Here is a 57,671-nt window from a genome sequence, read left to right on the forward strand (position 1 = left end):
ATCTGCTCGGGCGTGCCCTCGGCACGAACCTCGTCGGCCGTCTTACCAAAGGCGAGCGCCTTGGTCTGGGCCAGGAAGTTGCCCAGGAACAGCTCATGCACGTCCTGACCGCTATCGGTCGCAGGGTTGGCGGTATTGGCGAAGGCGATGAAATCGGCCGGGACCACCACGGTGCCCTGGTGCAGCAGCTGGTAGAAGGCGTGCTGACCGTTGGTGCCGGGCTCGCCCCAGAAGATCTCACCGGTGTCGGAGGTCACGGCGCTGCCGTCCCAGCGGACATGCTTGCCGTTGGACTCCATGGTGAGCTGCTGCAGGTAGGCCGGGAAGCGGTGCAGGTACTGGCAGTACGGCAGCACGGCGTGGCTCTTGGAACCGAAGAAGTTGACGTACCAGACGTTGAGCAGGCCCATCAGCGCGACGGCGTTGTTCTCGAGCGGGGTATTGCAGAAGTACTCGTCGATGGCGTGGAAACCCTCGAGGAACTGCTGGAAGCGCTCGGGACCGAGCACGACGATCAGCGACAGACCCACGGCGGAGTCGACGGAATAGCGGCCGCCGACCCAGTTCCAGAAACCAAAGGCGTTAGCGGGGTCGATGCCGAAGGCCTCGACCTTGTCGAGTGCGGTGGAAACGGCAACGAAGTGCTTGGCCACGGCCTCGGCGTTCTGCTCATCGGAGCCGTCGATGGCACCCTGAGCCTTGAGCTGCTCGAGCATCCAGGTCTTGACCTCGCGAGCGTTGGTGAGGGTCTCGAGCGTGGTGAAGGTCTTGGAGACGATAATCACGAGCGTGGTCTCGGGATCCAGGCCCTTGAGCTTCTCGGCTTGGTCGTTGGGGTCGATGTTGGAGATATAGCGGCAGTCGATACCGGCGTCGGCGTAGGGACGCAGGGCCTCGTAGGCCATGACCGGGCCCAGATCGGAGCCACCGATGCCGATGGACACCAGATGCTCGATCTTCTTGCCGGTAACGCCCTTCCACTCACCGGAGCGCACGCGCTCGGCAAAGGCGTACATGCGGTCGAGGACCTCGTGCACGTCGGCGACGACGTCCTGGCCGTCAACGATGAGCTGGCCCTTCTCGCTTGCCGGACGGCGCAGCGCGGTGTGCAGGACGGCGCGGTCCTCGGTGGTGTTGATGTGCTCGCCGGAGAACATGGCGTCGCGGCGCTCCTCGAGCTTCACCTCGCGGGCAAGATCGCACAGCAGCTTGACGGTCTCATCGGTCACCAGGTTCTTGGACAGGTCGAAGTGCAGGTCACCGGCGTCAAAGCTCAGCTTGTTCACGCGCTCTGCATCGGCAGCGAACCAGGCCTTGAGGTCGATACCTTCGGCCTCGAGCTTCTCCTGATGAGCCTCGAGCGCCTTCCAAGCGGCGGTCGACGTAGCGTCGATAGGTGCGGCAACAGTTGCCATAAAGTCCTCCTCAACATACAGGCGCAAACCTCCATGCGCCCGGATAATCAGATGCCCCTATTCTAGCGCAGGTCAAGACCGTAATCAGCGAGCGTTGCCAATCCGCCCCCAAACGGCGACCGACCAAAAAGGGACAGGTTTATTTTGGCAGGTCAAACGCTTTACCTACCAAAAATAGCCCATCTCTTTATGGCAGACATTACGCCGCGGCGCACACGCTGCCGAGCAACTCACGCAGAGGAGACCCAATGCCCTCAAGCAGTTCGGGCGCGATGATGGCAAAAACGGGAACCTCGCCGGCCCCCACGACGGCAGGCACTTTGCCCTCCGAGACGATACATCCATAAGGGACAAAACCGTCTTCGCCGGCATCGAGCGCCGCCATGCGACGCGCGAGTTCGCGCGCAAAGCCAGCAGTATCGGCATCGCCGATCGCCAGGACAAAGTCCACGCCTTCGTCGGTCGCCAGGGCCACAGCTTCGTCGATCAGCTCGTCTCCCCCGTCGCCCTCAACCGAGCCGCAACGAAAAAGCACGCGCTCGAGCAGAGCTCGGTCAAGCGAGCCGAGCGCCGCCGAGACAAGCTCATCGCGCGTATGTTTGTCGCCACCCAGCACCACCAGCGCCTTGGTGCCGCCGTAGTGAGCGACCAATCGTCCACACCAGCGAGCCACGTCTCCATCCGCAACAAGGCGCGTCGGCATACCAAACCCATAGTTGACCATTATCCCCACAACCCTTCCGTGCTTTATGGTGGTATCGATCGCTAGGCTCATGCTACGAAGCGAGGTTTTCCGAGCTGTTTCGCGCTCTTTAGAGCTGCGTTAAAACCCGATGCAACCGCCCGACCATACCTGCCAAAAAGGGACAGGTTTGTTTTGGTCGGTCAAGCGTTTTACCTACCAAAATAAACCTGTCCCTTTTTGGCAGGTTTTGACGATGTCCGGACGAGCGGGTATTATCGAACATGTATTCGATAAGAACATGTGTTTGATGGGAGGACGCGTGGGGCACGGGTGTCACACCTATATCTGCATCGACCTCAAGACGTTTTATGCCAGCGTCGAGTGCGTCGACCGCGGGCTCGATCCGCTCACCACCCACCTGGTCGTTGCCGACGAATCACGCGGGCGTACGACCATCTGCCTCGCCATTACCCAGGCCATGAAAGACCTCGGGATACACAACCGCTGCCGTCTGTTTGAGATTCCCGACGGCATCGACTACATCAAGGCCGTACCGCGCATGCAGCACTACATGGAGGTGTCGGCGCAGATCTACGGTATCTACCTTGAATACGTCAGTCCGCAAGACGTTCACGTCTACTCAATTGACGAGTGCTTTATCGACGTGACACCCTATCTAGAGCTCTACCATACCAATGCCAAAAGCTTTGCCTGCATGCTGCGCGATGAGGTCCTCGCGCGCACCGGCATCACGGCGACAGTCGGCATCGGCCCCAACCTATTCCAGGCCAAGGTGGCGCTCGACATTACCGCTAAGCACGTACCCAGCCGCATCGGTATACTCGACGACGAGACCTTTCGCAAGGAGATCTGGCCCCATCGCCCCATCACCGATATCTGGGGCATCGGCCCCGGCGTGGCAGCCCGCCTCGAAAAGTACGGGGTATACGATCTGATGGGTGTCGCCGCGCTCGACGAAAACCTGCTTTACGACGAACTCGGCGTCAATGCCGAGTATCTCATCGACCACGCCTTTGGGCGCGAGCCGACAACTATCGCCGATATTCAGGCCTATCGCCCGCAGGCAACTTCAACCACCACAGGACAAGTGCTCTCGAAGGGTTATGCCTACGAGCAGGCCTACACCGTCTTGCGCGAGATGGTCGATGCCGCCGTACTGGACTTGGTCGATAAGCACGTGGTCTGCGACAGCATCTCGCTCTTTGTGGGCTACGCGAGCGAGCGCGCCGACATACGCCGCCTCGACGCCAGCGGCACAGCGCAATATGTAGACGGATGCGGACATGTGCGTTCGAGCACTTCGAGCATCGAACCCGCCGCAACCGCAGGCCCCGAGCTCGCACCCCGTGCACCCAAGCCCGTCCAGCGCGATGACGAACGACGCCGTCTGGTGCGCGAGGCACAGGCAATCGACGGCATCTTTGTGGGAGAGCATGGCGGCAAACCGCGTGGCGGCTATGCCGCGCTCTTTGCGCACTCTAACGCTTCGCGCAAGCTGCCCGAGCGCACCAATTCGTTTAAGAAGATCATGGGCTATTTCGATGAGCTCTGGGCGCAGACCGTCGATCCCAAACGACCGGTCAAGCGCATCAATTTGGGCTTTGGCAACCTCATGCCCGAGGAATTTGCCACCATCGATCTGTTTAGCGATGTTAAGGCCGATGAACGCGAGCGTGACCTGGCCCGCGCCGTTCTGGCCGTGAAGGGCAAGTACGGCAAGAACGCCCTGGTCAAGGGATTAAGCTTTACCGCCGGCGCCACCGCACGCGAACGCAACGATCAGGTAGGAGGACACCGTGCCTAAGGCCCAACAACAGCCGATGCGGCCACCGACGCCTTTTGAACGCCTGGCGGACCCCGAGGGAAGGCGTCGCGCCGCCGACCCCAAGCTCACCGCTAACGGTGCCGTTCGCGCCAACCGCGCCGCGCAGTTTATGCCCTTTGCCGCCCTCACGGGATACTACGAGCTCGTGCGCAAACAAGAGATCTCTGTTGAGCCCAAATGCGAACTCACGGAAGAAAAAGCCCTCGAGCTTTCAAAAAAGCTCGAGGGCCTCAAACGCGGCGACTTGGTGCGCGTTACTTATTACGATACATACGGCTATCGCAGCCGCACCGGCATTCTCGACGAAGTGCTCCCCGCGTTCAAGCTGCTCAAACTCCGAGACATCGCCATCGGCTTCGACGATATCCAAGACATCGAGCTGCGCGGCCGAGCCTAGGCGCAAGCGCACGCCCGGCCCTACGGCTTTATGACGTAATAGCCCGCATCCCTCACGGCAGCCTCAAGCACCTCACGATCGATCGGGTTTTTAGAACGGATGCACGCCGTGTGGTCTGTATACGTCACCGTGGCCCAAATGCCATCGAGAGCGTTGAGGACGTTCGTCACATTTTGCGCGCAGCCGCGGCAGCTCATACCGCCAATAAGCAGCTCATCGCTATAGGGGTAGTGAGACACATCGGTGTCCGCGACCGCGACCCTCTTGACCTTCTTTCTGCCCGCCCCATCGCCGCAACAGCATTTGCCATGCGTCGATGCGACAATACGCCGGAATCCAAAAAATAAGCCGGCGGCAATTACGGCAAGCACAATGATGTTTACAGTTTTCTGCTATGTCAGCCACATAAAGCAGCTACGAGATGTTGCCCAAAAACGCCTTGGTGCGCTCGCTCTTGGGATGGTCGAAGACCTCGCTCGGCGTGCCCTCCTCCACGATAACGCCGCCGTCCATAAAGACGACGCGGTCGGCGACGTCGCGGGCAAAGCCCATCTCGTGCGTCACCACGATCATCGTCATGCCGTCACGCGCAAGATCGCGCATGACACCCAGAACGTCGCGGACGAGCTCGGGGTCAAGCGCCGACGTGGCCTCATCAAAGAGCATCACGTGCGGGTTCATCGACAGGGCGCGGGCGATGGCCACGCGCTGCTGCTGGCCGCCCGAAAGCTGGCTCGGCATAAAATCGATGCGCTCGGCCAGACCGACCTTGGTCAGCTCCTCGACGGCAATCTTCTCGGCCTCTTCCTTGCTGCGCTTGAGCACCTTTTGTTGCGCAAGCATGACGTTCTTTTTGACCGACAGGTGCGGAAACAGATTGAACTGCTGAAACACCATGCCCAAGTGCGTACGCACCTTATTGAGGTCGACGCCCTTGGCGCACACATCCACGCCCTCGACGACAATCGAGCCGCTCGTGGGCTCCTCAAGACGGTTGATGCAGCGAAGCATCGTCGACTTGCCCGAGCCCGAGGGGCCCAGGACCACGACGACCTCACCCTTGTGCACATCCAGATCGATGTCGCGCAGGACCACGTTATCGCCAAAGGCCTTCTGGAGATTCTTGATGCTGACGACGACCTCGTTCGAGTTATTGGTTTCGCTCATAATAGAACCTCCTTACAGACCTGCAATATGATCGGCGGGTGTCGCGACAACCTGTCCGGCGCTCTTGGTGGGACGCTTCTTTTTGGTTTCGGCCGTCCCCAGAAGTCTCGCCTCAAGACCGCTCACCAAGCGCGCAAGCGGCAGGGTAATGACCAGATAGAACAGGGCGGCAACCACATACGGCGTGATGGAGCCCGTCGTCGCCACGATGGTGCGGGCATTCATGACGATCTCGACCACGCCCACGGCGGCGAGCAGCGACGTATCCTTGTAAAGCAGGATAAACTCGCTGGTCAGCGTAGGCAGGACATTGCGGAACGTCTGCGGAATCATAACGTAGAGCAACGTCTGGAAGGCATTCATGCCCAGCGAGCGGGCAGCCTCGTTTTGGCCCTTGGGGATCGACTGAATACCGGCACGGAAGATCTCGCACAGGTACGCAGACGAGTTCATGGCCATGACGATAACGCCCAAGACGTAGTCGTCAACCTTGACGCCGGCAAGTGGCAGGCCAAAGAACGCGATATAGATCTGCAGGAACGCCGGCGTACCACGGATGATATTCACGTAGATGCCGGCAAGACAGCGCAGGATGCGCGACTTGGAGATGCGCATGAGCGACAAGGCAAAGCCAAAGGGGATTGCCAGCGGAAACGCCACAAGCACGATCGAGAGCGACATAAGGAAGCCCTTAAATACGACCGGCAGGCTCTGGACCAAAATGACCGGGTTCAAGAACAGACGCAGGAACATATTGGAATTCCAAGCCTCGACCCACGGCTGTTCCTTAAGATCGGCCTGGAAGTTATCGAAGGCCGTCACGCCCTTAATCTCGACGGAAGGAATCTTGGAAATCTTCTTGGTCGAACCGTCGGCGAGCGTATAGGTGCCGCTAAAGGCCTCGTCGCCGCCTTCGACGGGGAAGGTCACGCCGTACACCTCGACACGGAAAAAGCCGCCGGCAGGCGCCGTCTCGCCAAAGTCGATCTTGAGCGTCTGGCCATCAGCCGTGCACGTGGGCTTCATGGGTGTGCGATCCATGAGGTCCTCGCCCGAGAGCATCGTCAATCGCGTGTCATCGGTACCAAACGTCGTGCCGTCGACAAACGTCAGCGAAAGACCGCTCAGCTCCTCGTCGGCATCGGCCTGAACTTCCCAGGTAATGCGTGTCTCGGTGCCGCCGACCACATCGCTGCCCGAACCGGTGTTGGGTCGGGCGGTAATCTTTGCGGTCTCAAGCGCTTGGGCAGTCGAGGGCGCAGATGCCCCCACGCACACCAGCGCGAGCGCCACGGCCATGACACAGGCTAGCTTTTGGAGCAAGGCGGGTAGTGAAGAACGCTGCTCAGCGGCCCCTTTGTTCAGTCGAGACAAGGTGGCTCCTATCGTAGAAGTTGCCGGCAAAAAGAGACGGAAACACTCTCCGTCGAGAGAAGCGCAAAGGCCCTCTCCGCTAAACGGAAAGGGCCCACACGCAATCAAGTATCTGTTTACTTGATGTTGTATTTAGCCATAAGGGCGTCAACGGTGCCGTCGTCGGTCAGGTCCTTGATGGCCTGGTTGATGTCGTCCTTGAGCTTGGTATTGCCCTGGTTGATGGCAATAGCGTACTCCTCGCCGGTGCTGATCTGTTTAACCGTGTGGCAGGTATTGAACTGCTCGGCGGTCAGCTGGCTCGCAACGGAGCGGTTGGTGACTACGGCATCGCCCTTATCGGACTGCAGGGCGCTGAAGCACTCGGTAGCGTCCTTGTAGGGGACGATCTTGGCCTTGGGGAAGTTCTCCTGGGCAAAGGCCTCGGCGGTCGAGCCAGACTGGACGATAATGGTAGCGTCGGCGTTGTTGAGCTTCTCGCTGTAATTGTCGGCCGTGATGTCGGTGTTATCGACCTTGGTCACGATAGCCTGATCGTCCATGTAGTAGGAATCGGAGAAAGCGACTTCCTTCTCACGCTCGGGCGTGTCGGTGATAGCCGCAATGGAGACGTCATACTTGGTGCCCGAAGCGACGCCGGGGACGAGCGTGTCGAAGTCGTTGTTGACGTACTCGACATCCAGGCCCAGCTTGTCGCCGATAGCCTTGATGAGCTCAAGGTCAAAGCCCTGATAATCGCCGTTGTCATCCTTGTACTCAAACGGAGCGTACTCGGCAGAGGTGCCGACGGTCAGCGTACCATCCTTGACGAGCGCGTACTCCTTGGAGCCGTCGACCTTCTCGACCTTAGCGTCGTCAGAGCTGCTGGAACCGGCATCAGAACCAGAGGTGGCGTTGGACGAGCCGCAGCCCGTCAGTGCGAGGGCGAGCGCCATGGCGCCCGTGGCGGCAAATGCGCCAAGCTTCTTCAGCTTCATAATCAGTCTCCTTCCAATGGCCCCATGTGATTCAGGGGCCTGCAAAAACTGAGGGCTATTATGCACCCGCGTGAGAGAATCTGCAATTAGAAAACTGATTGAAACAAACCCATAACGTGAATGGAACACTCCACTTTATGACAGTCATTACTGCTGCAATGACCTTAATAGTTTAATTTCAGCCGCATAACCTGCAAGTTCGTTCGGCGTTTCCAAAATGAATGGCAGTGATCGCAGGCGGCTATTCGATACAATATTCTGCATAACTTGCATTCCACCGCCAAGTTCCTCGCTGCCGAGGTAACCCTTGCCGATGCACTCATGCCGGTCCTTATGGGCACCGCGGGGATTCTTGGAATCATTGATATGCACAGCGCGCAGGCGCTCGATACCAACCACACGATCGAACTCGTCGAGCACACCGTCAAGATCTTGGACGATATCATAGCCGGCGTCATTTACATGGCAGGTGTCCAGGCAAACGCCCAGCTTGGCCGACAGCTCGGGGCGCCTGTCAGCAACGCCCTCGATGATGATCGCCAGTTCCTCAAAGCTGCGGCCCACCTCGGTGCCCTTGCCAGCCATGGTCTCGAGCAGCACCGTCGTCTGCTGGCCCTCAAACATCACCTGGCACAGGGTGTCGACGATCATCTGAATGCCGGCGTCGGAGCCCTGTCCCACATGCGCACCGGGATGGAAATTGTAGTAGTTACCGGGCAGCGCTTCCAGACGCTGCAGATCCTCAGCCATGGCCTCCAGGGCAAACTCGCGCGCCCGCTCTTTGGCCGAGCAGGGGTTATAGGTATACGGAGCATGGGCCACGAGGGGACCAAAATCGTTTTGTTCCATAAGCTCGCGCAGGGCCGCCACGTCATCCATGTCAAGGTCTTTTGCCTTGCCGCCGCGCGGGTTGCGCGTAAAGAATGCAAAGGTATTGGCGCCAATGGATAGCGCCGTCTCCCCCATCGCCCGATAGCCCTTCGTCGTGGATAGGTGACACCCAATCGTCAGCATCCCCAGCTCCCCCTCATCAGTTACGGTGAAATAGTTCCTGTTGATGCCTTATTCTGCCGCAAACAGGAACTATTCCACCGCAAGTTATAAAAGGGTCATGAGGAGCGCGTTTTGTCGAAGGCCTTAAGCACCGCCGTCACGGGTCCAGGCTGAAAACGGCGGCGTACGTCGTCGAGACGCTCGGGAATATCGATATGCTGCGGGCAGTGCCGCGCGCATTTGCCGCATTTGACGCAATTGCTCACCAACTTGGGCTCGCTTGTGCGCACCGCGCTCGCCGTAAAATACTGCGATAGACCCGTAAACCAGCTGTGCGCATAGCTTGCGTTGTAGGCGGCAAAACACCCAGGAATATTGATGCCTTTAGGACACGGCATGCAGTAACCGCATCCCGTGCAGGGCACGCGATTCGATTTTTCAAACTCCGTCAGCACGTGCGCGATGGCATCGAGCTGAGTAGCTGTCATCGAATCCGGCAGGGCCCGATCGGCCAACGCCGCGTTCTCATCCACCTGCGCGGTATCGGTCATACCCGAAAGCAGCATCGTCACCTGAGGATGATTCCACACCCACGAAAGCCCCCAAGCGGCAGGAGTGCACAAATGCGGGTCACGGGCGCTATCGAGCACAGCGCGGGCCCGCGGCGGCAGCTTGCCCGCCAGGCGTCCGCCCAAAAGCGGCTCCATCACAAACACCGCGAGGCCTCGCTCGGCGGCGGCCATGAGCCCCGCCGTTCCCGCTTGGTAACGCTCGCCGGCATAGTTGTACTGTATCTGGCAAAAATCCCAGTCATATGCGTCAAGCATCTTCAGGAAATCCGCCGCGCTGCCGTGATACGAAAAACCGATCCGGCGAATACGCCCCGCAGCCTTTTGGCGCACAATCCAATCCTCGATACCCAGTGCCACCACGCGTTCCCACTGGGCGGGCGAGGTGATGTTGTGCATGAGGTAGTAGTCGATATGGTCAGTCCGCAGGCGGCGCAGCTGCTCATCAAAGAAACGGTCGAAATCCTCCGCGCACTTGCACGAGGCGTGCGGCAGCTTGGTCGCGAGCAAAACCTGGTCGCGCAGGCCCAAGCGCTCAAGCGAAGCGCCTACGCAAGCCTCGTTGCCGGGATAAAGATAAGCCGTATCCAGGTAATTTATCCCCTGCTCCACGGCGCGGGAAACGATAGCATCGGCTGTCTTCGCATCGGGGCGTCCCGGCGCACCGGGAAACCTCATGCACCCCAGCCCCAACGCCGAGATACGGTTACCGCTTTTGGGGTCAACGCGATACTGCACGGCCCCTCCTCCCCCATCGAAGCTCTGACGCGGCGAAACAAACCCGTCACGCCACCGAAACACATCGGAATCGCAATCGAGAACGTATCGTAACCCAACAGAAATCGAGTCGTCATGGCAGCGCTTTAACATCAGCAAAAAGCCCGATGAAAGGAGGCGAGCGTGACCACACGCGAGGACGCCTACCCCTATCCCGGCGAGCAGTACATCCTCTCGGTTGACCGCTATCAGATTGAGGTCATGGACCATCTGGACGAGCTTCCCGCCACAGGCGCCGTCATCTTCTGCACCTTCCCCAAGGTGCGCGATGGCGTTGGATATCCCGCGCGCGTTTTTGCCATCTGCCCCGCGGCATAAGTTCCCATGCATTTGTTCTTCTAAATTCAGCCTCCGGTGTACGCCACATGCCCCAGCGGCATACAATCCATCAGGCGCCCCATATGCGGGCGCCTTTTATATGGGGAGATGATTCACATGCAGATCAACAAGGTCGCCTTTATCGGCAAGGGCGGCGTCGGCCTGCTCTACGGCAGCATGATTGCCAAGACCCTCGGCAACGATGCCGTCGAATACGTCATGGATGACGCGCGTTTCGAGCGCCACGTGGGCGATGCGCTCACCGTCAACGGAAAGCCCTGCGCGCTCAAGTCCGTCCGCGCCAGCGAGGCAACGCCCGCCGATCTGGTCATTCTCACGGTCAAGACGACGGGGCTCAACCAAGCACTCAAGACTATGGAGCGCGTCGTGGGACCCAACACGCTCATCGCCTCGCTGTGCAACGGCATTACGAGCGAGCAAAAAATAGCCGAGCGCTTTGGCTGGAAGCACACCGTCCTGGGCATCTGCCAGGGCATGGACGCCGTATTCCTTAACGGCGCGCTCACCTTTACCAATGCGGGCGAGATTCGCTTTGGCGCGGCAGCAGGCACCGAGCCCGCAACCGTCACCGCCATCGATGAGCTCTACACGCGCTGCGGCATCGCCCATACCGTCGAGAGCGACATTGCGCACCGCATGTGGGCCAAACTCATGCTCAACGATGGCATCAACCAGACCTGCATGGCCTACGGCGGCACGTACGGGAGCGCCACGGAACCGGGCTCCGAGCAGCGTCGCTGCTTTGTTTCCGCCATGCGCGAAACGCTTGTGGTCGCCAACGCCGAGGGCGTTGAGCTTACCGAGGCAGACCTGACGCAGATGGTGCACCTCATCGAGGGAATCGATCCCGCCGGCATGCCCTCGATGGCGCAGGACCGCATCGCACAACGTAAAACCGAAGTCGAGGAGTTCGCGGGCACCATCTGCCGCCTGGCCGCCAAACACGATATCCAAGTGCCGCAAAACGATTGGCTCTACCAGAGGATTCGCGAAATAGAAAGCAGCTGGTAGCCTCGCCCGCACGGCGACGCGCGCAATGTAAGCAGACAGGCCTTCGCGAGGATCCCATCGCTCGCGAAGGCCTGTCGCATTTAGGCCGAGGCTAAAACTGAGGCTCGTTTTGCGACTCCGGGACCTCGTCCTCGTCATCGCGGCAAAGCACCACGCCGGCGCTTCCCAGCAGCGCCGCTGCAATCAAGGCGCTCACAACCACAGGAGCAGCACCCGTAGTGGACTGCAAGCCGGCAACTAACGCCGCCGTCGGACCAAGACATCCGATCAAAAGGGCAACGACGGCAATAGCGACATCTCGAGCGTTCATGGGATCACTTCCTCCACGAGAAAGACCTTGTTTCTCATGACTTAGTGTGCCCCGCGCCCATATGCCCAACGTAGTGCCACGGTAAGGGCTCTGTTAACCCAAATGCATATAAAAACGGGCGACTTTACATTGCCCGAAAGCTCAGTAAAGACGCCCGTCCATCATGTGCAATCGATGCCGACAGATTACCAACCGGTGTAGTAATCGGTAGTTCCGGCTGCGCAACCCGAATCGTAGACCTTGCACTCGCCCTTAGAGCCCGTAAAGGTCGAGCCCTGGGACTTATCGCTCGCAGCCACCACGTAGTAGCCGTCGGAATCACGCCAAAAGCCCTCGGAATCCAGCGTCCACTCACCCGTGCGGTGGTGATACAGCACGTTGCTGCTGTAATAGGTCTCGCGACGACCGTTGTAGTTATTGACGCCGCTCGAGCGCGTCAGGCCCGAGCCGTTCGCGTAATACGCAGCAGACGCGTAAGACGAGCCGGAGCCGGCGTTGTAATACGAAGCCTGAACGGCCTCGGCAGCTTCTGCCTCGACGGCCGCAGCCTCGAGCGCCTCGCGCTTAGCATCCTCGAGCGTGGAGCGAAGCTCGTCGAGCTCGGCCGACTTCGCGTCGACCTCCTCCATCGTCAAAAGACTGCCCGCACCGTCGATACAACCCTGCAGTACAGCGCGCTCGTCATCGGTGGCATAGTCACCGTACATGTTCATGATGATCTGCGCGCGGACCTCTAGGGAATCGCGCTTGGCCCCCATCGAGGCGTTCCACTCCTGCATGGAGCCAAAGCCGTCGCCACGATAGTCGACGGGCTGCATCAGGGTCGCCTCGGACGGCGTTGATCCGACCGCGTCGGACAGTGTTGCCGCGTGGGCATCGGTTACGCCGGCACCCACTAAAAGCGCCACGGCAAGCGTGGCAGAAAGGGCGGCGGCCTTCGGTTTTCGTGAATCGATCCTCATGTAGCTGGAAACCTCCGTAGTGAGTTTTTGCTGCGTTTAAGCTGCGTGTGATTCGATCGCGCTGCATAGTACCCCGAGCAAATCGTGACCTGCGGTTTTTCTCAAAAGGTGCACGTCATTTGCGTAAAACTCACATCCTCTCAACAGGAGTTTTCCACATCTCAATTGCATAAATCATGCCAAAAACCCTGTAATAGCGCCCTTCCTATGCAAAAAGGCGCCTGCGCAACCATTGTTCGCGCAGGCGCCTTGAGCAGGCATTTTATGCAGTTATACCTATCGAGTCGCAAGGGGCCCTTGCACAAGTCGCCCTACTCGTCCAGCGCGGCAAAGGCCTGCTTCAGATCCCAAATGATGTCCTCGGCGTTCTCGGTACCAATGGAAAGACGGATTGTGGAGGGCGTAATGTTCTGCTCGGCAAGCTCCTCGGCAGAGAGCTGGGAGTGCGTGGTGGTAGCCGGGTGCACGACGAGCGACTTGACGTCGGCCACGTTGGCGAGCAGCGAAAACACCCGCAGGTGGTCGATGAACTTCCAAGCAGCCTCTTGGCCGCCCTTGATCTCGAAGGTGAAGATCGAGGCGCCGCCACGGGGGAAATACTTCTGGTACAGCTCATGGTCGGGGTGCTCGGGCAGGCTCGGGTGGTTCACCTTGGCAACATGGCCGTCACCGATCAGGAACTCAACGACCTTCTTGGTGTTCTCGACATGGCGGTCAACGCGCAGCGACAGGGTCTCGGTGCCCTGGAGCAGGACCCAGGCGTTAAACGGGCTAATGCAGGCGCCCTCGTCACGCAGCAAGATAGCACGGACATAGGTCGCGAAGGCAGCGGGGCCGGCGGCCTCGGTAAACGAGACGCCATGGTAGGAGGGATTGGGCTCGGCGATCTGCGCATACTTGCCGCTCGCCTTCCAGTCAAAGTTGCCGCCATCGATAATCACGCCGCCCAACGAGGTGCCGTGGCCGCCAATAAACTTAGTTGCAGAGTGAACGACGATGTTGGCGCCGTGCTCCAGCGGACGGAACAGATACGGGGTGCCGAAGGTGTTATCGACAACAACCGGAAGACCATGCTTCTTAGCGACCTCGGAGATAGCGTCGATGTTGGGGATATCGGAGTTGGGGTTACCGAGCGTCTCGAGGTAAATGACCGTGGTGTTGTCCCTGATGGCGCCCTCGACCTCGTCCAGGTTGTGGGCATCGACGAAGGTGGTCTCGACACCAAACTGGGAGAGCGTGTGCTCCAGCAGGTTGTAGGAACCACCGTAGATGGTCTTTTGGGCCACCACATGGTCGCCGGCCTGAGCGAGGGCCTGCAGGGTATAGGTGATGGCGGCGGCGCCAGAGGCGACGGCAAGACCGGCAACGCCGCCCTCGAGCGCGGCAATGCGGTCCTCAAAGACGCCCTGGGTGGAGTTGGTCAGACGACCGTAGATATTACCGGCGTCGGCAAGGCCAAAGCGGTCAGCAGCGTGCTGGGAGTTGCGGAACACATAGCTCGTGGTCTGGTAGATAGGCACAGCGCGGGAATCGGATGCGGGGTCGGCGCTCTCCTGGCCAACGTGCAGCTGCAGGGTGTCGAAACCAAAGGTGTGCTCGGGGTTGTTGATAAACTGGCTCATGATGATCTCCTTGATCAAGCAAAAGTAATAAGAGTAAGAGAAGTAAGTCGCCGTCTCCTGATCACGCCGACGGGCGCAAGCAGGAGCCCGGCATTCGTCTTAGTAAGCAGTTCATATGCGGTCCTCCTTTTGACATCCCGTTCTCGTGGTCGGCTTAATTACCTACCTCCTTTGTATGTTTTGAATAGTACGAGCACTGTTTCGCGCGGTCAATCACTTAAAAGCGCTAACCTGTTATCGGTTTTTTAGATAGCTATCGAAAGGACGGGTGCCGATGACCCTCCAGCAGCTTCGTTTTCTTATCGCCGTGGCAGAATCCGGCTCAATTAACGCCGCAGCTCAGCGCCTCTATACCGCGCAATCCAATATCTCCAACGCCGTCAAAAGCCTAGAGCAGGAGCTCCGTCTGGAAATCTTTACGCGCTCCAGCCGCGGCGTCACACTCACCAACGACGGCACCGAGCTTTTAGGCTATGCGCGCCAGGTCGTAGAGCAGGCCGATATGCTCGAGGCCCGCTACGAGGACGGCGGCACACCCCAGGCGCGCCTTGCCGTCTCGGCCCAGCACTACGCTTTTTCGGTCGAGGCCTTTGTCAACGTCGTCGAGCGCTGCCGCGACAGTAAGTTTGAGTTCGTCATGCGCGAGACCACCACGTCACAGATCATCGACGACGTCCGCGCATTTCGCAGCGATATCGGCATTCTGTATCTGGATGACTTTAACGCCCGCGTCCTGCAGAAGGCCTTCGCCGACGCCCGCGCAAGCTTCCATCCCCTCTTCGATGCAACGGTCCACGTCTTCGTTAGCGAGCGCCATCCGCTCGCACGCCGCCCCCAGCTATCGCTTGCCGACCTTACGCCCTATACGCGCTACAGCTTTGAGCAGGGGACCTCGAACTCCTTCTATTACGCCGAGGAGCCGTTTAGCTATATCCCCTGCGACCGCAACATCCGCGTTTCCGACCGTGGCACGCTCACCAATCTGCTCATCACGTCGAACGGTTACACTTTGTCGACCGGTGTCCTCTCCAATGAAATGCAATGGGGCATGGCATCGATCCCGTTGGCAGACGCCCCAACGATGCGCGTGGGCTACATCATGCACGATGAGCGCAAGCCCTCTCCCCTGCTGCGGCAATACCTCGACGAACTCGAACGCATCATCCACGAAAACCAACCATTTGGGGACGGGATAGAAATGGCAGATTTAAAAGCCCTCTAGCTCTTGACAATTCAGGTCGCCCATCTTTCTTGGCGACAACGTCTCCACCATCCTTGTGGAGCGGCGCGCCTCGCATAAAACAGGATGGACCGGCGATACAATAGACAGCCGCAAGAGAGGAACTCGACGAAAGGAACTCTGTGAAGGTCATCATCTATACCGACGGCTCGGCTCGATCCAATCCGGGACGCGGTGGCTACGGCGCCGTGCTCAAATACACCAACCCCGCCGGCAAGACCTTCACCTCCGAGCTTTCGCGTGGCTACGCCAAGACCACCAACAACCGCATGGAGCTCATGGCGGTCATCGTGGCGCTCGAGGCACTCAACCGTCCCTGCGAGGTCGAGGTCCACTCCGACTCGCAGTACGTCGTCAACGCCTTTAACAAGCACTGGATCGACGGTTGGAAAAAGCGCGGGTGGAAAACTGCCAACAAGCAGCCCGTTAAGAACCGCGACCTGTGGGAGCGCCTGCTTGCCGCAAAGAGCAAGCATAAGGTGGAGTTCATCTGGGTTAAGGGGCATGCCGGCCACGAGCTCAACGAGCGCTGCGACGAGCTCGCCACCACTGCGGCCGATGGAGTCAACCTCGATATCGACACCGGCTTTAACGAGAGCGACCTGTAATAGCGTTTTCGCGCAGCTTTATATCCCCACGCGCTACACTCATCCTGTAGACCAAAACAACGCAAGGGGGACGTATGCTGCGCATCGCGACCATCGGCACATCCATGATCACCGACGACTTTATCCAGGTCGTCAATGCCAACGACCAGGCTGTATTCGTAGGCACGCTCTCGCGCAACGCCGAGCGCGGCGCCGCCTTTACTGCCGAGCACGGCGGCGAACGAAACTTTACTTCACTTGATGAGCTTGCAGCAGCCGCCGACGTCGACGCCGTCTATATCGGCAGCCCAAACGCACTTCACTACGAGCAGGCCCTTGCCTGCATCGCCAGCGGCAAGCACGTCATCGTCGAGAAGCCCTTCTGCGCCACCGAGGCGCAGGCGCTGGAAGTCTTCCGCGCCGCCGAGACGGCGGGCGTCGTAGCCCTCGAGGCCATGCGCCCGCTCCATGACCCCGCTTTCCACGCCATCGAGGACGCCCTGGGCGAGATCGCCCCCATCCGTCGCGCCTCACTGCGCTTTGGCAAGTATTCTTCACGCTACAACGAGGTTCTCGCGGGACGCGCCACCAACATCTTCGACTGCCACATGGCCTCGGGCTCCCTCATGGATATTGGCGTCTACACCGTCGAGCCCATGGTCGAGATCTTCGGCATGCCCTCCGGCCTTACGAGCATGGCTACTCTGCTCGACCCCACCACGCAAGAGCTCACCCATGGCCCCATCGATGGCTGCGGTTCCATCCTCGCCAGCTACGGCGGTGGCCGTATCTCCGTCGAGCTCGCGCACTCCAAAATTACGAATGACCTACTGCCCTCGCAGATCGAAGGCGAGCGTGGCACTATCCAGATTGACCATCTGTCCACGCCCCGCAACGTCCGCATCGACTATCGCGGCGATGTCGTACGCGGCTCGGCGACCGAGGCGCCGCGCGAACAGAGCGACAACGGCCGCGTGCTCGACCTTCCCAAATCGAGCAACACCATGGAATACGAACTCGCAGACTTTATCACCGCCATCGGCGGCATCGATAACGTCAAGGAAGAGATTTGGGAGACCCCGGCGGGACGTCACGAGCTTGGCCACTATCGCGATGTCACGCTTGTCTCGCTGCGCATCATGGATGCCGTGCGCCAACAGGCCGGCATTACCTTCCCCGCCGATTCTGTCAAGCAGGCCTAGCGATGGGTATTTTCGACAAGCTTTTCTCGGGCGTCGCCGGCGGCAGCCGCGAGCCCCAAAAGCCCTCTGGCGTCGAGCTCGAGCTGCGCCGCAGGCTTACTGTGCTCGCAAGCGACGAGGCCACTCAAGACACTCCCCTGCGCTATTTCCTGCGCTGGGAGGGACAGGTCCAAGGCGTTGGTTTTCGCTTTACCAACACCAACCTCGCGCAGGCACGCGCACTCACCGGCTGGGTGCGTAACATGGAAGACGGCTCAGTCGAGATGGAGATACAGGGAACTCCAGCAAACATCCTATCTCATCTCGAGGCGCTTCATGCCTCCTACGAGCGCATGGGAACGCGTTTTCGCCTCGTAGACGCCCAGGTCCGAGCCCCACTTGCCAATGAAGACGGTTTCACTCCTCATTATTAGTATTGTGTGCTAAATACGGTATCATTTACCTACGACGGTAAATAGAAAAGAGGCGAGGTGCATGGCGGTGCAAAGAAGGAATACCAGGCAGCGAAAGCTAGTTCTTGATGCCGTGCGCCAAAGCTACAACCATCCCACCGCCGACGAAATCTACAACGTCGTGCGCGCGCAGGATGACAAAATCAGCCGCGGTACGGTCTACCGCAACCTCAATCTCTTGGCCGATGCCGGGGAGATTCTCTCGATTAAAACGCCGGGCGGCAGCCGCTTCGATCGTGCCATCGAACCGCATGCGCATATCATCTGCACCTCGTGTGGCCGCGTCATCGATGTGCCGCTCCCCTTCAATACCCAGCTCGACGCCAGGGCATCCGAACAAATCGGATGGAGCGTCAGCTCGCACTACACCATCTTCGAGGGCCTTTGCCCCAACTGTAGATAGATTTTGGGGCATGCCTTAAAATCAACTTTTCACCGATTGCGGCAAAAGAAAGATTTCCAGGCATGTCCCAAATGTCTACTCAGCAAGTAGGCGACGCAGCTCTTCTTCGACCGTGCGCACGTAACGGACGCGGTCGTTGATACCGCGCATACTGGGATTGCAGCTCTCCATCAGATAGGGATGGCCCACCACGTTGAGCATGTCGCGGTCGTTTTCATTATCGCCAAACGCCATCATTTCGTTAGGTGAGATCCCCAGCGCACGACCATAATCGGCAAGCGCGGACCCCTTGCCCGAATCAAAGCCGATAAAGTCGGTCCATTCGGTTCCCGACGTCATCACATCGACCCGGTCGCCAAAGCGACGGACGAAATACTCCAGCGCCGCCGGCTGCTCTGTCTCGGGCGTTTGAAACGCGATCTTAATGACGTCCTCGTCGATGTCCTCGGGGCGGTCGACCACCGCCACATCGCAATGGACCTCGTAGCGCAAATGATCGACGAATGCATCGTTGCCGCTCATGGTGTAGAGGTGCCCCTCGCAGGAAAGGGTCACGTCGGCATGGGGATACGCAACCACGGCATTCGCGATATCCATAGCAAGGTTACGCTCCATGGAACGCTTGACAACGGCACGCCCCTCGCTCATCACGAGGGCTCCGTTTTCGCATACATAGGCGAGCTCATCGGCCACCGGGGCAAACAGATAGCGCAAGCTCGCATATTGACGGCCGCTCGCCGGCATAAACACGATGCCACGACGATGCAGCTCATCGATGAGCTCAAAGGCCTCGGAACGCGGCTCGCACTCCCCCGGATGCAGCAACGTGCCGTCCAAATCGCATGCAATCAGCTTGATTCCCTCAAGACCCATATGCTTTCCCCCACAGCACCTCATCAACAGCAAGACGGACTTTGAATAGCTGCCTCTCAAAGTCCGTCTTGCTCATACGCACGTTAACCGCGCGCCTTTTTTACGATCGTAAAGTCGGGAGCCATACTCACGACGACCTCCGCCGCACTCGACGCAAAGCGCCGGTCCGTATCGAGTTCACGGGTAACCACCGAGAGCCGAACACCCTCGACGCCCCGGAGCATGCGGCCCAAAACAGGCTGCACCGGCGTATACATGCGCACGGTATGCTCGTCCGAATCGCCTCGGAAAAGCGGCGCGTGCATATTGCCGATCTCCCAGCACGCATGCGCGAGCGCAATCGGATCCATGCGGTCGACTTCGACCAAATAGACCTCGGCGCTGCGCAGGCGCACGACAACCGCCACGGGCACCATGCCCGAACGGTCGATGGCGAGCACGTCGCCGTCGGCAAGACGACTGCCGTCGGCAGCATCCAGCCGAACATCGACCGTGCGCCCCAGCTCCGTCACGCCCGCAAACGCGCAAACATCAGCCTGGTCCCAATCGAGCAGCAGCTCGTCAACTTCAAAGATGCCACCCAGCTCCCGACGAAGCAGGAGTTCATAGGACGGATCGTTGAGATTTCCCAAGCATGTCGTCGAAACCAAGCGTTCAGGCATACTCTAATCCTCGACCTCGACGAGCTCGATATCAAAGTTGAGATCCTTGCCGGCCAGCTCGTGGTTAGCATCGAGCGTCACGGCCTCGGGCGTCACATCGATGACAACGGCAGGGACAGGCATGCCGCTCGGCGTGGACAGGAAGAGCTTCATGCCCTTCTCGATCTGCTCGATGTTGGGAACCTGCTCGGCCGGGAAGGTGATAACCATCTCGGGATTGTGCTCGCCGTAGGCATCGGCAGCAGGAATGTGCACGGACTTCTTCTCGCCCACCTGCATGTCGACAACGGCGGCATCGAAGCCCTTGATCATCTGACCGGCACCGCAGGTGAACTCCAGCGGCTCGCCGCGATCGTAGGAGCTATCGAACTGCGTGCCATCGTCGAGCGTGCCGCGATAATGAGTCTTGACCTTCTTGCCCTGGTTGGACATGGAAACCTCCGTGATAAGGGCGGCACACAACGCGGGCCGCCATGAACGTATGGCGCTAACTATACCCTAGTCATACAATTCGAAGACAGTTTGCAAAGAAACGCTGCAACCGGAGGAACCATGGCATATCCCGTATTTGACTTGCACTGCGACACCGCCGACCGCATCGGCTGGGCCACGCTCGATCTCGACCTGCGCTTTACCGCCGGAACCGACGGTTATTTCCCCGGCGACGAGACGCATCCGCAAGATTTCGACCTCATCGAGGGCAACGCCTGCGCCATCTCGCTCGCAAAGATCGGCAACACACCGTGGGCACAGTGCTTCGCCACGTTTGTCCCCGACGAGATTCCCTCCGCCCACGCCGCGCGCTTCCAGGCGCAGATCATGGCGCATATGAGCGGCCAGGCCATGCTCAACCACGATCGCATGGTCAACGTGCGCAGCGCCGCTGACATTCGCCCTGCGCTCAAGGACGGCAAGGTCGCCTGCATCCACACCATCGAAAACGCCACGTTCTTTGCCGAGGACCCCGCGCTGATCGAGGTGCTCAAGAGCTTGGGCGTACTCATGTCGTCACTCAGCTGGAACGCGCAGGGGCCGCTCGCGAGCGGACACGATACCCACGCCGGCCTCACCGCCGCCGGCATCGAGGCACTTACGCAGATGGAGCACGCCGGCATGGTGCTTGACGTCTCCCATCTCAACGATGAGTGCTTTGACGAGGTCGCCGCCCGCGCCACGCGTCCCTTCGTCGCCAGCCACTCCAACTCCCGTGCGGTTTGCGGCGCCAAACGCAACCTTACCGACGACCAGTTCCGCACCATTCGCGACATGGGTGGCATCGTCGGCCTCAACTACTGCAGCGAGTTCCTTTCCAACGACGCAACTGACAAGACCGCCGCAGACGTCACCTTCGATCAGCTAGCGGCACATATCGAGCACTGGCTCGACCTGGGCGGCGAGGACGTCATCGCGCTCGGCGGCGACTGGGACGGCGCCACGGTGCCCGCTTTCCTCTCCGATGCCAGCAAGATGCCCGAGTTCCAGAACATGCTCTCCAAGCATTTTGGCAAGACCGTGATGCAAAAGCTCTGCAGCGACAACGCGCTTGCCTTCTTTGAGCGTTATTAATTTCACATCCCTTGAGCGGGCCGGCATGCCGAACGGTCGACATGCCGGCCCGTCCCCAATCTGAAGGACCGCTTTTGACGCAGCAGTTTACGATTTCCGTATCCCGGCCGGATGGGATGCCCATCCCCGTCGTCGTTACCAAAAAGCGTGTCAAGAACTTCAACCTACGCGTCACATCGAGCGGTGAGGTCCACGCAAGCGCACCGCTCGGTGCCAGCCGCGAGCGTATCGAAGCATTTGTGAAGCGCAACAGCGCCTGGATTATCAGCCGACTTGCCCAGCGCGAGCAACGTCAGGCGACGGAGCGAGAGCCGCTCAGCCCCTCGTCCATCATTGCGCTTTGGGGCAAGCCCATCACGGTACAAGATGCGCTCGATCACAACTTTGCATCACCCGCACCGCGACCCAGACAGGCCACCTTCGCAAGTTTTATGGGTACCGACGAGCCAGACGAACACCCACAGGCCAAGCGGCACGCAATCCTCGACGGCCTAACGCCCGATGAGCTCCAAGCCCGCATCGACCAGCTCTATACATCCGAGGTCACCACGGCGCTACGCGATATGGTGCGCACATACGAAATCGCAATGGGTGTCGCCGCTTCCCGCGTTTCCGTGCGCAGCATGAAAACGCGCTGGGGCTCGTGTACGCCCAAAACCGGTGCCATTCGCATCGCACGCGAGCTTGCCGCCTACCCCGTCGAGTGCCTTGACATGGTTGTCGGCCACGAGCTCGTCCACTTGCTCGAGCCAAGCCACAATCAGCGGTTTCACGCCCTGCTCGACACGTACTGCCCCAACAATAGAGCTCTGTCGCAGCGGCTCAAGCAGCCACCCATAGAGACGTATTAGAACCGGTTAGCGCACGCGCTCGATCTCGACACCGCAGCTTGCCAGGGGAAGACCGACGGGCGCCCAAGGTTTATCGAGCTTAACACGAACGCCAAGCAGCAGGGGGTAACGACGTAGCAGCATCTGGGCCACGCCCTCGGCTGCGGCCTCGATGAGCTTAAACGTATGCTCGCGCAGATAGCCATCGACATCGTGGCACACCGAGCCGTAGTCAATCGAGGCATCCAGGTTATCGTGCTCCCCTGCTGCACGCAGGTCGGCATAGAGCACCAAGGACACGATGAACTTCTGGCCCAGGGCGTTCTCCTCGGGATACACGCCGTGGTTGGCAAAGACCTCAAGACCTTCAACGGTGATGCGATCGGCGTGGCGCAGATCGTCATAGCTCACGTGGGGCACCGCCGTTGCGGTGGATATTTCGCCCCTTCCACGGCGGGCGAGCTCGGCGCCTTCAGTCTTGGTTGCATTCTCGGGCAGTTTCTTGTTGGTCATCGCGATCGTCTCCTTCGTTTAGAACCCCGACCGCGCAAACCAACTACACGCGAATCGACAGGTTCTTTTTATCATCGCTCCAGTTGCAGGCATTGCGCGCGGGGCATGCAAAGCAGGCGCGCGACGCTTTGTCGGCTGCATAGAGCAGCCGCTCAAGCGGTTGGCTGTTCACGCGCAGCTTTCTATGGCCTAAAATGGCCGTCTTAATGGCCGCGGCATCGGCCGGATCAAATGCCACGTCATCGGGCATGCCGCCAAGAATCGCATCAGCGACGCGCTCGCTTGCAACATCATGGGATATACCCGATTCATACTGTTCATCTTTGCCGATATCGTGAAGAAGTGCCGTGGCGTAGATGACCTCGCGGTCAAATTCGAGCTGTTCCTCAAGATTCTTAATCCACATAATGCGCGCGACATCCAGCAGATGGTCAATACCGTGGCGGCAAAAGATACGCCCCGATTCCAACTGTGCAATGTTGCCCAGGTGCCGCCGGAACAGCCCATTGGCACAAATGTAATCAATGCGAGGCATGGCGCCAAAGGGAGTCAGGCCCGAAGCCATAAAACCGCGACGCGGCGTCCCCTCATCGGTCTTCGATGTAAAGTCGTTGACGACTCTCATGGTTAGCGGTCCAGCATCCTAAAGAATCGCTCCTCGAGCGCGGGATCGGTCTCAAAGACACCGCGACGAGCAAGCGTTATGGTCTTGGTACCGGGCTTTTGCACGCCGCGCATGGTCATGCACATATGCTCGGCTTCCATCAGCACGATCGCCCCTTGGGGAGCAAGATATTCCATGAGGGCATCGGCAACCTGCGCGCACAGCTGCTCCTGCAGCTGCAGACGACGGGCATAGACCTCAACCGTGCGAGCAAGCTTAGACAGACCCGCCACGCGACCGTTAGGGATATAGCCGATCGCAGCCTTGCCATAAAACGGCAGCAGATGGTGCTCGCACAGCGAGTAAAACGTAATATCGCGCTCGATAACCAAATCGTTCGAAGCGACGGCAAAGGTTTTGGACAGGTGCTCCTCGGCACTCCGGCCCATACCGCCGGCAATCTCGCCATACATACGGGCGACGCGTGCCGGGGTCTCCAGCAGGCCCTCACGAGTTGGGTCCTCGCCTATACCTTCAAGCAGCAGCTTAATAGCAGTCTCGACTTTTTCCTGATCGACCATCTGGGCCTCACTTTTTTCGATTTCGCGTTCGCGCTATGGTACCACGCTGGCACGCAACCTCTTCCAGCTACATAGTATGGGTCGAATAGACCGGATCGTCCCGCCAAAGCTCCACAGCGTCGCAAAGCGCAACGCCCTCGCGCGCAGCACGAGCGCGCGAGGCGTTCATGTCGATCACGCGCTGATTACTCGAGCCCCTAAAGCGCAACGAGATATCGTACAGATCTTGAACGAACGGACCGTCTACCAGCATGTCGAGGCAAGCAAGGATACGGTCCGTCACGTCGGTATGGTGGCGGCCGCCCGGCATTAGTTCCTCGAGCACGTCACCGGTAAAGCACCAAATGGTCTTCCCAGACTCCACAGGGTAGGTCGCACGCACGCGTTCGATAAAATCAACGAGCCCCGCCTGGTTCTCGGGTTCCATAGGCTCCCCGCCCAGAATCGTCAGGCCATCAATAAAGGGATGATCAAGACTCTCGATGATTTTGTCCTCGACGGCACGATCGAACGGTTCACCCGCGGCAAAGTCCCACGCGACGGAGTTAAAACAATTCTTGCACCCACGACGGCACCCACTCACAAACAGAGAGGTACGAACGCCTTCTCCATCAGCAATGTCGAAATACTTAATGTTCGCGTAGTTCATAGGTAACCTTCCTGGGGGTCTGGAGCATATCATCCCGTCCTCAAACATTCTCGGCCTTCGGCCTGCGAAACTGCGGGCGGGACGATATGCTCCAGATCCCTCGCGAGCGACACTCGGTGAACGAAGCGAACATCGAGTATGGGGTTCGAGGCCCAATAAAAACTGGGTTGCGGCTCAACCGCCATCGCAAGTAAATCGCAGCTGCAGCTCAAATTATTTCCGCCAAAAACTTCGAGGAGTGAGCAGATCGCATACTGCATCTCAGCTACATCAACTTGGCTGCCCCGTAGCGAGGCCCCGGACCTTTGCTCGATATGAGTTCCGCACGAACAGGAGGCGCCAGTGGCGCCTCCGTCGTGAGCCAGGACTGTCCGAAATAGCGAGTAAAGGTCCGGGGCCTCGCTACGGGGCAGCCTGGGATGGTTATTAGAGATGCAGCACGCGGTCGCGGATCTCCTCGGTTCGACCCTGGTTCCAGAACTGGGTACCGATGTAGCCGCACGTGCGACGGGCGACATTCATCTTCTCCTGGTCACGATTGCCGCAATTGGGGCACTCCCACACCAGTTTGCCATCGTCCTCGACAATGCGAATCTCGCCGTCATAGCCGCACACCTGGCAGTAATCGCTCTTGGTGTTGAGCTCGGCGTACATGATGTTGTCGTAGATGTACTGCATTACGCGAATGACCGCCTTGAGGTTATCCTGCATGTTGGGAACCTCAACGTAGGAGATAGCACCGCCCGGCGAAAGCTGCTGGAACATGCCCTCAAACTTAAGCTTGTCGAAGGCATCGATCTCCTCGGACACGTGGACGTGATAGCTGTTAGTAATGTAGCCCTTGTCCGTCACGCCCGGGATAATGCCGAAACGGCGCTGCAGGCACTTGGCGAACTTGTAGGTCGTCGACTCAAGCGGGGTGCCGTACAGCGAGAAGTCGATATCGCTTTCGGCCTTCCACTCGGCGCACTTGTCGTTCATGTGCTGCATGACGGCCATGGCAAACGGCGTGCCCTCCTTCTCGGTATGGCTGTGGCCCGTCATGTACTTGACGCACTCATACAGACCGGCGTAACCCAGGCTAATGGTGGAATAGCCGCCCACGAGCAGCTTGTCGATCTTCTCGCCCTTCTTAAGGCGCGCCAAGGCACCGTACTGCCAAAGAATCGGCGCAGCATCCGAAAGCGTGCCCATCAGGCGCTCATGACGGCACAGCAGGGCGCGGTGGCACAGCTCAAGGCGCTCATCGAAGATCTTCCAGAACTTGTCCATGTCCTGATGCGAGCTCAGCGCAACATCGGGCAGGTTGATGGTCACAACACCCTGGTTAAAGCGACCATAGTACTTAGGCTTGGTCGGGTCATAGTTCAGAGCGTTGGCGACATTGTTAAAGCCGTTGCCCGAACGGTCGGGCGTCAGGAAACTGCGGCAACCCATGCAGGTATAGCAATCGCCGTTGCCGGCGGTCTCGCCCTTAGACAGCTTGAGCTCGCGCATCTTCTTCTCGGAGATGTAGTCGGGCACCATGCGCTTGGCGGTGCACTTGGCGGCGAGCTTGGTCAGATAGAAGTACGGCGAATCCTCGCGGATGTTATCGTCCTCGAGCACGTAGATGAGCTTGGGGAACGCCGGGGTGATCCACACGCCGGCTTCGTTCTTAACGCCCTCATAGCGTTGACGAAGCGTCTCCTCCACAATCATGGCAAGGTCGTGCTTCTCCTGGGGCGTACGGGCCTCATTGAGATACATAAAGACCGTCACGAACGGGGCCTGGCCATTCGTGGTCATAAGGGTCACGACCTGATACTGAATCGTCTGGACGCCGCGACGAATCTCATCGCGCAGGCGTTCCTCAACGACCTCGCGAACCTTCTCGGCAGATGCCGAAACACCGAGCTCCTCAAGCTCGCGAGCGACCTCGCCGCGAATCTTTTGACGGCTCACCTCAACGAACGGGGCGAGATGGGTCAGCGAAATAGACTGACCGCCGTACTGGGAGGAAGCAACCTGGGCGATAATCTGCGTCGCGATGTTGCAGGCGGTCGAGAAGCTGTGCGGCTTCTCGATCAGCGTGCCCGAGATAACGGTGCCGTTCTGGAGCATGTCCTCCAGGTTCACCAGATCGCAGTTGTGCATGTGCTGGGCAAAGTAATCCGAATCATGGAAATGGATCAGACCCTCATTATGGGCATCCACAATCTCCTGGGGCAGCAGCACGCGTTGGGTCAGGTCCTTGGAAATCTCGCCGGCCATATAGTCGCGCTGAACGGAATTGACGGTCGGATTCTTATTGGAGTTTTCCTGCTTAACCTCTTCGTTATTGCACTCGATCAGCGACAGGATCTTGTCGTCGGTCGTGTTCTTTTGGCGCTTCAGGCTCTGAACATAACGATAGATGATGTAGCGGCGAGCGACCTCGTAGCAGTCGAGACGCATGATCTCGTCCTCGACCAGATCCTGGATCTCCTCGACCGATACGGTATGGCCGGCCTTCTCACATGCCTCGGCGACGTTTTGCGCCGCGTAGATCACCTGGCGGTCGGTAAGACGAGAGCCCTCCTCGACCTCCAAGTTGGCGGCGCGAATCGCATTGACGATCTTATCGATGTCAAAGGCAACCTCGGTACCGCTGCGCTTGATGATCTTCATCCTCTTGCCTCTTTCGCGTCGTAATCCCATTGCGCTTCAGAGCCAAACGATGCCTGGCAGGGCTTGTCCCTGTCTTGCGGCGCCGTCGCGCAATCTGTGTTCTCGATAAACCATAGGTCCTCATGCGGACAATCCTCGCGGCCGATCAAGCGGCTCAAAGGCGTGTCCAAATGGGGCGAACAAGGTCTTCGTTCTCTGTCCGCTATCTATCATACGACAAAGACGCCTCTATATCCTGTATTCTTTTTTTAGGTCAAACACAACATATAGTGTTTCAGCAGGTCAAAGCAATTGGTCATTTTACAGACACATTAATTATGAGGGTTTCTTGGCAAGTCGGTAAAACGTTACCAACGCGGCTACCTGCAAGGCAGTTATAAAACCCCCTCGTCAAGCCGCCGACAAATCCTACCAAAACCAAGCCGCTCACGCGAAAAGAATCCAAAAGATTATGCTTGACCAACATGTTGCGGTCGAATGCCGGCGGACGGAGCGACGGGGCTGCAAACGCTCGGAAGACTACAGCCCCGGCACCCCGTCCGCCGGCATTCGATAGGCGAAGAGCTATTAGTTCTCTTCGCGAGCTATCATGCGGCCGAGAGCCGCTGTAAAGGGATCGAGCAGCACGCCGGCGATAACCACAAAAGCCCACCCCTTTGTGACAAGGCCCGCCCAGCGCGTGAAGAACGTACGGCCTTCAATCGTTCCGAATCCTCCCTGGAAGGCAATCTCGCCAAAACCGATCACCATAAAAGATTGCGCGGGGGTCAACCATGGAAACGCGGGCGACGTGCACGGTTATGATCAAAATAATCATCTCCCACGAGACCAAGAGGCCAATAACGACAAATTATGCTGGGCAGCAAATGCAACGTGAAAAAGCGACCGAGGTCGATAATTTGACGGCATATTATCTGTGTTTATAACAAAACAGTCCAGAAGCAAAGCCTCTGGACTGCGAACATTTGGTGGGCGTTACAAGATTTGAACTTGTGACCTCTTCCGTGTCAGGGAAGCGCTCTCCCCCTGAGCTAAACGCCCAAATGGAGCGGACAACGGGGCTCGAACCCGCGACCCCAACCTTGGCAAGGTTGTGCTCTACCAACTGAGCCATGTCCGCTTACGGGGATTAATCTTACGTGATACCCGCATCCTATGCAAGAACTTTTTTTGAAAAGTTTTGCGACGCCCTCGCGAACCTCACGAAGACATCAGCCACCTCAAAAAGGCCGAGCTCCTCACCCTGATACACGTATGCCGAGCCCGGAAGCGCCAGCTCAAGCAAAAGGGCCGCCCGCGCGCGGCGCTCGCCGAGTTCACGGTCCTCGTCATAAGACGACCCGTCGCGTAAGAGCCAGTCGAGCGCAATCTGGTGGTAGCGCGGCGCCTTGATTTGCGGCAGGGCATAGCGCGACGCCACTCGCGATAGATCTCGTGGACCTCGTTGCGGTCCCACAGCGGATGGGTGCCGTCGTCAACCATGTCATCGCCCTCGGCGAGATGCCACCGGTCAGGGTCATCGCGGTCGAGGTCCTTGGCGAGACCGTGCGCCACATCAATGCGAAAGCCATCAACGCCTCGATCGCTCCAAAACGTCAGGACGTCGCAAAAGAACGCATGAACCTCGGGGCATGACCAGTCAAAGTCCGGCTGCTCGGGCGTAAACATATGCAGCTACCACTGACCGTCCGCAACACGCGTCCAGGCGGGGCCGCCAAAGTTGGCATTCCAATTGGTGGGAGGCAGCTCGCCATGTTCGCCGCGACCATCGCGGAAGATATAACGGGCGCGCTCGGGCGATCCGGGGCCGGCGGCAAGAGCGGCTTTGAACCAGGGGTGCTGGTTGGATGAATGATTGGGCACGATGTCGACGATGACCTTGATGCCGCGCGTGTGAGCCGCAGCGACCATGTCATCGAAGTCGTCAAGCGAGCCGAGACGCGGGTCGACATCGCAGTAATCCGCCACATCATAGCCACCATCGACAAGAGGCGATGGGTAAAACGGGCTCAGCTAGATGGCCTCGATGCCCAGCCGCTCAAGATAGTCCATCTGCTGGGTAATGCCCACGATGATACGCCCAAAGCTGTTATTCGCGGCAAACAACGCCACAGCCACGCCCCAAGATGCTCGCCCCCTCTCGGGTTCGAGCCTCTGCAATGGGTACGAAAAAGCCCGGCTACCGTGGTAGTCGGGCTGTTGTGCTTGGAGCGGACAACGGGGCATCCGCGTATCCGCTTCGCGGATCCGCATCGGCTTCGGCCGCCTGCCGGCGACCTCGCCAGCTCGCTACAAACGCTCCGCGTTTGCTTAACGCTCGCTCCCTCTCGGGTTCGAGCCTCTGCAATGGATACGAAAAAGCCCGGCTACCGTGGTAGTCGGGCTGTTGTGCTTGGAGCGGACAACGGGGCTCGAACCCGCGACCCCAACCTTGGCAAGGTTGTGCTCTACCAACTGAGCCATGTCCGCATATGTAAAACAAAACGGGCGCCGGAGCGCCCGGATGTTGCCTGGAGGCGAAGCCCGGATTCGAACCGGGGGTAAAGGCTTTGCAGGCCTCTGCCTTACCACTTGGCCACTTCGCCGAAAAAGGACCGTTAAGAACGGTCCGGAAATGCAATGGAGCGGACAACGGGGCTCGAACCCGCGACCCCAACCTTGGCAAGGTTGTGCTCTACCAACTGAGCCATGTCCGCTTGCGGGTTATTAATTTACGCGAGTTATCCAAAAGACGCAAGTACTTTTTTCAAAAAAGTTGCCCAAAGCAAGTTCACGCAGGAAAATCATGTCAACCCAAGGCGCTAAGCGCACGATTCCAATGCCGAACTAAACAGCTTCACCATCCGAACGCATGTGCCGGCACCATCCGTGCGACGGGCAACCTCCACATTATCGACGAGCATGCGCATAAGCTTGATACCTCGTCCGCGTTCCTCGGATGCCATCGGTTCGCTCGCTCCATCGATAGAATAGCCAGCGCCTCGATCAAGCACCTCAAGCACAACACGGTCCCCATAGGCCTGAATCGTCAGGATGCAGCCAACACCGCCCGCATGGTCATATGCGTTACCCAATGCCTCCCCCAACGCTAATGCGACGTCATAGCGCTCATCACGCCTCAGGGGAAGTGATTCGAGAATCTCGGCCACACGGTGCCGATAATACGGGAGATTCTCGATGCCTCGCTGCACCTTGACGCTCTTGCTCCATCGCGGCAACTCCCCCACCGGAATGGCGGGAATCGACTCCCGCACCGGACCCGCAACATGAAGGATGTCGACAAGTCGGGCAATCTCCAAAAAGCGAACGACCTCATCGGAGGCGTTAACAAGCGAAAGCAGCCCTTCTCGTCTCATAAGCTCTCTGGCACGCGTAAGCAAAAACGCCAAACCCGTCGAGTCGATAAAAGCCACGGTCTGGCAATTGATGACAACACGGCGCACGCCCCGGTCGATTAAATTATCCAACCGTCGGCGCAGCTCGGGCACCGAGGCGATATCGATATCGCCCGGTGGCGTCAAAACCGCTATGTCATTCCACTCATTCATGCGACCATGGTTCCCCAAAAGAGCTCGCTCGATGCACACTTTTCTGCAACCGTTAGGATTCTGTATGCCCAACGTCGCGACCTACGATCGACCCCGTAAAAACTCAAGGGACACCAATGCAATGTCATCGTCCAGCGCCGAGTCGGTAAAGCGGTCAAGCTCGCCCAAGACCCTACCGCAGATGCCCGATACGCCCTCACCCGAAACAGAGAGTAGAAGGTCGCGCAGGCGTTGCTCGCCAAAGAAAGCACCCGAGCGGTCGCGTGCTTCGATCGTTCCGTCGGTATACATAAACAGCATGTCACCAGGATCGAACGTAAACACGCCCGTCTCGTACACCATGCTCTCAAAGGCACCGATCACGCCCGATTGGCACCCAAGGAGCTCCACCTCTCCCCCGCAGGTCTCTCCTCCGCCATGCGGCGTCGACGACGGCCTAATGACCATAGTGGGAGGATGTCCCGCAGAGCAATAGGTAGCGCGGCCCGCTTTAAGATCAATCTTGGCGATAAACGCCGTCACAAACGTCTCGACCCGCGAAAAGCCCATGAGCATGCTATTGAGCGAGCGGGCCATGCGAGCGGGTCCCGCACCCTCCCAGGCATAAGCCGTCAACGCCGTCTTGACGAGCGCCGACATCGACGCCGCCTCAATTCCTTTGCCGGAGACATCGCCCAATATCATAACGGCGCAATCGTCGGGAAGACGGACAAGCGTATAGAAGTCACCACCGACCAACGCCGAATTCGTTGCCGACAGGTATACCGAATCGGTTGCGATGCCCGGAACGTCGCCTAGCGAATTTCTCATGCCAATCTGAAGCGTCTGAGCGATATGACGCTCTTCACGCTTTTGAGACTCGCCCTCATAGATCAGCTCAAAGTCGTGTGCCAAATGCACCATGTAGTCGTATTCAAGGTCGTCGATTGGCTCCTGGCTGCCATCACGGAGCAGCAAAACGCGCCTCGTCGGTCCCTTGGCGATATCAGCGGGCACGATTGCATCGTTGCTTCGCGTACCATCCGCCTCCGAGTGGCAGCGCCCCGCCTCGATACCGGAGTCGACATAAAGTCCCTGACACGGCAGGCCGTGGGCTCTCAACCATGCGCCCATAGTCGTGGATTCGTCCACGCGTGTAAGGCGCACGTGCTTGAGGTCGTCGACGCTCGTCCCGCCCAGCACCGATGTCTCAAATCCATCGGAAATTGCTCCCAGGCGCGCCGCCGGCGTCGTGACAGAAAAGAAGAGTGACTCCGGATCGCCCGGCAATGCCACACGACTGCCGCCTTCAAAATCGATGACATAGGTTTCGAGGCCCGCATCATACTCCACGGGGCAGAAATGACAACTGAGCACAGCGCAGATTTCGGTCGATACCGCACGCGAGGCGGCAATAGGATCATCGAGATAGGCAAACAACTCATCGCGCAGCACGTTGAGAGAACGGCCAAGCTCTGCCGTGCGACGTGAACGTAGACTCGATGCCATGCCGACTAGTTGGATGGAGAGATAATCGCAAATGACCTCGAGCACGTTGACATCATAGGCAAGCGGCGCCTGCGGACGTTTCCAACCGACCTCCAACACACCGAGCACCTGAGTGCCATAAAACACGGGAAGACATATCTCGCTGCGGTATGGAGGCATATCTTGCATGCGAAGCAGGTGCTTAGAACGATTGTCCAGGTCCATGAACATACCCGAGGCATTCCTATCGCCCTCGAGGTCCTGCTGAATCGACAGGCGGCAGGCACGAGACTCACGGAGCACATACGTCGGGATACCCGCACCATACGGCATAAACTCGGGCAGGTAGCTGTCATACAGCTCCTTGGAAACACCGCGAAGCTTAAAACCGCCGCTCTCAGAAAAATAGATGGCAGCACCCGAGGCATCGAGGGTTCCTACAAGCTGGTTCAAAACGGTATCCAACAAACTAGGCAGCTCATCGGAGCCCATCGTGCTCATAATGACCGACAACGTGCCCGAGAGGCGCTTATTCGCCACTCTGAGCTCCGAAAGCGCACGCTTGAGCTGACGGTCATGCGAATACTGTTCTTCGATACTATGGAGCGCCACGAGAACACGCGGCGCACGGCGGCCAAAGATACGAGGCGGCGTAACCGAGCCGGCACAAACTAGGACGGGAATAAAGGAGCCGTCACTTAGCTTAAGCATCAACTCGCTCTCGGTACCATTGGTCTCAAAAGGAAGACGATGTTCTGTCGCGCGTTCAAATGCTGACGAGTACAAGAGATCTTTAACGTCCCCGTTAATCACATCGGAACGTTCCTCGCAGATCAAGTCGAGCAAGCGATTGTTTACATGCAAAATGGTTCCGTCGAGCTCGCAGATAATGACAGCATCGCTCGTAATATCGACCAATTGGGCAACGTCAACCCACTCATTGCGCTCAAGCGTTTCCATCGTGAACCTCACCGTCTATCGGTAACAAAAAAGCCTCCGAAGAGGCTTCTCAAATGCGATGGTGTCGGAGGCGGGACTTGAACCCGCATGACCAAAAAGCGGTCACTAGCACCTCAAGCTAGCGCGTCTGCCAATTCCGCCACTCCGACATGCTATATTGTTGATTCGCAGTTCGTTTTGTTGGACCCGCGCTTTCAACGAGGAAGATAATAACCTATGATTCGAGAACTGTGCAAGCACTTTTTTCAAAAAAGTTTACGAATTTGAAAATGCGCAGATAGATCTATATGTCCGGGCCGGAATGGGGGCAACTTCCCAACGCGTCCTCGGGCATGCGGTACATTTTGATTCGCGCTTCGCGCTACAAAATGTACCGCCCCCTGCGGAATGCGTTGGGAAGTTGCCCCCATTCCGGCCCTACAGCCACATACTCCAAGTACGATTCTCAAACATATACTGGGGCTGATGCAAATTTGGTGGCTCGGCTTTGCCGAGCCCTTATATAAGGAGGCCGGAGCTTAGGCTCCGGCCTCGCTCAATTTCTTATTAGATTAAGTGAGCGATCAAGGAATCGCCCCCCTGCAGTGGTAACACAGGGCCCGTGCTGGACTTAGTTTTCAGAACATTCCGCAGACCAGGAAACCCCCTTATCCGCAGCTCCGAAGGAGCAGGATAAGGGGGTTTCCATGGTCGAGGACGTTCTGAAAACTAAGTCCAGCACGGGCCCGAACGATAACAACCGACTACAGGTCGATGTGCGATTCCTTGATCGGGAACGGCTCGGCGAAGTGGCAGGCGCAGCAGTGGCCCGGAGCAACTTCCCTAAACTCGGGAAGCTTCTCGGAGCAGATGCCCTGCGCGATCGGGCAGCGCGTGTGGAAACGGCAGCCAGTCGGCGGATCCAGCGGTGACGGCGGATCGCCGGCGAGGATGATGCGCTTACGGGACTTTTGGATATCCGGATCGGGAACCGGCACGGCAGACAGCAGCGACTGCGTATACGGGTGGTGAGGCTCGCTATAGAGCGTCTTCCAGTCAGAAACCTCGACCACCTTACCCAGATACATAACGGCAACGCGATCGGAGATGTGCTGAACGACGGACAGGTCGTGGGCGATAAACAGATACGCCGTACCAAACTTGTCCTGCAGCTCCTTAAGCAGGTTCAGAACCTGGGCCTGAATGGACACATCCAGAGCGGATACCGGTTCGTCACAGATAATCAGCTTGGGCTTCAGCGCAAAAGCGCGGGCAATGCCGACACGCTGACGCTGGCCACCCGAGAACTCATGAGGATAGCGATTGATGTGCTCGGGGTTCAGTCCGACAACGTCGAGAAGCTCGCGGACGCGCTCAATGCGCTCCTCCTTGGTTCCCACGCCGTGAATGGTCATGGGTTCGGAGACGATCTCGCCGATGGTCATGCGAGGATTCAGCGAGGCATAAGGATCCTGGAAGATAAACTGCATCTCGCGACGCATATCCTTGATCTCATGCTTGCTCATTTCGGCAACATCTTTACCCTGGAAGAACACCTTACCGGCGGTCGGCTTGGTCAGGCGCATGATGGTGCGACCCGTAGTGGACTTACCGCAACCAGACTCACCAACCAGACCAAAGGTCTCACCAGGATAAATCTCAAAAGAGATATCGTTTACAGCAGAGACGACGCGCTTGGAAAAACGCTTGGCGAACATGCCGGACTCTGCGGAGAACTCCTTAGAGAGGTGCTCGACCTTCAGTAGCGGAGTGCGCTCGTTATTGTCTGCCATTTACGCCTCGCCTCCCTTCTTGGAATCCTTACGCGTGCGAGACGTCTCAGGGGCGTTCTTGAGGAACTCGGGGTCACCGGAATAATGACACGCAGAATAGTGGCCGGACTCGGTGACAAAACGCTCGGGGCGCTGCTTGCGGCACTTATCGGTCGCATAGGGGCAACGAGGCGAGAACACACAACCCTCGGGCAGGTTCATGAGCGAAGGCGGGTTGCCGTGAATCGGCGTAAGCGGCTTCTTCTCATCGATGGCCTGCTCCGGGATGGAGCGAATCAGGCCCCAGGTATAAGGGTGACGGCTCTCGTAGAAGATTTCCTCAGCAGTACCGAACTCGACGGGACGGCCGGCGTACATAACCATGATCTTGTCGGCCATATCGGCGACAACACCCAGGTCATGGGTAATCATGATGATGGCGTTGCCGTTCTTCTCCTGCATTTCCTGCATAAGCTCAATAATCTGAGCCTGAATGGTAACGTCCAGGGCAGTCGTGGGCTCGTCGGCAATCAGAATATCGGGATCGCAGGCAAGGGCCATGGCAATCATGACGCGCTGACGCATACCACCGGAAAACTGGTGCGGATACTCATTGACGCGTTTCTCGGGCTCGGGAATGCCAACGAGGTCCAAAAGCTCGGTGGCGCGCTTGAGCGCCTCCTGCTTGGAGTAGCCACGGTGCAGACGAAGGCCCTCACCCACCTGCTTGCCGATCTTATAGACCGGGTTCAAGGAGGTCATAGGATCCTGGAAGATCATCGCGATATCGTTGCCACGGATGTGCTGCATCTCTTCCTCGGTCATCTCGAGGATAGAACGACCGCGATAGCGAACGTCACCGCCCTCAATCTTTCCCGGAGGCATCGAGATAAGACCCATGATGGTCATGGCGGTCACGGACTTACCGGAGCCGGACTCACCGACGACACCCAGGGTCTCGCCACGATCGAGCGTGTAGGACACACCATCGACAGCGCGAACGACGCCATCCTCGGTGTGGAAATACATCTTAAGGTCATCAACCTCGAGCAGATGCTGGCCCTCGGGAACCGGCTGGTCCTTCAGGTCCACATAGTTCTTGTTCTTCTTCATCCTTATGCGTCCTTCATCTTGACGTCGAGGGCGTCGCGCAGACCGTCACCCAGCAGGGTGAAGGCGAGCACCGTCGAGAGAATTGCCAGACCGGGCATGATCATCATCCAGGGAGCAGTCAGAAGATACTGCTGGCCGTCCTGAATCATGGAGCCCCACGAAGGCGTAGGCGGAATAACGCCCATGCCGAGGAAGGACAGAGCGGACTCGGTCAGAATGGCGCCACCAATGTTCATAGTCGCGTAGACCACGATGGAGGCAACGGAGTTCGGGAAGATGTGACGCACGACGATACGAGCATCAGATGCACCCATCGCGCGCGCAGCGTCAACATAGTCGTTTTCCTTGACCGTCAAGATCGCGGATCGGAAGACGCGCGCAATCGAAGGCCAGCCAAGAATACCGATGGCGATAAAGACGTTCTGAAGACCACGGCCGATAACGGCGATCATGGCGACAACGAACAGCACGTACGGGAACGCAAGGAAGATGTCCGCACAGCGCATGATGATCGTATCCCAGATGCCGCCGTAGAAACCGGCCAGAGCGCCCATGACCAGACCAATCACCGTGGAGATCGCAGTGGCCATAATGCCGACGGACAGCGAAACGCGTGCACCGTAGATAACGCGGACGAGAATGTCACGGCCAAGGGAGTCGGTGCCAAACGGGTGCTCTGCACACGGAGCCAGCAGCGACGTCTCGGCCATGGTGGTCGAATCGGAAGCCGTCGGCGAACCGAGCCAGGGCTTAGCCCACAGATCTGCGGTCAGGGCAACCACAACGACGATAATGATCCAGCAGACACCGATAACGGCGAGCTTGTTCTTACGAAGACGCTTAAAAGCGTCGCCCCACAGCGTGCGAGACTTGGCGGGAGCAGATGCGGCCATGGTGGCGGTAGCCTGCTCCTGAGACTGAGAATCAGTTTCCTGCATGAGACGTACCTCCCTTAGGCCTTATCCGACGGACCGCCAAGGCGGATGCGCGGGTCGAGGAATGCATAGCTAATGTCGACGAGCAGGTTGATCACCATGACGACGACGACGATGAGCGTAACGCCGCCCATAACGATGGGCCAGTCACGCATGCTAATGGCGCGATAGACCTCATAGCCGATACCGGGCCAGTTAAAAACCGTCTCGGTCAGGATGGCGCCCGAAAGCATGGCACCAAAGTCGACACCAATATAGGTAACGACGGGGATGAGTGCATTCTTAAGCGCATGCTTGATGATGATCGCGCGATTGGAGAGACCCTTGGCCTTTGCCGTACGGATGTAATCCTGGCTCATGACGTCAAGCAGCTGCGAGCGCATAATGCGGGCGGCATAAGCGGTCGAAACCGAAGCCAGCGTAATGGTCGGAAGCACATAGTGCATCCAATCCTGATACTGAGAACTGGAACCACCGGCACCCGAGATCGGCATGGAGAATGCACCGCCCGTGGCGTCCTTGAGAATGACGCCAAAGAACAGCTGCAGCAACATACCGAGCCAGAAGGCCGGGACGGCAACGAGGATCGACGTGGTGAGCGTTACCAAAATATCCCAGAAGGAATAACGCTTTACCGCCGAAATGATACCCGCACCGATACCCATGATTGCCTCGAGTACGATGGCGCATGCGGCAAGTTTGACCGTATACGGATACTTCTGGGCAAAGATTTCCGTAACCGGCAGCTTGCGCTGATAGGAATTACCCAGATCGCCATGAAGCAGGCCGTTCATGTAATACAAGTAACGGTCCACGAGCGACGTTTGAACGGGGTCGCCGTTCTCGTCAAGGATCGCGTTGCCGTCCTCGTCCGATTGGACCAGGTGATAGCGGACGCGAAGCTGAAGCTCCACCTCGGGGGACAGAGCCTTGTCTCCACCGATCAGCTTGATCGGATCTCCCGGCACGATATTCTGGAGGGCGAACAGAATCAGCGTAACGCCCAAAAATACCGGGATGAACTGAAGCACACGTTTAACGATGTACTTACCCATACCACTCCCCTATCTAGGGATTAACCTAAATGGGATGCCGATCGCCAGACCGGCATCCCAAAATTACCATCAGCCAGTTTACCCCAGGTTAGGGAGAACTGTATGTTTCCCATGAGGTCTACGTAAATACTTGACCCTCACGGAAGCTGCAAAACTCTTAGGCGAGCTCAGCGGTACCCAGATCGGCGTGCTTCTGCGGATCGACATAGAGGTACTTGATGCGATCGGAGCCGGCGATGGTGTGCGTGTAGAACATCAGCGGGATGACCGGGCAGTCAGCAGCGACCATTGCGTCGGCCTCCTGCATCTTAGCGACGCGCTCTTCGTCGTCAATCGTGGTACGGGCCTCGTCGACCTTGGCGTCGAACTCGGGGTTGTTGTAACCAGAACGGTTGTCGCCACCGAGGGAGTCGGAGTGGAACAGCGGATACAGGAAGTTGTCCATGATCGGGTAGTCGGCAATCCAGCCCAGACGACCGAACTGATAGTTGAGGTTCTGGTACTGCTCGAGCAGGGCAGACCACTCGGGGGTATCGGAGACGGCGGTAATGCCAACCTTGGCAAGGTCACCGATGATGGACTCCATGATCTCCTTGTGGCCACCGTCCTGGTTGTAGGACAGAGTCACGTTAATGCCACGATCACCGTTGGCGTCAGCGGGAGCAACCTTGTCGAGGTACTCGTTAGCCTTGTCGACGTCGTAGGCGCAGAACTCCCATGCGCCCTCCTTGTAGCCATCGATGCCCGGAGGAACAATGCCGTCAGCGGGGGTGCGGGTACCCTTGAAGATGGTCTTGCAGATGGCCTCACGGTTGATGGCCAGGGAGATACCCTTACGCAGATCGGCGTTGTTGAACGGCTCGGCCGTGGTGTTGCAGGTCAGGTAGTAGGTGGAAGGCTCGGCGCCGAGCAGCATGCGCTCGCCGTCGCCCATGGTGTAGCCGTCCTTGGACTCGCCGCGATCCTTCTTGGCGGCGTCGATCTGAGCAACGGGAACGTCGCAGATGTCAAGGTTACCGGCCTGGAACTCCTTGTAAGCGGTCTCCACGTCCTTGATGACCTGGAAGTGGATGCCATCGATTTTGGCCTTGTCGCCATAGTAATCGTCGAACTTCTTGAGGTTGATCTCCTGACCATCCTCCCACTTACCGTCCATCATGAACGGGCCGTTACCGATCGGGGCAAGGTAGAAGCTCTTGACATCGGACTCGGCGCACTCGGGAACCGGGGACAGAGCCGGATGAGAGGCGACGAAGGGGAAGTCGGCGTAAGCGGAAGTCAGCTTGACGACGAGGGTCTCATCGTCAGGGCAGGTAACACCGCTGAGCTCAGTAGTGTTACCGGCAAGCAGATCGTCATAGCCCTCGACCATGGAAAGGTGATAGGAGACCTCGGAAGGACCATACTCTTTAGCGACAGCGGACTTGGTGCTGACCAGACGCTCCCAACCGAGCTTGAAGGACTTGGAGGTAACGTCATCACCGTTGTGGAACTTGGCCTTCTTGATCTTGAAGGTAAACTCGGTGGCGTCGTCGTTGGCCTCGAAGGACTCGCAAGCCAGCGGAACGATCTCGCCCTTCTCGGCGTCATAAGAGGTTAGAGCGTCAAAGAGCTGGTACTCGACCTGAGTGCCCTGGTCCTCCTGGACATTGTAGGGGTCGATGCAGACCGGGTTATTGATGTAGAAGTTCAGCGTCGAACCGGACTCAGAACCGGAAGCGTCGCCGCCCTTCTTGCCGCATGCGGCAAGAAAAGCCATGGAGCTCGCAGCAAGGGTACCGCCGACAAAGGCTCGACGACCCATAACGGGCTGGTGGAACATAGAATCAGCCATGCCATCCTCCTTATGAGATAGGACAAAGAAATGTTCAGTCGGACATATGTCGAGACAATCCGATCCGAACTATCGAAACGCCGCCCGTTGCTATGGCTGGTTATGCACAACAGGCCAACGTTTTCAATACAGTAGCGCATTTTATGCACGGTTTGGGGCTAATTCCGGTTAACGGTCGAGAATTTCTTTAGTTGGGCGCAGTATGTGGTGATATTCTGGCTCTGTTACAAGTCTGTAAACAAAAAGGGCCCCGTACATGCGGGACCCTTTTTAATTTTTTTATGCGACTCGTGCTTAGTAGCCCACGATGCCCTGCGGGAAGAAAAACATGCAGAGCACGACGCACACGGCAAACACGACAGCCATGATGACGGTCAGGCGGTCAAGGTTCTGCTCCATAACGCCCGTGGCAGAGCTGGAGTTATACAGCGAGCTGGCGATCATATCCGAAACGCCGGTGCCCTTACCGGAATGCATCAGGACGAGAATCGTCAGCGCCACGGCAGAGACAGCCCAAACTACAAACAGCAGAATCTGAAACGGACCCATAGAGAAGCTCCTTAATAGAACAATTCAAACTCCAGTACTGTACCACAACCCCCGACACTCCCCACCTGCCATTTGGGGACGAGGTAGAAATGGCAAAAATACCAAAAAAGGGGGTTGACCATATTCGGGCAACCCCCTTGCAAAGAAACGCTTGGCGTTTTCTCTTAGGCCTCGGTCGCGAGCACGCGGCCCGTCATCTCGGCGGAAGGCTCCAGACCAGCCATGGTGAGCATAGTCGGGGCGATATCGGAAAGTCGACCGTCCTCGATACCGGTGAGCTGTGCCTTCTCATCAACGATGATGAACGGCACGCGGTTGGTGGTGTGAGCCGTAAACGGATGCTTGGAACCGTCGGAAGCAACGTCAAACATGTGATCGGCGTTGCCGTGGTCGGCGGTAATCAGCGCAAAGCCGCCCTTAGCGAGAATCGCCGGGACAACCTTGGACAGGGCATCGTCAACAGCCTCGACGGCCTTAACGGCCGCGTCGAAGACACCGGTGTGACCAACCATGTCGCAGTTCGCGAAGTTCACGATGTAGAAATCAGCGCGGTCCTCGTTGATGGCAGCGACGAGCTTCTCGGTAACCTCGGGAGCGCTCATCTCGGGCTGCAAATCGTAGGTAGCAACCTTGGGGGAAGCGACGAGCACGCGCTCCTCGCCCTCCTTGGGCTCCTCGATGCCGCCGTTAAGGAAGAACGTCACGTGGGCGTACTTCTCGGTCTCGGCGGTGTGCAGCTGCCTCAGGCCATTGGCTGCGATTACGTCGGCCAGAACGTTCTCGGGGAACGTCTTGGGGAAGGCGACCTCGACGTCAAACGTCGGATCGTATTCGGTCATCGTTACAAAGTGCGAGAGCTTGATCTGCTCGCGCTCAAAGCCGTCGAACTCCTTGTCCGTGAACACGCGGGTCATCTGACGAGCGCGGTCGGGACGGAAGTTGAAGAAGATGGCCGCGTCGCCCTCGTGGATGCCCTCGTTGTGGGCAGCGAACGGCTCAACGAACTCATCGCCGCGCGGATCCTTCTCGTAGTAGGCCTTGATACCGGCAACGGGGTCGGTATCGGCATCGGACGCATTGACCATGACGTCGTAGGCGCGCTCGATGCGCTCCCAACGGTTGTCGCGGTCCATGGCCCAATAACGGCCCGAGACGGTAGCAACGCGAGCGTCGCAACCAGTCTCCTCGGAGATCTTGGCCAGGAAGGCGCAGAACTCGCTCATGTAGCCGGCACCGGACTGCGGATCGACGTCGCGGCCATCCATAAAGGCGTGAACGCGAACGGTCTTAATGCCATACTGGGCAGCCATCTTGACCAGGGCCTCGACATGGTTCATGTGAGAATGAACACCGCCGGGGCTCATGAGGCCCATGAGGTGCAGGGTCTTGCCCTCGGCCTTGACGTCATCCATAGCCTTGACGAAAACCTCGTTCTTGGCGATGGAGCCGTCCTTGATGGCGTTATTGATGCGCGAAAGCTCCTGAAACACGATGCGGCCGGCACCGATGTTGAGGTGACCCACCTCGGAGTTGCCCATCTGGCCGTCGGGAAGGCCCACGTCCTCGCCCGAAGCACCGAGCGTGGTGTGAGGATACTTCTCGTACAGGCTATCGAGGAAGGGCGTCTTGGCGGCAGCGACGGCGTTCTCGCCGTCGGCCGGAGCCAAGCCGCAGCCATCCATGATGATTAGGAGTGCAGGAAGATGACGCTGTGCCATATGCCCTACTCGCCTGCCTTGACGACCATAGAGGCGAAGTCGGCAGCCTTGAGCGAAGCGCCGCCCACGAGGGCGCCGTCAACGTCGGGCTTGGCAACAAGCTCGGCGATGTTGGCGGGCTTGGCGGAGCCACCATAAAGAACGCGGATGCCGTTGGCGAGCTCCTCGCCGAACATCTCCTTGAGGGTCTCACGGATAGCGCCGCAGACCTCCTGAGCGTCCTCGGCGGTAGCGGTCTTGCCGGTGCCGATGGCCCAGATGGGCTCGTAGGCGACGACGACCTGCTTGGGGCAGGTGATCTCAAGACCCTCGAGACCAGCCTTGACCTGGTTCACGACATGCTCGACATAGGTGCCGGCCTCGCGAACCTCAAGGGACTCACCGCAGCAGAAGACGGGAACAAGACCGGCGGCAACGAGAGCCTTAGCCTTCTTGTTCTGGTCCTCATCGGTCTCGTGGAAGTAGTCACGACGCTCGGAGTGGCCGATGATGCAGTAGGTGCAGCCAGCGGACTTGAGCATGTCGCAAGAGGACTCACCGGTGAAGGCACCCTTGGCCTCCCAGTACACGTTCTGTGCACCGAGGGCGATGGGGGCAGCCTGAATGCGGTCATGAACCGTAGTAATGTCGATGGTCGGAGGGCAGACGAGCACCTCGACGCCAGCCGGAACCTCGGGCAGAGCCTGGGCCAGCTCGTCGGCGAGCTTGGCAGCCTCGGCGACGTCGTTGTTCATCTTCCAGTTACCAGCGATAAGAAGGGTGCGATTAGGCATCGAGAAGCGCCTCCACTCCGGGCAGGGCCTTACCCTCGACGAGCTCCATGGAAGCGCCACCGCCGGTGGAGATCCAGCTCATCTTGTCGGCCAGGTTAAACTTGTTGACGGCTGCGACGGAATCGCCACCACCGATGATCGAGGTGCAATCAGCCTCGGCGACAGCCTCGGCGATAGCCTGGGTGCCGTGAGCGAAGTTGTCGAACTCAAAGACGCCCATGGGGCCATTCCAGAATACGGTCTTGGCGCCCTTGACGGCCTCGGCGTAGAGCTCCTCGGTCTTGGGGCCGATGTCCATGCCCTCACGGTCGTCGGGGATAGCGTCGGAAGCGACAACCTCGGGGACAGCGTCCTCGCCAAAGTGGTCGGCAACACGGTTGTCGATGGGGAGCAGGATCTTGACGCCCTTCTCCTCGGCCTTCTTGAGCATCTCGCCAGCGCGCTCGACCCAGTCCTCTTCCTTGAGGGACTGACCGACGGTCATGCCCTGAGCCAGGAAGAAGGTATAGGCCATGCCGCCACCGATAATCAGGGTGTCGGCGGAGTCGATAAGGTGATCGAGAACGCCGATCTTGGAGGAAACCTTGGAACCGCCGACGATGGCGACGAAGGGACGCTCGGGTTCGGCGAAGATACCGGTCAGCGTGTCGACCTCCTTCTCCAGAAGGAAGCCAGCGACTGCGGGCAGGTAAGCGGCGGGACCCACGACGGAACCCTGGGCGCGGTGAGCGGTGCCGAAGGCGTCGAGGACGAAGACGTCGCCATAGGAAGCGAGGGTCTTGGCGATCTCGGGATCGTTCTTCTTCTCACGCTTGTCAAAACGGACGTTCTCGAGAACGAGGACCTTGCCCGGCTCGACGGCGGCGACGGCCTCGGCGGCCTTCTCGCCATAAGTGTCGGCGACAAAAGCAACATCGAGACCAGAGAGCTCAGCGAGCTTCTTGGCGACGGGCTCGAGGGAAAGCTCGGGCTGGAAGCCGGTGCCCTCGGGACGGCCGAGGTGGCTCATGAGGATAACGCGAGCATTGTGCTCAACGAGATAGTTGATGGTGGGCAGGGCAGCCTTGATACGGGTGGTGTCGCCAACGACGCCATCCTTGATAGGCACGTTGAAGTCAACGCGGACGAGAACGCGCTTGTCGTCGACATCGATGTCGCGGACGGTCTTCTTGGTAAAGGCCATGTTTGCTTCTACCTTTCGTACGTGTCTGCCTCCCATTACGGCAGACGATTTCTTATAAAAAGGGCGCGACCTTAGGGTGTAAGCCCTATAAGGCCGCGCCCTTTTTTAGACGCTCAACGAGCTATTCGCTAAAAGCCAAATTAAGCAACGAACTTCTCGAAGTACTTGATGGTGCGGACCATCTGAGAGGTGTAGGAGTTCTCGTTGTCGTACCAAGAGGTAACCTGAACGAGGGTCTGGCCGTTGCCGAGGTCAGAGCACATGGTCTGAGTGGCGTCGAAGATGGAGCCATGGGTCTCGCCGATGATATCGGTGGAGACGATGTCGTCCTCGTTGTAAGCGAAGGTCTCGGAGATGGTGGCAGCGTAGGCCTTCATAGCGGCGTTGACCTCGTCGGCGGTAACCTTCTTGTCAACGACAGCGTAGAGGTTGGTGAGGGAGCCGGTCGGCGTCGGGACGCGCTGGGCGGCACCGATGAGCTTACCGTTGAGCTCGGGGAGAACCAGGCCGATAGCCTTGGCAGCACCGGTGGTGTTGGGGACGATGTTGACGGCGCAGGCGCGGCTACGACGCTTGTTGCCCTTGCGCTGCGGGCCGTCGAGCGGCATCTGGTCGCCAGTCCAGGCGTGAATGGTGGTCATGATGCCGGACACGATGGGAGCGAAGTCGTTCAGACCCTTGGCCATCGGGGCGAGGCAGTTGGTGGTGCAGGAAGCAGCGGAGATGATGTTGTCCTCAGCGGTCAGCGTCTCATGGTTGACGTTGTACACGATGGTGGGCAGATCGCTGCCGGCCGGAGCGGAGATGACGACCTTCTTGGCACCAGCGTTGATGTGGGCCTGAGCCTTAGCCTTGCTGGTGTAGAAGCCAGTGCACTCGAGAACGACGTCGACGTCGAGGTCGCCCCAAGGCAGGTTGTTGGCGTCGGCCTCCTTGTAGATCTTGATCTCTTTGCCGTCAACGGTGATGGAATCCTCGCCAGCGACGACCTCGTGATCGCGAGCATAGTTGCCCTGCGTGGAGTCGTACTTCAGCAGGTAAGCGAGCATATCGGGAGAGGTGAGGTCGTTGATAGCGACGATCTCGGAGCCCTCATGACCGAACATCTGACGGAAGGCCAGACGACCGATGCGACCGAAGCCGTTAATAGCAACCTTTACTGCCATTGTGTCTCCTTTCGTAAGGCCCCCGCAAGCTACAGCGCCCGCCGTTGAGGCCCACAAACTAACCACTCGCCTAATATACCTTTTTTTTGACTTGAATTTCACGAGAATGCTCGAAATTGAAAATCAAATTTGCTTTAAAACGTTTTAAAGCATAAAACAGCAGTTCAAGTACTATATAAACTGCCGCTTTAAACTACCTGTTCGCTTCAATGAGCTTTTCAAGACGCAAAACACGGTGATATAGGGCCGACTTTGACAAAGGAGGGTCGGCCATCTCCCCCAAATCTCGCAGTGAGAGATCGGGATAGCGCTCACGTAAGTCACAAAAGGCCGCCAAGGCATCCGGGAGCACATCGCGCATGCCGCGTCGCTCAAGCTCCTCGATAAGCGCGAGCTGATGTTGGGCAGCGCCGGCGCTTCTCGTCTGGTTGGCCAGCTCAGCATTCACGCGACGATTTACGTCGTTTTTCACCAACTTGACCGCACGGGCTTCCTCGATTTCGGCAACGCTGCGCTTGGCACCAATCAATTTGAGCAAATGCTCAATCTCCTCGGCGCTCTTGATGTACACGGCATATGATCCTCGCCGGGCGTTGACGCGAGCATGAACCCCGACCTGCTCCAACAGGTCGCAAAGCCCCTTGGCGTATTGTTCGCCCTGCACCGCAATCTCCAGGTGAAAATCGCCACGCGGGTCTGCCACAAAGCCGCCGGCAATCAAAGCGCCGCGAATGTAGGCGAGCCTGCAGCAGGGCCGGGCGACGATATGGCGCGGCACACCGGCGACGAGCCCTCCCCTGCGGTCGAGAATGCCCAGCAGAACCAAAGCCTTATCGAGGTCGGGCTGGTCGGGCAAGGTGATGAGATAGTTTCGCACCTTATGCAAGACCGACTTGCGAACGGTAAACTCCGTTTTGAGCTTGAGGATGCGGTGCGTCAGCGTAATCATCGTGCGTGCAACGGCACCCGTCTCGGTCGCAACCGTCAAACGGTACCGACCAGAGCCCGCCAGCGAAAGCGTGCCACTCACACGTGTAAGAGCGGCAAGTGTCGACAGATCGCAATATTCACATTCGGGTTCGCAGCGCGCAAGCTCGTCACGCACCTCGGCGGTAAACGACATTCAAACCTATGCTTTCGTATTGGCACGCGACAAGTCGCGGTGAGAAATGCTCACGTGATACTGAGCACCTTCCAGGTATCGGGCCGTAGCCTCTGCAATGGCAACGCTGCGGTGCTGGCCGCCCGTACAGCCGATGGCAATGGAAAGCTGCGGCTTGCCCTCCGCGATATAACCCGGCATGACCGTATCGAGCAACTGCGTCCAAACCTTCCAGAACTCCTGCGTCTTGGGATGGTCCAGGACAAAGTCGGAGACCTTCTTATCGAGGCCGGTCAACGTGCGCATCTCGGGGTCGTAGAATGGATTAGGCAGGAAGCGAACATCGATCATGATGTCTGCCTCGACGGGCATACCATGCTTAAAGCCAAATGAGAAGACGTGGACGTCCATGAGCTGCTGGTCGGACAGCTCTGAAAAAGCCGCACGCAGCTTATTGCGTAAAGCAGAGGTACGAAGGCGGCTCGTATCGATGATCATATCGGCTCGGTCGCGCACGCCCTGGAGTTGTAAACGCTCGCGCTGGATGGCGTCGGCCGTGGTCTCCCCCGGCTTCGCAATGGGATGACGGCGGCGGTTTTCGCTGTAGCGGCGAATCAGCACCTCATCAGATGCATCGAGAAACACAATGTCACAGCTCATCTCGCGCTCTTCCAAGGCGGCAACGGCGTCAAGCAGCTCGTCAAACAGGCCTTGGCTGCGAAGGTCACAGGTAACAGCAAGATGTCTACCCACACCCGTATTGATGCCAACAAGCTCTGCGAGCTGCGCAATCAGGCGCGGAGGCAGGTTGTCGATACAAAAATAGCCCATGTCCTCAAACACATGCATGGCTTGCGTTCGGCCCGATCCGGACATTCCGGTGATGATGACGATATCGGGAATGCGCTCCGTGCGCTCCGCCGCATCCATGGCATCTCCCTTTTGCATGTGCTGCCTCCTAAAATAAGCGCAGGACCCGGCCAGCGGATCCCGCGCGATCAATTGCCTTAGTTGAGTATACCGCCCCAAGCGGATACGAGGCCCGTCTTACGCCTCAAGCGCAGCCTTGAACCAACTCGTAATACTTGTGGGGTGCGTAATGGCAGTGCCAACGACAACGGCCCAGGCGCCGGCGTCAATCGCGGCGCGAGCCTCCTCGGGCGTATGCACACGACCCTCGCAAATAATGGGAAGACCGGGGAACTCCTCGGTTGCCTGGCGCAAAAGCGGCAGGTCGGGGCCGTCTGCCATGGTGCAATCGATGGCGGCGACGCCATGCGAAAGCGTAGTGGAAACCAAATCGAAGCCCATGTCGACCGCGCGGCGGATATCCTCGATCGTGGCGCAGTCCGCCATCAGAAGCACGCCCTCCTCGTGCAGCGGACGAAAAGTGTCCTCGAGCGACTTGCCATCGGGGCGCGGACGATCGGTGGCGTCAATCGCCACGATGTCAGCACCGGCAGCAACGCAGGCGCGGGCGTGACGCAGCGTCGGCGTGATGTAAACGCCCTCGTGTCCATCCTTCCACAGGCCGATAACAGGAACCTCACAACGACCCTTAATGGCAGCAATGTCGGCAAGGCCCTGGCAACGAATGGCGGCGGCGCCTCCGAGTTCGCAAGCGCGAGACATTTGAGCCATGGTCTCGGGCGTACGAAGCGGCTCGCCCATATACGCCTGAACGCTCACGATGAGCTTACCCTTCAGGGATTGAATTAAAGGATCGACGGTCATAAGGCTATAACCTTTCTCAGAACAGCCTCCCGAGGCGTGTCGTCTCGGGAGGCTCCTACAGCAGATACGTTTACTTTAACGAGGCAAGAAGATGCTCGGCGGCACCGATAAGCGGTGCGTCGCCCTCCAGAGAACCGATGAGGATCGGCGTGTCCTGAAGCGGATCGAGCGCCTGGCTGGCATAGCCCTCGTGTACCGAATCCTTCCACGTCTGCGAACGCCAATCGGGTCCCTGGTGAATTACGCCACCCGAAAGCACGATGACCTCTGGATCCAGAATGTTGGCGAGCGAGCCCAAGCTAGCGCCCAATGCAAAGCCGGCATCGTGGATGACCTCGGTCGCCTTTGCGTCACCCGCGCGGCACAGGTCGTTCACGTCGCGGCCAACCGAGGGACGGCTGGGGTCAACGCGACCGAAGCGCTCGTCGTACATGCGCCCAATCGACGTACCCGAAGCCACCGACTCCAGATGGCCGGAACGCCCGCAGGCGCAGGGAATGCCGGCGGCAGCCGAGCACTCGATGTGGCCCATATGGCCGGCAGCACCATGGAAGCCCTGCATCACGCGGCCGTTCTCGACATATGCGCCTCCGATACCCGTGCCGATGCCCAGACACAAGACGGAGAACTTGCCCTTGCCGACGCCCCAATGGGCCTCACCCAGAGCATGAGCCTGCACGTCGCCTACAACGGCAACGGGAAGACCGAGGTCCTCGCGCAGACGCGGCCCCAACTGAACGCCGGACCAGCCGGGCATGATCTCGTTGGCATACGCGATGGCGCCCGTCTTGGGATCGACGACGCCAGCGGCACCGATACCGACGCCAAGGACCTCGACATCGGGATTCGCCTCGAGAGCGGCCTTGATGGACGCCTCGATACGCTGGAAGACGGCCTCACCGCCCTCTTGGGCCTCGGTGGGAACCTCAGCCTCAAATACGGGATGGGGCACGCCGCCATCAGCCGGATATTCCATAATGGCGGTCGCAATCTTGGTGCCACCGATATCAACGGAGCAGATGTACTTGTTCTCCATGTCGCTCTCCTTAGGAGATAAAAACAACTACAGGAAATAAAGGCGGTGTTATCGCCGCAGCTTGCTAAAGGCTTCCCGAGTGCCCGGGGTTGGGGTGAAAGCGGTCGGGCATTGACCTAATGGGTCACGCTCGATCGCTTGAGCCCCAAGATCGGGTGCCCGGGAAAGCTTTACAGGAGACCGTTGTCCTGGAGGACCTTCCTAATCGCCTCGACGTTCTCGCCGGTCATGGCCTTCACCGGGCGCGGCATGGTCGGGCTGTCGAAAATGCCCATGAGGTTCATAGCGGTCTTGAAGGCGCCAACGCCACCGGCATAGCCCTGGACGCCCGAGGTGACGTCCCAGATGTGCGAAATCTCATTGAGGCGATCCTGCTCGGCTTTGACGGTAGCCCAGTCACCAGCCTGAGCGGCCTTCCACTGACGCACGTAGCCCTCGGGCTCAACGTTGGCGAGACCCGGGACAGAGCCGTCGGCGCCACCAAGGTAGGCACCGTCGACGACGACCTCATGGCCGGTGAGGATGCTCATCGGATGGCCGTTCTTCTCGTTCTCCTGAACGAGGTAGCGGAACGAGACGTCGTCACCCGAGGAATCCTTGACGCCAGCAAGGACGCCCTCGGCGCCGAGCTTTGCAAGGAGCTTCCAGGGGAGCTTGGTGTGAACGCACACGGGAATGTCATAGGCAAAGATGGGCAGGTCGAGCTCCTCGTGCAGGATGCGGAAATGCTCCTCGACCTCGGTCATGCCCTGCAGGGCATAGAACGGGCAGGTGGCAACGAGCGCATCGGCGCCCAGCTCCTGAGCAACCTTACCGTGCTCAATCATGCGCTCGGTCTCGGTATCGATGATGCCGACCAGAACAGGAACGCGGTGGTCGACGATTCGAACGGCCTCGGCGATGATCTGTCGACGACGCTCGTCGGTGGAGAAAACGACCTCACCCGAAGAGCCCAGGAAGAACAGGCCATCGACGCCGGCGTCGATCATGCGGTTGATGCTGCGCTCAAAGGAGGCAACGTCGAGCTGGTGATCTTCGGTATCGGGAACAACGACGGGAGGAATAACGCCGGTGAATTTCTGAGTTGCCACAAGAATCTCCTTAGTTGTCTGGCGGGTGGCCCTATGCCGCCCACTCTTGTTGGCAGTGTCCAGGCCGTCTAGGCCAAAGAACACAGGTAGAACGCTTGGTTAAAGAAGTCGACGACTTCGTTTTCGAACGCATTGATGCGTTCGTGAGCATATTTGGCATAGATAATATGCCTCCGGTCACACTCAAGACCGTTGAATACGGCAAACTGGCCCTTGGGATCGCTCACGGCATCCATGAGCGATGTACCCATGAGTACCGATCCGCGCACCCGAGACGACAGCGCTTCGAGGCCGCCGGGAAGCGGATTGGCAACCGCCGTGCAGGCAAGGCCCCGCTCGTCCAGAGCAGAAACCGCCAGCGCGACTCCACCGCCAAGGCCCTCGCCCCATGCAAAGATGCGGTCGGGGTCCATGCCATCAAGATTGCGCGCGACCTTTGCCATTGCACAGCCCCAGCGGACGCGTTCAACAAAAACGGGCGAGGTAACCCCCTGCTGCAGCTCGCTGAGCCCAATCACATCGTCGTCCAGCGCAAGCACGGCATATCCCATGGCGGCAAACCTCGTCATGTGATGCCATCCACGTACGGGTCGGTCGATGTCGTGAAACATCAGGCATAGCGGCACAAGCTCGGATGCCCGGGCGCAACCTGAGGGCTCAATCAAACGGCCGTGTACGACTTCCCCGGCAAGTTCAAAGGAAACCTCGGAGTAGCGCGCGCACGGATTGGCGAAATCAATCGCCGTGACAGTCAGTCCGCAAACCTCAAGGTCCGAAGCGGCTGCCTCCAACTCGGAAACATCCGCCAAGGCATCGCCGCGCCAATCACGGAAATCGGAGAGCCTTGACGAAACCGTCCCAGAGATCCCCGCAAGCTCGGGGTCAATCAGCTCATTGACATTGCTCTCGCACTTAGACATGAGCCTCCCCTTCCTTGCAGAAAAACGGAATGATCAGATCGTCAAAATCCTGAATCTCCTCGTGGCCAAAGCCCTCAAAGAACTCATGGCGCTTCTCACAGGTCAGGTTGTTGTAGACCGCAAACTGCGTCGCCGGTGGACAGACGATATCGGCCGTTCCCGTGCCAAACAGCACGGGGCATTTGACCATGGGGGCAAAGTTCTTGGAATCGAAATACGCCAGCTTGGCATAGGCTTCGTCAATACGAGTCGAGTCCTCGTCAAACCAGCGAGACCAATAGCGTAGGCCCTCGTAGGCAATGTCGTCGGCATCCAAATCCCAGACCAGGCGGAAATCCGACAGGAAAGGATAGAGAATGGCGGCACGATTGATAAGCTCGCTGTTAAGCGCGCAGGTCGCAATGCCCAAGCCACCGCCCTGCGAGGCACCGTTCACAAAAACACGGGCAAGATCGATGCCCTCGAGCTCGCGAACAATGCGGCACAGAATGCGGATATCCTGATGCAAGCGTACGTAGTAGAGATTGGCCGGGTCGCCGTCGATACCGGCAACGATATGCCCGGCAACCGTTGTGCCTTCAAATCCACCAATATCCGCGGAGGGGCCACCCTGACCGGGGCAGTCGAGGGCGACAAGTGCCATGCCCATACCCGCAAACGATGCCTGCTCGAACCAGCTGCGGCTTGCGCCCGGATAGCCGTGGAACTGTAGCACCAGCGGCACGGACTCGTCCGAAACCGGCTTGAGATACTTGGCATGCAGGCGGGCGCCACACATGCCGGTATACCAGAGGTCAAAAAACTGGCAGGTCGCAGCATTGGCAATCGATGCCGCCTCGACCGAATAGTCGATCTCGACGGCGTCAGCCTCGGCCATGCGGTCGTTCCAAAAGAGATCGAAATCTGATGGACGAGGCATGGCGCCCCGATAACCACCAAATTGCTGTTGTAGCTCCTGAGCGCTTGGCATGGCTCGTGAACCCAACCTTTCGAAATCGCAACGAGGGTGCGCCCGGCAAGGGAGCCGGGCGCACAGGAGGGAAAGCGAACCTACTCGCCAAGCTTGGGATGCAGCAGCGACGGCGCAGCACCGAGCAGCATCTTGGTGTAGGGGTCCTGCGGGTTCTGGAAGACCTGCTTGGCCTCGCCCTGCTCGACGATCTTGCCGCCGTTCATGACGATGATGTCGTCAGAGATGTAGCGGACCGTCTGGATGTCATGGCTAATGAACACCATAGCCAGGCCGAGCTCCTTCTTAAGATCGGTCAACAGGTTGAGGATCTGCGCGCGGACCGAAACGTCCAGAGCCGAGGTGGGCTCGTCGGCGATGATGGCGTCAGGGTTCAACGACAGGGCACGGGCAATTGCCACGCGCTGGCGCTGACCGCCCGAAAGCTGGCCGGGAAGAACCTCGGCGGCAGAGCTGGGCAGACCGGTGAGTTCCAGGAGTTCCTTAACGCGCTTCTCCTGCTCGGCCTCGGTACCCAGGTTGTGGACGCGCATGGGGTCGAGCAGCTGCTCACGAACGACCATGCGAGGGTTGAGTGCCGTCGCGGGGTTCTGGAACACGACCGAGATGACGCGGCCCATGTGACGACGATCCTCGGCAGTACGCTTGGTGACGTCCTTGCCCTTAAAGTAGACCTTGCCACTCGTGGGGGCCTGCAGGCCGCACATGACATTAGCAGTGGTGGACTTGCCGCAACCGGACTCGCCGACGATGCCGATCGTCTGACCGGGCATGAGCTTAATGGTCACGCCTTGGACGGCATGAACCAGATTGGGGTGCAGGATCGAACCGGTACGGGTCCTAAAGGTGACGTGGACATCGTCAAGGAAGATAATCGGCTCGACGCCGTTGACCGCAGTCTCGCTCATCTACATCACCTCCGCATGAGGGGTCAAACCATTTGCCTTGAGCACCTCATCGGGGAGCTCGGAATAGAAGTGCTCGGTGCCGGGCACGCGCTTGAAGACCGGACGGGTGTCCAGGCCGATGTGCGGATGGCTTGAGCGGGGCGCGAAGCGATCGCCCTTGGGGAAATCGCGCGGGCTGGGGACGGCGCCGGGCACCTGGTGCAGGCGGCCCGAACCGCTCTCGATGGACAGAACGGAACCCAGAAGACCGCGGGTGTACTCGTGAATCGGGTTGGTGAGCAGCTCCTTGGTGGGCGCCTGCTCGATAACCTGACCGGCGTACATAACCGTGATGTTATGGGCGACCTCGGCGACCAACGCCAGGTCATGCGAAACGAAGATCATGGCAAAGCCGAGCTTGGCCTGAAGATCGTTGAGCAGCTTAATGACCTGCTTTTGGACGGTAACGTCCAGAGCGGTCGTGGGCTCGTCGCAGATGACCAGCTTGGGGTCGCGGGTAAGGGCCATAGCGATCAGAACGCGCTGACGCTGTCCACCGGAAAGCTCGTGCGGATAGCTCTCGAGCGTGCGCTTGGGATCGAGGCCGACGAGCTCCAGGAGCTCCTCGGCGCTGCGGGTGCCGCCGCGCTTGGTGAGCTGCTTCATCTGGGCGGAGATGAGCATAGAGGGGTTGAGCGAGGACAGGGCGTCCTGATAGACCATGGCGATATCGGTACCGCGCAGGCCGAACCACTCCTTCTTGCTCATCTTGAGCAGGTCACGACCCTCCCAGAGGACCTCGCCGGAAAGATGCTCGTCCTCATCGGTCAGGCCCATGATGGCCAGCGTGGTGATGGACTTACCGCAGCCGGACTCGCCTACCAGGCCCATGGTCTGGCCGGGACGGACGTCAAAGTTGACATGGTCGACGACGTTGATATCACCGTGGTGCTCAAACTGGATGCAGAAATCGCGGACCGAAAGAATCGGCTCAACGGACTCATCGGGCACATGGCGGTCGTTACGCTTGAGCTCGACATCGCGCAGGGCGCCAAGACGGGCGGACAGGGACTGGGCCTGCTCCTTGTAGGCGCGAACGGGGTCGGAGACCAGCAGGTCGGCCTCGCGGCGCTTGGAGGAATCGGTCGGATCCAGAGCGGCGGAAGGAGCAGCGGCCATAGCGTCGGTAATGCCCTCGGAGAGGATGTTGAGCGCCAGGCAGGTGATCATGATGGCCAGACCCGGGAACAGCGCCTGCCACCAACGACCGGCGAGCACGCCACCGCGGGCGTCGGCGAGGATGTTGCCCCACGTAGCAGTGGGCTCCTGGATGCCAGCGCCGATAAAGGTCAGCGAAGCCTCGAAGATGATGGCGTCGGCGACCAGGGTGACGGTGAAGACCATGATCGGGGCAATGCAGTTACGAAGAACGTGCTTGATCAGAATCCACGGAGCCTTGGCGCCGGAGACGATGACCGCGCGGACATAGTCCTCACCGTACTCGGATACGATGTTGGCACGCACGATACGGGCGATCTGCGGGGTGTACATAAAGCCGATCGCAAAGATAATCGACGGCACGGAGTTGCCCAGGATGGAAACGAAGACGGCTGCGAGGGCGATACCCGGGACAGACATGATGATGTCCAGGATGCGCATAATCGTCTCGGAGACGGCCTTGCGCGAAACCGCAGCAAGAGCACCGACAACGGAGCCACAGACCAGAGCCATAGCGGTAGCACCAAAGCCGATGATCAGCGAGTAACGGCCACCGTAGAGCATACGCGAAAGGATGTCACGGCCCTTGTCGTCGGTTCCGAAGATAAACCCGTTGCCGGGAGCCTGGCGAGCCGTAAAGATCTCGACCGGGCTATAGGGGGCAAGCAGGGGGGCAAGAATCGCAGTCAGGGCGACCAGCACCAGCACGATGGCGGCAATCTTAGAAGACAGCGTCATCTTCTTCCAGCCACCGAGCTTGAGCCCCTTGGAGGCAGCCTTCTCGAGCTGCTCGGTTTGCTTCTCTCGAATCTTTACCATAATCTACACCGTCCTGATGCGCGGGTTGATGAGCAGGTAGAGCATGTCAACCACGATGTTGATGATGATGAAGGCAAGAGCAACGACGATGACGACGCCCTGAACCAGGTTCGCCTCGTTGCCCTGAACGCCCTGCAGGATCGCAGTACCCATGCCGGGGAGGTTGAAGATGACCTCGATGACGACGGCGCCGCCCATGAGATAGCCAATCTTAAGACCGAGGGTGGTGACCGGGGTGATCAGCGCGTTGCGGAGAACGTTGATGCCGACGACGACCTTCTCGGGAACGCCGGCGCCGCGAGCCATACGGACATAGTCCTTGTCGAGCTCCTCGACCATGGCGGTACGCACGATACGAGTCATCTGACCCGTCAGCGGAAATGCCAAGGCGATGGCGGGCATGATCATGCGTCCCAGATAGCCAGCCGGATTCGTGGTGAAGTGCGGCAGGGCACCCGATGCCGGGAGTACCTTAAGGTAGGAAGAGAACAGCAGGATCAACAGAACGGCAAGCCAGAACGACGGGGTTGCCAAGCCGGCGATGGAAAAGACGCGGATCACTTGGTCCGGCCATTTATCGCGATACAGTGCCGCGATGACGCCGAGCAAAAACGATACGACCGCACCGATGGCAAGACCGATGAAGGTCAGCTGCATCGTGACGGGTAGGGCCGTGGAGATGCGCTTGGCAACGGAGTTGCGAGCAGCACCATAGGTGCCCATGTCGCCATGGATCAAATTGCCCATATAGCGCACGTAGCGCACGGGCCAGGGGTCGTCCAGACCATACTTCTCATGGTACTCGGCAACCGCCTCGGGCGAGGCACCGTCACCCAACGCCGTGTAGGCGGGGTCGGTCTTGGAGAACGACATAAGGAAGAACACCAGGACGGTGACGCCCAATGCCATGATCGGCAGCGCCACGAGACGCCTTCCAATCAAACGTAGAAAGTTGTTCACGTTCTCTCCCCTTTCTTTTGTCGGTAGGACCAACTGGTATATGAGTACGGACACTCATTACAAGACCCGAGCGACATCGTTGCCGCCCGGGTCTTTGTTTCAACTATGAGGATACGGTCCCAACGGCCGACATCCTGCATATAGACTCAAGCGAGTCTTACGCCTTGACGGTCGCGACACCCTTAAAGGACATGCTCGTCGTGCCGATGCCCTTGAAGCCATCGAGGGCCTCGCCGTTGGGCGCAGTGGACGGATCGTTCCAGGAAGCGGAGACGGTCTTAACGTGGACAACGGGGTACAGAACGGCGTTGTCGGCGATGATGTCGAAGCACTCGTTCCACTTCTTCTGCTGCTCGTCGCCCTCGGCGGCAAGAGCCTCGTCCATAAGGCCGTGGAGCTTCTGCCACTCAGCGGACTCCTTCCACGGGCAACGGGTCTGCATCCAGACGTTGTCGCCGTACCACCAGTTGAGCAGCAGGTCGGGGTCTGCGCCGAAGCAGGAAGGATCGCCAGGGGCAAGGAGGATATCGTAGGCCTCGCCGCCGTCGATGGCAGCATAGGTGGCCGGCGAAGTATCGGTCTGGATGGTCACATCGAAGCCGAGAGCGTCGAGGTCGTTCTTGACCTGGGCAGCCATACCCTTGATCTGCTCGTTATCGGTGGTGCGCAGGGTAATGGCGCCCGGGGTGATACCGGACTCCTCGATAAGCTTCTTGGCCTTCTTGGCGTCGGTCTTGTACACCGTGGAGGCCTCATGATAGTTGGTGAAGCTCTTGGGCAGGTAGCAGCTGGCAGCGGTAGCAAGGCCGGCGAAGGTGTTGCTGATCATCTTCTCGGTGTCGAGCGCATACATGACAGCCTGACGGACCTTGACGTCGTTCCAAGGCTCCTTGGCGACGTTGAACATGATGAAGCGGGTGCCGAAGCCCTGGACGTTGTCAATCTTGCAGCCAGCGCCCTCGAGCTGGTCGACGGCGTCAGCGGTAACGAGCTCCATGACGAGCGTGGAGCCTTCCTGCTGAGCGGTGACGCGAGCGGTGGGGTCGGTCAGGATGCTGTACTGGATCTTCTTATCCTCGGCAGCATACTCACCGTTGTACTCGGGGTTGGGAACCAGGGTGATCTCGGTATCGGAGATAGAATCGTACATCCAGGGGCCGGAGCCGATCGGCTGCTTGGCGCGATCCTCCTCGCTCTGGGCGGCAGGAGTAACGCGAATAATGGCCAGACGATCCTTGAGCAGGGAGAAGTTGGGGACCTTGGTCTTGACCGTCACGGTGCTGGCATCCTTGGCCTCGATGGACTCGAAAGGCTGGAAGAACGGAGCGTAGGTGGCAGAAGCGGCGCAAGCGGTGTAGGAGGCGACGACGTCGTCAGCGGTAACCTCGGTGCCATCGGAGAATTTGGCGCCCTTGCGGATGGTGACCTCGAAGGTGGTGTCGTCCACGGACTTGGGATCATCGGTGGCGAGCTCGTTGAAAGTGCTGTAGTCGTGGTAATCGATGCCGTAGAGGCCCTCGACGACGTGCCAGTTAGCGCCCAGGCCCACGGCGGAGCCAGTGCTGGCGGGGTCGAAGCTGGACGGAGCGTAAGCGGAACCGGCAGTGATCACGCCGCCGCCACGGTT

55 protein-coding genes, 6 tRNA genes and 1 pseudogene (2 of these 62 cut by a window edge) are annotated in these 57,671 nt (G+C 58.8%); 11 read left to right on the forward strand and 51 right to left on the reverse strand.

The window, feature by feature from the left end; genetic code table 11:
* Positions 1–1,415: the 5' portion of a glucose-6-phosphate isomerase gene (gene pgi, locus ACTM86_RS04705; RefSeq protein ID WP_117817172.1), read on the reverse strand. Its footprint begins 280 nt before the window's first position; the window shows 1,415 of its 1,695 coding nt (coding positions 1–1,415); it begins with the start codon at positions 1,413–1,415; the stop codon falls past the left edge of the window.
* A 199-nt stretch (positions 1,416–1,614) separates the two neighbouring features.
* Positions 1,615–2,118 (reverse strand): iron-containing alcohol dehydrogenase, encoded by a 504-nt coding sequence (locus tag ACTM86_RS04710; RefSeq protein ID WP_427718555.1) that lies wholly within the window; start codon positions 2,116–2,118, stop codon positions 1,615–1,617.
* 280 nt (positions 2,119–2,398) lie between these two features.
* Between ACTM86_RS04710 and ACTM86_RS04715 the strand changes: the two genes are divergently transcribed.
* Both ACTM86_RS04715 and ACTM86_RS04720 read left to right on the forward strand, forming a co-directional pair.
* Positions 2,399–3,925 carry a Y-family DNA polymerase gene (locus ACTM86_RS04715; RefSeq protein WP_441015892.1) on the forward strand — a complete coding sequence of 509 codons (1,527 nt, stop codon included), beginning with the start codon at positions 2,399–2,401 and terminating at the stop codon, positions 3,923–3,925.
* Positions 3,918–4,343 carry a hypothetical protein gene (locus tag ACTM86_RS04720; protein ID WP_441015809.1) on the forward strand — a complete coding sequence of 142 codons (426 nt, stop codon included), beginning with the start codon at positions 3,918–3,920 and terminating at the stop codon, positions 4,341–4,343. The genes ACTM86_RS04715 and ACTM86_RS04720 overlap by 8 nt, the downstream gene beginning before the upstream one ends.
* 20 nt (positions 4,344–4,363) lie before the next feature.
* Here ACTM86_RS04720 and ACTM86_RS04725 read toward each other — a convergent pair whose 3' ends face one another.
* The 6 genes from ACTM86_RS04725 to ACTM86_RS04750 all read right to left on the reverse strand — a co-directional run bounded on the left by ACTM86_RS04725 (position 4,364) and on the right by ACTM86_RS04750 (position 10,161).
* A complete protein-coding gene (locus ACTM86_RS04725) occupies positions 4,364–4,582 on the reverse strand; it encodes a heavy-metal-associated domain-containing protein (RefSeq protein WP_441015812.1) in 219 nt (72 codons plus the stop codon).
* Positions 4,583–4,757: 175 nt separating this feature from the next.
* A complete protein-coding gene (locus tag ACTM86_RS04730) occupies positions 4,758–5,510 on the reverse strand; it encodes an amino acid ABC transporter ATP-binding protein (protein WP_022094423.1) in 753 nt (250 codons plus the stop codon).
* Between the two features lie 12 nt (positions 5,511–5,522).
* Positions 5,523–6,884 (reverse strand): ABC transporter permease subunit, encoded by a 1,362-nt coding sequence (locus ACTM86_RS04735; protein ID WP_233540353.1) that lies wholly within the window; start codon positions 6,882–6,884, stop codon positions 5,523–5,525.
* A 116-nt stretch (positions 6,885–7,000) separates the two neighbouring features.
* Positions 7,001–7,861: an ABC transporter substrate-binding protein gene (locus ACTM86_RS04740; protein WP_118345556.1), complete on the reverse strand. Its 861-nt coding sequence runs from the start codon at positions 7,859–7,861 to the stop codon at positions 7,001–7,003.
* 147 nt (positions 7,862–8,008) lie between these two features.
* On the reverse strand, positions 8,009–8,875 hold the full coding sequence (locus tag ACTM86_RS04745; protein WP_441015815.1) for a deoxyribonuclease IV: 867 nt from the start codon (positions 8,873–8,875) through the stop codon (positions 8,009–8,011).
* A gap of 95 nt (positions 8,876–8,970) precedes the next feature.
* Positions 8,971–10,161, reverse strand: coding sequence for an aldo/keto reductase (locus ACTM86_RS04750; RefSeq protein ID WP_441015818.1), 1,191 nt, complete (start codon positions 10,159–10,161; stop codon positions 8,971–8,973).
* Between the two features lie 162 nt (positions 10,162–10,323).
* Between ACTM86_RS04750 and ACTM86_RS04755 the strand changes: the two genes are divergently transcribed.
* Both ACTM86_RS04755 and ACTM86_RS04760 read left to right on the forward strand, forming a co-directional pair.
* Entirely contained in the window at positions 10,324–10,518 is a 195-nt protein-coding gene (locus ACTM86_RS04755; RefSeq protein ID WP_154517383.1) for a hypothetical protein, read from the forward strand.
* Between the two features lie 117 nt (positions 10,519–10,635).
* Positions 10,636–11,550, forward strand: a complete 915-nt coding sequence (locus tag ACTM86_RS04760) for a ketopantoate reductase family protein (RefSeq protein WP_441015821.1) — start codon at positions 10,636–10,638, stop codon at positions 11,548–11,550.
* Between the two features lie 91 nt (positions 11,551–11,641).
* Here ACTM86_RS04760 and ACTM86_RS04765 read toward each other — a convergent pair whose 3' ends face one another.
* From ACTM86_RS04765 to ACTM86_RS04775, 3 genes are all read right to left on the reverse strand, one after another.
* The gene (locus ACTM86_RS04765; protein ID WP_154517389.1) at positions 11,642–11,860 is read right to left on the reverse strand and encodes a hypothetical protein; all 219 of its coding nucleotides are present in this window, start codon (positions 11,858–11,860) and stop codon (positions 11,642–11,644) included.
* 185 nt (positions 11,861–12,045) lie between these two features.
* The gene (locus ACTM86_RS04770) at positions 12,046–12,822 is read right to left on the reverse strand and encodes a hypothetical protein (RefSeq protein WP_427747967.1); all 777 of its coding nucleotides are present in this window, start codon (positions 12,820–12,822) and stop codon (positions 12,046–12,048) included.
* Between the two features lie 311 nt (positions 12,823–13,133).
* Positions 13,134–14,444 (reverse strand): O-acetylhomoserine aminocarboxypropyltransferase/cysteine synthase family protein, encoded by a 1,311-nt coding sequence (locus ACTM86_RS04775; RefSeq protein ID WP_441015824.1) that lies wholly within the window; start codon positions 14,442–14,444, stop codon positions 13,134–13,136.
* 274 nt (positions 14,445–14,718) lie between these two features.
* Between ACTM86_RS04775 and ACTM86_RS04780 the strand changes: the two genes are divergently transcribed.
* The 5 genes from ACTM86_RS04780 (at position 14,719) to ACTM86_RS04800 (ending at position 18,328) form a co-directional block, all read left to right on the forward strand.
* Positions 14,719–15,666 (forward strand): LysR family transcriptional regulator, encoded by a 948-nt coding sequence (locus ACTM86_RS04780; RefSeq protein ID WP_441015827.1) that lies wholly within the window; start codon positions 14,719–14,721, stop codon positions 15,664–15,666.
* Positions 15,667–15,806: 140 nt separating this feature from the next.
* The gene (rnhA, locus tag ACTM86_RS04785) at positions 15,807–16,292 is read left to right on the forward strand and encodes a ribonuclease HI (RefSeq protein ID WP_427727777.1); all 486 of its coding nucleotides are present in this window, start codon (positions 15,807–15,809) and stop codon (positions 16,290–16,292) included.
* A 74-nt stretch (positions 16,293–16,366) separates the two neighbouring features.
* Positions 16,367–17,473 (forward strand): Gfo/Idh/MocA family protein, encoded by a 1,107-nt coding sequence (locus tag ACTM86_RS04790; RefSeq protein ID WP_441015830.1) that lies wholly within the window; start codon positions 16,367–16,369, stop codon positions 17,471–17,473.
* Positions 17,474–17,475: 2 nt separating this feature from the next.
* Complete coding sequence (locus ACTM86_RS04795; protein ID WP_441015833.1) at positions 17,476–17,886, forward strand: acylphosphatase; 411 nt, start codon at positions 17,476–17,478, stop codon at positions 17,884–17,886.
* A 61-nt stretch (positions 17,887–17,947) separates the two neighbouring features.
* Positions 17,948–18,328 (forward strand): Fur family transcriptional regulator, encoded by a 381-nt coding sequence (locus tag ACTM86_RS04800; protein WP_441015836.1) that lies wholly within the window; start codon positions 17,948–17,950, stop codon positions 18,326–18,328.
* A gap of 75 nt (positions 18,329–18,403) precedes the next feature.
* Here the strand turns inward: ACTM86_RS04800 and ACTM86_RS04805 are convergent, their stop codons facing one another.
* From ACTM86_RS04805 to ACTM86_RS04815, 3 genes are all read right to left on the reverse strand, one after another.
* A complete protein-coding gene (locus ACTM86_RS04805) occupies positions 18,404–19,201 on the reverse strand; it encodes an HAD-IIB family hydrolase (protein ID WP_427747975.1) in 798 nt (265 codons plus the stop codon).
* 83 nt (positions 19,202–19,284) lie between these two features.
* Positions 19,285–19,863 carry an urease accessory protein UreE gene (locus ACTM86_RS04810; RefSeq protein ID WP_441015839.1) on the reverse strand — a complete coding sequence of 193 codons (579 nt, stop codon included), beginning with the start codon at positions 19,861–19,863 and terminating at the stop codon, positions 19,285–19,287.
* Between the two features lie 3 nt (positions 19,864–19,866).
* On the reverse strand, positions 19,867–20,295 hold the full coding sequence (locus ACTM86_RS04815) for an FKBP-type peptidyl-prolyl cis-trans isomerase (RefSeq protein ID WP_441015842.1): 429 nt from the start codon (positions 20,293–20,295) through the stop codon (positions 19,867–19,869).
* Positions 20,296–20,415: 120 nt separating this feature from the next.
* Here ACTM86_RS04815 and ACTM86_RS04820 point away from each other — a divergent pair, with 120 nt between their 5' ends.
* Both ACTM86_RS04820 and ACTM86_RS04825 read left to right on the forward strand, forming a co-directional pair.
* Entirely contained in the window at positions 20,416–21,429 is a 1,014-nt protein-coding gene (locus ACTM86_RS04820; RefSeq protein WP_441015845.1) for a dipeptidase, read from the forward strand.
* Positions 21,430–21,503: 74 nt separating this feature from the next.
* A complete protein-coding gene (locus ACTM86_RS04825; protein ID WP_441036913.1) occupies positions 21,504–22,280 on the forward strand; it encodes a M48 family metallopeptidase in 777 nt (258 codons plus the stop codon).
* A gap of 6 nt (positions 22,281–22,286) precedes the next feature.
* Here ACTM86_RS04825 and folB read toward each other — a convergent pair whose 3' ends face one another.
* The 37 genes and pseudogenes from folB to ACTM86_RS05010 all read right to left on the reverse strand — a co-directional run.
* A complete protein-coding gene (folB, locus tag ACTM86_RS04830) occupies positions 22,287–22,772 on the reverse strand; it encodes a dihydroneopterin aldolase (protein WP_427718610.1) in 486 nt (161 codons plus the stop codon).
* Positions 22,773–22,815: 43 nt separating this feature from the next.
* On the reverse strand, positions 22,816–23,397 hold the full coding sequence (locus ACTM86_RS04835; protein ID WP_195838586.1) for an HD domain-containing protein: 582 nt from the start codon (positions 23,395–23,397) through the stop codon (positions 22,816–22,818).
* A 2-nt stretch (positions 23,398–23,399) separates the two neighbouring features.
* A complete protein-coding gene (folE, locus tag ACTM86_RS04840) occupies positions 23,400–23,957 on the reverse strand; it encodes a GTP cyclohydrolase I FolE (RefSeq protein WP_441015849.1) in 558 nt (185 codons plus the stop codon).
* A 67-nt stretch (positions 23,958–24,024) separates the two neighbouring features.
* Entirely contained in the window at positions 24,025–24,606 is a 582-nt protein-coding gene (gene nrdG / locus ACTM86_RS04845; RefSeq protein WP_441015851.1) for an anaerobic ribonucleoside-triphosphate reductase activating protein, read from the reverse strand.
* 426 nt (positions 24,607–25,032) lie between these two features.
* A complete protein-coding gene (nrdD, locus tag ACTM86_RS04850; protein WP_441015853.1) occupies positions 25,033–27,255 on the reverse strand; it encodes an anaerobic ribonucleoside-triphosphate reductase in 2,223 nt (740 codons plus the stop codon).
* 567 nt (positions 27,256–27,822) lie between these two features.
* Complete coding sequence (locus ACTM86_RS04855) at positions 27,823–28,005, reverse strand: hypothetical protein (RefSeq protein WP_441015855.1); 183 nt, start codon at positions 28,003–28,005, stop codon at positions 27,823–27,825.
* A gap of 216 nt (positions 28,006–28,221) precedes the next feature.
* Positions 28,222–28,296 (reverse strand) — tRNA-Val (locus ACTM86_RS04860).
* Between the two features lie 3 nt (positions 28,297–28,299).
* Positions 28,300–28,375, reverse strand: a tRNA-Gly gene (locus ACTM86_RS04865).
* Positions 28,376–28,408: 33 nt separating this feature from the next.
* Positions 28,409–28,675: a hypothetical protein gene (locus tag ACTM86_RS04870; RefSeq protein WP_441015898.1), complete on the reverse strand. Its 267-nt coding sequence runs from the start codon at positions 28,673–28,675 to the stop codon at positions 28,409–28,411.
* A 32-nt stretch (positions 28,676–28,707) separates the two neighbouring features.
* Positions 28,708–29,223, reverse strand: a pseudogene (locus tag ACTM86_RS04875) (alpha-amylase family glycosyl hydrolase); the annotation flags it as partial.
* Positions 29,224–29,648: 425 nt separating this feature from the next.
* Positions 29,649–29,724 (reverse strand) — tRNA-Gly (locus tag ACTM86_RS04880).
* 42 nt (positions 29,725–29,766) lie between these two features.
* Positions 29,767–29,840: transfer RNA gene (locus ACTM86_RS04885), tRNA-Cys, on the reverse strand.
* 35 nt (positions 29,841–29,875) lie between these two features.
* Positions 29,876–29,951 (reverse strand) — tRNA-Gly (locus ACTM86_RS04890).
* Between the two features lie 105 nt (positions 29,952–30,056).
* Positions 30,057–30,803, reverse strand: a complete 747-nt coding sequence (locus tag ACTM86_RS04895; RefSeq protein ID WP_441015857.1) for an anti-sigma factor antagonist — start codon at positions 30,801–30,803, stop codon at positions 30,057–30,059.
* Positions 30,804–30,884: 81 nt separating this feature from the next.
* Positions 30,885–33,230, reverse strand: a complete 2,346-nt coding sequence (locus ACTM86_RS04900) for a SpoIIE family protein phosphatase (RefSeq protein WP_441015859.1) — start codon at positions 33,228–33,230, stop codon at positions 30,885–30,887.
* A gap of 59 nt (positions 33,231–33,289) precedes the next feature.
* Positions 33,290–33,379: transfer RNA gene (locus tag ACTM86_RS04905), tRNA-Leu, on the reverse strand.
* A 594-nt stretch (positions 33,380–33,973) separates the two neighbouring features.
* A complete protein-coding gene (locus ACTM86_RS04910; protein ID WP_427795958.1) occupies positions 33,974–35,002 on the reverse strand; it encodes an ABC transporter ATP-binding protein in 1,029 nt (342 codons plus the stop codon).
* Positions 35,003–36,094 (reverse strand): ABC transporter ATP-binding protein, encoded by a 1,092-nt coding sequence (locus ACTM86_RS04915; protein WP_154517437.1) that lies wholly within the window; start codon positions 36,092–36,094, stop codon positions 35,003–35,005.
* Positions 36,095–36,096: 2 nt separating this feature from the next.
* Positions 36,097–36,987: an ABC transporter permease gene (locus tag ACTM86_RS04920; protein WP_370450642.1), complete on the reverse strand. Its 891-nt coding sequence runs from the start codon at positions 36,985–36,987 to the stop codon at positions 36,097–36,099.
* Positions 36,988–37,046: 59 nt separating this feature from the next.
* Entirely contained in the window at positions 37,047–38,084 is a 1,038-nt protein-coding gene (locus ACTM86_RS04925) for an ABC transporter permease (protein WP_304212150.1), read from the reverse strand.
* 157 nt (positions 38,085–38,241) lie between these two features.
* The gene (locus ACTM86_RS04930; RefSeq protein WP_154517446.1) at positions 38,242–39,918 is read right to left on the reverse strand and encodes a peptide ABC transporter substrate-binding protein; all 1,677 of its coding nucleotides are present in this window, start codon (positions 39,916–39,918) and stop codon (positions 38,242–38,244) included.
* Between the two features lie 294 nt (positions 39,919–40,212).
* Positions 40,213–40,467, reverse strand: a complete 255-nt coding sequence (gene secG / locus ACTM86_RS04935) for a preprotein translocase subunit SecG (protein ID WP_006236144.1) — start codon at positions 40,465–40,467, stop codon at positions 40,213–40,215.
* 164 nt (positions 40,468–40,631) lie between these two features.
* A complete protein-coding gene (gene gpmI / locus ACTM86_RS04940; RefSeq protein ID WP_441015862.1) occupies positions 40,632–42,185 on the reverse strand; it encodes a 2,3-bisphosphoglycerate-independent phosphoglycerate mutase in 1,554 nt (517 codons plus the stop codon).
* A 5-nt stretch (positions 42,186–42,190) separates the two neighbouring features.
* Positions 42,191–42,958: a triose-phosphate isomerase gene (tpiA, locus tag ACTM86_RS04945; RefSeq protein WP_154517452.1), complete on the reverse strand. Its 768-nt coding sequence runs from the start codon at positions 42,956–42,958 to the stop codon at positions 42,191–42,193.
* Positions 42,951–44,141, reverse strand: a complete 1,191-nt coding sequence (locus tag ACTM86_RS04950) for a phosphoglycerate kinase (protein WP_441015865.1) — start codon at positions 44,139–44,141, stop codon at positions 42,951–42,953. Before ACTM86_RS04950 ends, tpiA begins: the two co-directional genes overlap by 8 nt.
* A gap of 140 nt (positions 44,142–44,281) precedes the next feature.
* A complete protein-coding gene (gene gap / locus ACTM86_RS04955; protein ID WP_154517458.1) occupies positions 44,282–45,307 on the reverse strand; it encodes a type I glyceraldehyde-3-phosphate dehydrogenase in 1,026 nt (341 codons plus the stop codon).
* Between the two features lie 193 nt (positions 45,308–45,500).
* Positions 45,501–46,430: a DNA-binding protein WhiA gene (gene whiA / locus ACTM86_RS04960; protein WP_154517461.1), complete on the reverse strand. Its 930-nt coding sequence runs from the start codon at positions 46,428–46,430 to the stop codon at positions 45,501–45,503.
* 6 nt (positions 46,431–46,436) lie between these two features.
* Positions 46,437–47,357 carry an RNase adapter RapZ gene (gene rapZ, locus ACTM86_RS04965; protein ID WP_427718645.1) on the reverse strand — a complete coding sequence of 307 codons (921 nt, stop codon included), beginning with the start codon at positions 47,355–47,357 and terminating at the stop codon, positions 46,437–46,439.
* A 99-nt stretch (positions 47,358–47,456) separates the two neighbouring features.
* On the reverse strand, positions 47,457–48,143 hold the full coding sequence (locus tag ACTM86_RS04970; RefSeq protein ID WP_154517496.1) for an N-acetylmannosamine-6-phosphate 2-epimerase: 687 nt from the start codon (positions 48,141–48,143) through the stop codon (positions 47,457–47,459).
* A gap of 70 nt (positions 48,144–48,213) precedes the next feature.
* A complete protein-coding gene (locus ACTM86_RS04975; protein WP_427728775.1) occupies positions 48,214–49,179 on the reverse strand; it encodes an ROK family protein in 966 nt (321 codons plus the stop codon).
* Between the two features lie 170 nt (positions 49,180–49,349).
* Positions 49,350–50,270, reverse strand: a complete 921-nt coding sequence (locus ACTM86_RS04980) for a dihydrodipicolinate synthase family protein (protein ID WP_427718650.1) — start codon at positions 50,268–50,270, stop codon at positions 49,350–49,352.
* Positions 50,271–50,338: 68 nt separating this feature from the next.
* Positions 50,339–51,190 carry an acetylxylan esterase gene (locus ACTM86_RS04985; protein WP_427795962.1) on the reverse strand — a complete coding sequence of 284 codons (852 nt, stop codon included), beginning with the start codon at positions 51,188–51,190 and terminating at the stop codon, positions 50,339–50,341.
* Positions 51,183–52,160, reverse strand: a complete 978-nt coding sequence (locus ACTM86_RS04990; RefSeq protein WP_441015868.1) for an acetylxylan esterase — start codon at positions 52,158–52,160, stop codon at positions 51,183–51,185. Before ACTM86_RS04990 ends, ACTM86_RS04985 begins: the two co-directional genes overlap by 8 nt.
* Before the next feature lie 80 nt (positions 52,161–52,240).
* Entirely contained in the window at positions 52,241–53,068 is an 828-nt protein-coding gene (locus ACTM86_RS04995; RefSeq protein WP_154517508.1) for an ABC transporter ATP-binding protein, read from the reverse strand.
* Positions 53,069–55,084 carry a dipeptide/oligopeptide/nickel ABC transporter permease/ATP-binding protein gene (locus ACTM86_RS05000; protein WP_154517511.1) on the reverse strand — a complete coding sequence of 672 codons (2,016 nt, stop codon included), beginning with the start codon at positions 55,082–55,084 and terminating at the stop codon, positions 53,069–53,071.
* Between the two features lie 3 nt (positions 55,085–55,087).
* Positions 55,088–56,044: an ABC transporter permease gene (locus ACTM86_RS05005; protein ID WP_370450641.1), complete on the reverse strand. Its 957-nt coding sequence runs from the start codon at positions 56,042–56,044 to the stop codon at positions 55,088–55,090.
* 157 nt (positions 56,045–56,201) lie between these two features.
* Positions 56,202–57,671, reverse strand: partial view of an ABC transporter substrate-binding protein gene (locus ACTM86_RS05010; RefSeq protein WP_441015871.1) — the 3' portion only. 138 nt of this gene lie beyond the right edge of the window; the window shows 1,470 of its 1,608 coding nt (coding positions 139–1,608); its start codon lies beyond the right edge, outside the window — the gene reads right to left on this strand; the stop codon is at positions 56,202–56,204.

Source organism: Collinsella sp. HCP3S3_E11 (assembly GCF_052067375.1).
Lineage (GTDB): Bacteria > Actinomycetota > Coriobacteriia > Coriobacteriales > Coriobacteriaceae > Collinsella.

Coding starts and splice junctions, on each gene's coding strand:
- rapZ (WP_427718645.1), bottom strand. CDS start 47,357: ATGCAAAAGGGAGATGCCATGGATGCGGCGGAGCGCACGGAGCGCATT.
- ACTM86_RS04770 (WP_427747967.1), bottom strand. CDS start 12,822: ATGAGGATCGATTCACGAAAACCGAAGGCCGCCGCCCTTTCTGCCACG.
- ACTM86_RS04780 (WP_441015827.1), top strand. CDS start 14,719: ATGACCCTCCAGCAGCTTCGTTTTCTTATCGCCGTGGCAGAATCCGGC.
- ACTM86_RS04815 (WP_441015842.1), bottom strand. CDS start 20,295: ATGTCCAACCAGGGCAAGAAGGTCAAGACTCATTATCGCGGCACGCTC.
- folE (WP_441015849.1), bottom strand. CDS start 23,957: ATGGTCGATCAGGAAAAAGTCGAGACTGCTATTAAGCTGCTGCTTGAA.
- nrdD (WP_441015853.1), bottom strand. CDS start 27,255: ATGAAGATCATCAAGCGCAGCGGTACCGAGGTTGCCTTTGACATCGAT.
- ACTM86_RS04930 (WP_154517446.1), bottom strand. CDS start 39,918: ATGGCTGATTCTATGTTCCACCAGCCCGTTATGGGTCGTCGAGCCTTT.
- ACTM86_RS04855 (WP_441015855.1), bottom strand. CDS start 28,005: ATGGTGATCGGTTTTGGCGAGATTGCCTTCCAGGGAGGATTCGGAACG.
- ACTM86_RS04810 (WP_441015839.1), bottom strand. CDS start 19,863: ATGCCTGAACGCTTGGTTTCGACGACATGCTTGGGAAATCTCAACGAT.
- ACTM86_RS04990 (WP_441015868.1), bottom strand. CDS start 52,160: ATGCCAAGCGCTCAGGAGCTACAACAGCAATTTGGTGGTTATCGGGGC.
- ACTM86_RS04745 (WP_441015815.1), bottom strand. CDS start 8,875: ATGCTGACGATTGGGTGTCACCTATCCACGACGAAGGGCTATCGGGCG.
- folB (WP_427718610.1), bottom strand. CDS start 22,772: ATGACCAACAAGAAACTGCCCGAGAATGCAACCAAGACTGAAGGCGCC.
- ACTM86_RS04775 (WP_441015824.1), bottom strand. CDS start 14,444: ATGAGCCAGTTTATCAACAACCCCGAGCACACCTTTGGTTTCGACACC.
- ACTM86_RS04900 (WP_441015859.1), bottom strand. CDS start 33,230: ATGGAAACGCTTGAGCGCAATGAGTGGGTTGACGTTGCCCAATTGGTC.
- ACTM86_RS04835 (WP_195838586.1), bottom strand. CDS start 23,397: ATGAGAGTCGTCAACGACTTTACATCGAAGACCGATGAGGGGACGCCG.
- ACTM86_RS04975 (WP_427728775.1), bottom strand. CDS start 49,179: ATGGAGAACAAGTACATCTGCTCCGTTGATATCGGTGGCACCAAGATT.
- ACTM86_RS04985 (WP_427795962.1), bottom strand. CDS start 51,190: ATGTCTAAGTGCGAGAGCAATGTCAATGAGCTGATTGACCCCGAGCTT.
- ACTM86_RS04795 (WP_441015833.1), top strand. CDS start 17,476: ATGGGTATTTTCGACAAGCTTTTCTCGGGCGTCGCCGGCGGCAGCCGC.
- ACTM86_RS04790 (WP_441015830.1), top strand. CDS start 16,367: ATGCTGCGCATCGCGACCATCGGCACATCCATGATCACCGACGACTTT.
- whiA (WP_154517461.1), bottom strand. CDS start 46,430: ATGTCGTTTACCGCCGAGGTGCGTGACGAGCTTGCGCGCTGCGAACCC.
- ACTM86_RS05000 (WP_154517511.1), bottom strand. CDS start 55,084: ATGGTAAAGATTCGAGAGAAGCAAACCGAGCAGCTCGAGAAGGCTGCC.
- secG (WP_006236144.1), bottom strand. CDS start 40,467: ATGGGTCCGTTTCAGATTCTGCTGTTTGTAGTTTGGGCTGTCTCTGCC.
- gpmI (WP_441015862.1), bottom strand. CDS start 42,185: ATGGCACAGCGTCATCTTCCTGCACTCCTAATCATCATGGATGGCTGC.
- nrdG (WP_441015851.1), bottom strand. CDS start 24,606: ATGAACTACGCGAACATTAAGTATTTCGACATTGCTGATGGAGAAGGC.
- ACTM86_RS04805 (WP_427747975.1), bottom strand. CDS start 19,201: ATGGGTCTTGAGGGAATCAAGCTGATTGCATGCGATTTGGACGGCACG.
- ACTM86_RS04800 (WP_441015836.1), top strand. CDS start 17,948: ATGGCGGTGCAAAGAAGGAATACCAGGCAGCGAAAGCTAGTTCTTGAT.
- gap (WP_154517458.1), bottom strand. CDS start 45,307: ATGGCAGTAAAGGTTGCTATTAACGGCTTCGGTCGCATCGGTCGTCTG.
- ACTM86_RS04895 (WP_441015857.1), bottom strand. CDS start 30,803: ATGAATGAGTGGAATGACATAGCGGTTTTGACGCCACCGGGCGATATC.
- ACTM86_RS04970 (WP_154517496.1), bottom strand. CDS start 48,143: ATGACCGTCGATCCTTTAATTCAATCCCTGAAGGGTAAGCTCATCGTG.
- ACTM86_RS04910 (WP_427795958.1), bottom strand. CDS start 35,002: ATGGCAGACAATAACGAGCGCACTCCGCTACTGAAGGTCGAGCACCTC.
- ACTM86_RS04950 (WP_441015865.1), bottom strand. CDS start 44,141: ATGGCCTTTACCAAGAAGACCGTCCGCGACATCGATGTCGACGACAAG.
- tpiA (WP_154517452.1), bottom strand. CDS start 42,958: ATGCCTAATCGCACCCTTCTTATCGCTGGTAACTGGAAGATGAACAAC.
- ACTM86_RS04995 (WP_154517508.1), bottom strand. CDS start 53,068: ATGAGCGAGACTGCGGTCAACGGCGTCGAGCCGATTATCTTCCTTGAC.
- ACTM86_RS04760 (WP_441015821.1), top strand. CDS start 10,636: ATGCAGATCAACAAGGTCGCCTTTATCGGCAAGGGCGGCGTCGGCCTG.
- ACTM86_RS04710 (WP_427718555.1), bottom strand. CDS start 2,118: ATGCCGACGCGCCTTGTTGCGGATGGAGACGTGGCTCGCTGGTGTGGA.
- ACTM86_RS04715 (WP_441015892.1), top strand. CDS start 2,399: ATGTGTTTGATGGGAGGACGCGTGGGGCACGGGTGTCACACCTATATC.
- ACTM86_RS04925 (WP_304212150.1), bottom strand. CDS start 38,084: ATGGGTAAGTACATCGTTAAACGTGTGCTTCAGTTCATCCCGGTATTT.
- ACTM86_RS04820 (WP_441015845.1), top strand. CDS start 20,416: ATGGCATATCCCGTATTTGACTTGCACTGCGACACCGCCGACCGCATC.
- ACTM86_RS04765 (WP_154517389.1), bottom strand. CDS start 11,860: ATGAACGCTCGAGATGTCGCTATTGCCGTCGTTGCCCTTTTGATCGGA.
- ACTM86_RS04915 (WP_154517437.1), bottom strand. CDS start 36,094: ATGAAGAAGAACAAGAACTATGTGGACCTGAAGGACCAGCCGGTTCCC.
- ACTM86_RS04920 (WP_370450642.1), bottom strand. CDS start 36,987: ATGGCCGCATCTGCTCCCGCCAAGTCTCGCACGCTGTGGGGCGACGCT.
- ACTM86_RS04740 (WP_118345556.1), bottom strand. CDS start 7,861: ATGAAGCTGAAGAAGCTTGGCGCATTTGCCGCCACGGGCGCCATGGCG.
- ACTM86_RS04730 (WP_022094423.1), bottom strand. CDS start 5,510: ATGAGCGAAACCAATAACTCGAACGAGGTCGTCGTCAGCATCAAGAAT.